The 47,008-nt window shown below is 38.8% G+C and carries 41 protein-coding genes and 2 pseudogenes; 25 read left to right on the forward strand and 18 right to left on the reverse strand.

Annotation, left to right across the window (positions count from 1 at the left end; all coding sequences use genetic code 11):
- Window positions 1–1,389: 1,389 nt before the first annotated feature.
- Entirely contained in the window at window positions 1,390–1,854 is a 465-nt protein-coding gene (locus EDC17_RS10900) for a hypothetical protein (protein WP_132778106.1), read from the forward strand.
- Window positions 1,855–2,130: 276 nt separating this feature from the next.
- Here EDC17_RS10900 and EDC17_RS10905 read toward each other — a convergent pair whose 3' ends face one another.
- Window positions 2,131–2,772 carry a DUF4272 domain-containing protein gene (locus tag EDC17_RS10905; protein ID WP_132778107.1) on the reverse strand — a complete coding sequence of 214 codons (642 nt, stop codon included), beginning with the start codon at window positions 2,770–2,772 and terminating at the stop codon, window positions 2,131–2,133.
- A 1,141-nt stretch (window positions 2,773–3,913) separates the two neighbouring features.
- Between EDC17_RS10905 and EDC17_RS10910 the strand changes: the two genes are divergently transcribed.
- The 4 genes from EDC17_RS10910 (at window position 3,914) to EDC17_RS10925 (ending at window position 6,451) form a co-directional block, all read left to right on the forward strand.
- Window positions 3,914–4,798, forward strand: a complete 885-nt coding sequence (locus EDC17_RS10910; RefSeq protein ID WP_132778108.1) for an AraC family transcriptional regulator — start codon at window positions 3,914–3,916, stop codon at window positions 4,796–4,798.
- Window positions 4,799–4,971: 173 nt separating this feature from the next.
- The gene (locus EDC17_RS10915) at window positions 4,972–5,385 is read left to right on the forward strand and encodes a hypothetical protein (RefSeq protein WP_132778109.1); all 414 of its coding nucleotides are present in this window, start codon (window positions 4,972–4,974) and stop codon (window positions 5,383–5,385) included.
- A 1-nt stretch (window position 5,386) separates the two neighbouring features.
- The gene (locus tag EDC17_RS10920; protein ID WP_132778110.1) at window positions 5,387–5,887 is read left to right on the forward strand and encodes a hypothetical protein; all 501 of its coding nucleotides are present in this window, start codon (window positions 5,387–5,389) and stop codon (window positions 5,885–5,887) included.
- 75 nt (window positions 5,888–5,962) lie between these two features.
- Window positions 5,963–6,451: a hypothetical protein gene (locus tag EDC17_RS10925; protein ID WP_132778111.1), complete on the forward strand. Its 489-nt coding sequence runs from the start codon at window positions 5,963–5,965 to the stop codon at window positions 6,449–6,451.
- 270 nt (window positions 6,452–6,721) lie between these two features.
- Here the strand turns inward: EDC17_RS10925 and EDC17_RS10930 are convergent, their stop codons facing one another.
- Window positions 6,722–7,438 (reverse strand): 3-ketoacyl-ACP reductase, encoded by a 717-nt coding sequence (locus EDC17_RS10930; protein WP_132778112.1) that lies wholly within the window; start codon window positions 7,436–7,438, stop codon window positions 6,722–6,724.
- Between the two features lie 199 nt (window positions 7,439–7,637).
- Between EDC17_RS10930 and EDC17_RS10935 the strand changes: the two genes are divergently transcribed.
- Entirely contained in the window at window positions 7,638–8,261 is a 624-nt protein-coding gene (locus tag EDC17_RS10935) for a porin family protein (RefSeq protein WP_132778113.1), read from the forward strand.
- Window positions 8,262–8,460: 199 nt separating this feature from the next.
- On the opposite strand, the pseudogene EDC17_RS10940 reads toward EDC17_RS10935, so the two are convergent.
- Window positions 8,461–9,975: pseudogene (locus tag EDC17_RS10940) on the reverse strand (IS1182 family transposase); the annotation flags it as partial.
- 197 nt (window positions 9,976–10,172) lie between these two features.
- On the opposite strand from EDC17_RS10940, the gene EDC17_RS10945 reads away from it, so the two are divergent.
- Together EDC17_RS10945 and EDC17_RS10950 are read left to right on the forward strand one after the other, a co-directional pair.
- Window positions 10,173–10,832, forward strand: coding sequence for a DsbA family oxidoreductase (locus EDC17_RS10945; protein ID WP_132778142.1), 660 nt, complete (start codon window positions 10,173–10,175; stop codon window positions 10,830–10,832).
- 198 nt (window positions 10,833–11,030) lie between these two features.
- The gene (locus EDC17_RS10950) at window positions 11,031–11,660 is read left to right on the forward strand and encodes an outer membrane beta-barrel protein (RefSeq protein ID WP_132778114.1); all 630 of its coding nucleotides are present in this window, start codon (window positions 11,031–11,033) and stop codon (window positions 11,658–11,660) included.
- Between the two features lie 163 nt (window positions 11,661–11,823).
- Here EDC17_RS10950 and rpsJ read toward each other — a convergent pair whose 3' ends face one another.
- The 5 genes from rpsJ to EDC17_RS10975 form a co-directional block, all read right to left on the reverse strand.
- On the reverse strand, window positions 11,824–12,129 hold the full coding sequence (gene rpsJ, locus EDC17_RS10955) for a 30S ribosomal protein S10 (protein WP_039053489.1): 306 nt from the start codon (window positions 12,127–12,129) through the stop codon (window positions 11,824–11,826).
- 76 nt (window positions 12,130–12,205) lie between these two features.
- Window positions 12,206–14,329 (reverse strand): elongation factor G, encoded by a 2,124-nt coding sequence (fusA, locus tag EDC17_RS10960; RefSeq protein ID WP_132778115.1) that lies wholly within the window; start codon window positions 14,327–14,329, stop codon window positions 12,206–12,208.
- 124 nt (window positions 14,330–14,453) lie between these two features.
- A complete protein-coding gene (gene rpsG / locus EDC17_RS10965) occupies window positions 14,454–14,921 on the reverse strand; it encodes a 30S ribosomal protein S7 (RefSeq protein ID WP_132778116.1) in 468 nt (155 codons plus the stop codon).
- Window positions 14,922–14,940: 19 nt separating this feature from the next.
- On the reverse strand, window positions 14,941–15,354 hold the full coding sequence (rpsL, locus tag EDC17_RS10970) for a 30S ribosomal protein S12 (protein WP_002993550.1): 414 nt from the start codon (window positions 15,352–15,354) through the stop codon (window positions 14,941–14,943).
- 134 nt (window positions 15,355–15,488) lie between these two features.
- Complete coding sequence (locus EDC17_RS10975) at window positions 15,489–17,318, reverse strand: acyltransferase family protein (RefSeq protein ID WP_132778117.1); 1,830 nt, start codon at window positions 17,316–17,318, stop codon at window positions 15,489–15,491.
- A gap of 109 nt (window positions 17,319–17,427) precedes the next feature.
- Between EDC17_RS10975 and EDC17_RS10980 the strand changes: the two genes are divergently transcribed.
- Both EDC17_RS10980 and EDC17_RS10985 read left to right on the forward strand, forming a co-directional pair.
- Complete coding sequence (locus EDC17_RS10980) at window positions 17,428–18,417, forward strand: metallophosphoesterase family protein (RefSeq protein WP_132778118.1); 990 nt, start codon at window positions 17,428–17,430, stop codon at window positions 18,415–18,417.
- A 339-nt stretch (window positions 18,418–18,756) separates the two neighbouring features.
- Entirely contained in the window at window positions 18,757–19,608 is an 852-nt protein-coding gene (locus EDC17_RS10985) for a metallophosphoesterase (protein WP_132778119.1), read from the forward strand.
- A gap of 69 nt (window positions 19,609–19,677) precedes the next feature.
- Here EDC17_RS10985 and EDC17_RS17625 read toward each other — a convergent pair.
- Window positions 19,678–19,773 (reverse strand): annotated as a pseudogene (locus tag EDC17_RS17625) (S1 RNA-binding domain-containing protein); the annotation flags it as partial.
- Window positions 19,774–20,027: 254 nt separating this feature from the next.
- On the opposite strand from EDC17_RS17625, the gene EDC17_RS10995 reads away from it, so the two are divergent.
- Window positions 20,028–21,047, forward strand: coding sequence for an MBL fold metallo-hydrolase (locus EDC17_RS10995; RefSeq protein WP_132778120.1), 1,020 nt, complete (start codon window positions 20,028–20,030; stop codon window positions 21,045–21,047).
- 57 nt (window positions 21,048–21,104) lie between these two features.
- Here the strand turns inward: EDC17_RS10995 and rnr are convergent, their stop codons facing one another.
- The 3 genes from rnr to fsa form a co-directional block, all read right to left on the reverse strand.
- Entirely contained in the window at window positions 21,105–23,234 is a 2,130-nt protein-coding gene (gene rnr / locus EDC17_RS11000; protein WP_132778121.1) for a ribonuclease R, read from the reverse strand.
- Between the two features lie 501 nt (window positions 23,235–23,735).
- A complete protein-coding gene (locus EDC17_RS11005; RefSeq protein WP_132778122.1) occupies window positions 23,736–24,203 on the reverse strand; it encodes a Fur family transcriptional regulator in 468 nt (155 codons plus the stop codon).
- A gap of 88 nt (window positions 24,204–24,291) precedes the next feature.
- Window positions 24,292–24,951 carry a fructose-6-phosphate aldolase gene (fsa, locus tag EDC17_RS11010; RefSeq protein WP_132778123.1) on the reverse strand — a complete coding sequence of 220 codons (660 nt, stop codon included), beginning with the start codon at window positions 24,949–24,951 and terminating at the stop codon, window positions 24,292–24,294.
- A 95-nt stretch (window positions 24,952–25,046) separates the two neighbouring features.
- Here fsa and EDC17_RS11015 point away from each other — a divergent pair, with 95 nt between their 5' ends.
- Window positions 25,047–26,291: an MFS transporter gene (locus tag EDC17_RS11015; protein ID WP_132778124.1), complete on the forward strand. Its 1,245-nt coding sequence runs from the start codon at window positions 25,047–25,049 to the stop codon at window positions 26,289–26,291.
- Between the two features lie 189 nt (window positions 26,292–26,480).
- Here the strand turns inward: EDC17_RS11015 and EDC17_RS11020 are convergent, their stop codons facing one another.
- From EDC17_RS11020 to EDC17_RS11030, 3 genes are all read right to left on the reverse strand, one after another.
- The gene (locus tag EDC17_RS11020; RefSeq protein WP_132778125.1) at window positions 26,481–27,929 is read right to left on the reverse strand and encodes an alpha-L-fucosidase; all 1,449 of its coding nucleotides are present in this window, start codon (window positions 27,927–27,929) and stop codon (window positions 26,481–26,483) included.
- Between the two features lie 96 nt (window positions 27,930–28,025).
- Complete coding sequence (gene ispG / locus EDC17_RS11025; RefSeq protein ID WP_132778126.1) at window positions 28,026–30,026, reverse strand: (E)-4-hydroxy-3-methylbut-2-enyl-diphosphate synthase; 2,001 nt, start codon at window positions 30,024–30,026, stop codon at window positions 28,026–28,028.
- A 30-nt stretch (window positions 30,027–30,056) separates the two neighbouring features.
- A complete protein-coding gene (locus EDC17_RS11030) occupies window positions 30,057–30,953 on the reverse strand; it encodes a LiaI-LiaF-like domain-containing protein (protein WP_132778127.1) in 897 nt (298 codons plus the stop codon).
- 193 nt (window positions 30,954–31,146) lie between these two features.
- On the opposite strand from EDC17_RS11030, the gene EDC17_RS11035 reads away from it, so the two are divergent.
- From EDC17_RS11035 to EDC17_RS11045, 3 genes are all read left to right on the forward strand, one after another.
- On the forward strand, window positions 31,147–31,881 hold the full coding sequence (locus tag EDC17_RS11035) for an MlaE family ABC transporter permease (protein WP_132778128.1): 735 nt from the start codon (window positions 31,147–31,149) through the stop codon (window positions 31,879–31,881).
- A gap of 9 nt (window positions 31,882–31,890) precedes the next feature.
- The gene (locus tag EDC17_RS11040; RefSeq protein WP_132778129.1) at window positions 31,891–32,646 is read left to right on the forward strand and encodes an ABC transporter ATP-binding protein; all 756 of its coding nucleotides are present in this window, start codon (window positions 31,891–31,893) and stop codon (window positions 32,644–32,646) included.
- Between the two features lie 62 nt (window positions 32,647–32,708).
- Entirely contained in the window at window positions 32,709–33,611 is a 903-nt protein-coding gene (locus EDC17_RS11045; RefSeq protein WP_132778130.1) for a class I SAM-dependent methyltransferase, read from the forward strand.
- 160 nt (window positions 33,612–33,771) lie between these two features.
- Here EDC17_RS11045 and purU read toward each other — a convergent pair whose 3' ends face one another.
- Window positions 33,772–34,617 (reverse strand): formyltetrahydrofolate deformylase, encoded by an 846-nt coding sequence (purU, locus tag EDC17_RS11050; protein ID WP_132778131.1) that lies wholly within the window; start codon window positions 34,615–34,617, stop codon window positions 33,772–33,774.
- Window positions 34,618–34,675: 58 nt separating this feature from the next.
- Entirely contained in the window at window positions 34,676–36,529 is a 1,854-nt protein-coding gene (locus tag EDC17_RS11055; RefSeq protein ID WP_132778132.1) for a DNA topoisomerase IV subunit B, read from the reverse strand.
- Window positions 36,530–36,675: 146 nt separating this feature from the next.
- On the opposite strand from EDC17_RS11055, the gene EDC17_RS11060 reads away from it, so the two are divergent.
- A complete protein-coding gene (locus EDC17_RS11060; protein ID WP_132778133.1) occupies window positions 36,676–37,878 on the forward strand; it encodes an exo-beta-N-acetylmuramidase NamZ family protein in 1,203 nt (400 codons plus the stop codon).
- Window positions 37,879–37,941: 63 nt separating this feature from the next.
- Here EDC17_RS11060 and EDC17_RS11065 read toward each other — a convergent pair whose 3' ends face one another.
- Window positions 37,942–38,448 carry a cupin domain-containing protein gene (locus EDC17_RS11065; protein ID WP_132778134.1) on the reverse strand — a complete coding sequence of 169 codons (507 nt, stop codon included), beginning with the start codon at window positions 38,446–38,448 and terminating at the stop codon, window positions 37,942–37,944.
- 126 nt (window positions 38,449–38,574) lie between these two features.
- On the opposite strand from EDC17_RS11065, the gene EDC17_RS11070 reads away from it, so the two are divergent.
- The 9 genes from EDC17_RS11070 (at window position 38,575) to atpG (ending at window position 46,725) form a co-directional block, all read left to right on the forward strand.
- A complete protein-coding gene (locus tag EDC17_RS11070; protein ID WP_132778135.1) occupies window positions 38,575–40,788 on the forward strand; it encodes a helix-turn-helix domain-containing protein in 2,214 nt (737 codons plus the stop codon).
- Window positions 40,789–40,846: 58 nt separating this feature from the next.
- On the forward strand, window positions 40,847–41,074 hold the full coding sequence (locus EDC17_RS11075; protein ID WP_243646129.1) for an AtpZ/AtpI family protein: 228 nt from the start codon (window positions 40,847–40,849) through the stop codon (window positions 41,072–41,074).
- Between the two features lie 44 nt (window positions 41,075–41,118).
- Entirely contained in the window at window positions 41,119–41,517 is a 399-nt protein-coding gene (locus EDC17_RS11080; protein WP_132778136.1) for a hypothetical protein, read from the forward strand.
- Between the two features lie 93 nt (window positions 41,518–41,610).
- A complete protein-coding gene (atpB, locus tag EDC17_RS11085) occupies window positions 41,611–42,693 on the forward strand; it encodes a F0F1 ATP synthase subunit A (RefSeq protein WP_132778137.1) in 1,083 nt (360 codons plus the stop codon).
- 38 nt (window positions 42,694–42,731) lie between these two features.
- The gene (atpE, locus tag EDC17_RS11090; protein ID WP_039053475.1) at window positions 42,732–42,920 is read left to right on the forward strand and encodes an ATP synthase F0 subunit C; all 189 of its coding nucleotides are present in this window, start codon (window positions 42,732–42,734) and stop codon (window positions 42,918–42,920) included.
- Window positions 42,921–43,036: 116 nt separating this feature from the next.
- A complete protein-coding gene (locus EDC17_RS11095; RefSeq protein ID WP_132778138.1) occupies window positions 43,037–43,537 on the forward strand; it encodes a F0F1 ATP synthase subunit B in 501 nt (166 codons plus the stop codon).
- A 55-nt stretch (window positions 43,538–43,592) separates the two neighbouring features.
- Window positions 43,593–44,138, forward strand: a complete 546-nt coding sequence (locus EDC17_RS11100) for a F0F1 ATP synthase subunit delta (RefSeq protein WP_132778139.1) — start codon at window positions 43,593–43,595, stop codon at window positions 44,136–44,138.
- 57 nt (window positions 44,139–44,195) lie between these two features.
- Window positions 44,196–45,770 (forward strand): F0F1 ATP synthase subunit alpha, encoded by a 1,575-nt coding sequence (gene atpA, locus EDC17_RS11105; protein WP_132778140.1) that lies wholly within the window; start codon window positions 44,196–44,198, stop codon window positions 45,768–45,770.
- A 79-nt stretch (window positions 45,771–45,849) separates the two neighbouring features.
- Window positions 45,850–46,725, forward strand: a complete 876-nt coding sequence (gene atpG / locus EDC17_RS11110) for an ATP synthase F1 subunit gamma (RefSeq protein WP_132778141.1) — start codon at window positions 45,850–45,852, stop codon at window positions 46,723–46,725.
- Window positions 46,726–47,008 lie beyond the last annotated feature (283 nt).

Consider the following 47,008-nt stretch of genomic DNA (forward strand, 5'->3'; position numbering starts at 1 on the left):
ATTGGGTGCACATCTGCCAGAATGTCTAGAAATAACCTCTGTTTTCAGAGGATATATTTTGGATATTTTTGGGTGCATATACTCCGGATTATACACACTTTTTAACGAAATACTAAAAGTTTTAGTATTTATACCTGCCTTAAAGCCCCACATATAGTGTGTGCAATACTGTGAGTAATGGCAAAACCTAAAATATATTTAAAGCGTCGAAGTAATGAAGAAGAAGGTCAATTGTACCTATATTACTCTTATGGTGGAGTGAAACGTCTGGAATATTATACGGGTCTGAGGATAGAGAATAAGTATTATAATGACAAATATTGGGAGTCGGCAAATAAAAAACCCATTAAAAAGAATTTCATTTTTGCAGATAATTATTTGAACCCCTTGAATATAAGCTCTAAATGTGAAGAAACTAAGAGGTGATACAACTTCTACTGCTCTATTTAGTACGGTGCTATAGATTTGATTTTTATCTCTAACTTCAGCAAATTTTGAGTAACCTCCTTTATTGGTTTTCTCTTTTAAATGAAAAGTGTCAGATTCAAAGAATAAAACTGTATTATTTGGGTTAGTAAAATCAAATTGAAATCTACTTTTACTTAATCCAGAAGATTTGCTTAAATTTTCTAAATCGTTAAAGATATTATTAATCAATGTGTCGTAAAAGCTTTGTATTTCTATACTTTTTTTATCAATTTCTTTATAGGAATTTAAGAACTCGGATTCTTCTAAATTATGGATGTGATCAAATAGTTTAGCAACAGAAATAATTTGATAGAAATTTAAATCTTTATTTATTCTAACTCCTTTACCATAATTAACTATAATTCTTTCATTGGGAGTGTTTTGGATTATATCAAAATACTTTATGCTGTTTGTTGTACTAGTTCTTATTATTATTTCATAAGGTATTTTGCCAAATCTTATAAAATTTATTACTTTAAAATCTTCTCTAAACTGACTGTTAGAGTTAATTTCATTTCCTGAAACTCCTTTAGGTTTTATAGAAAAAAAATTAGCTTGATTTTGATCAATTATTTTACTACAAGAATTTATTTCGAATGAATGATGTGTAAAGTTAACTATAAATGAATAGGAATCTCCTCCGATTATACAATAAAGATTCTCATACGTGTAAATAAATAATAATAAATTTAGAGATTATTATCAATATCATTAATTTCTTAGGATTGATATTTATAGGTTTCTTTTTTTTAGTTATTCACTTTACCTGCCCAAAATACGGTTTCCCGTAAGGATATGGCGGTTTTTTAAGCGAAATTTGATATTAGAAACAACACGGTTTGTGGATACTGCAAGACGATATAGGAGGCTATATCTGTCCGTCGTAGCGTGCTCGTCTGTCTTATCCTTAAATAGTACATCATGTCAAACGGTAAGCATATTTTTCTATGGATATTAGCAGTTGTCATCGTGTGCGGGATATGGGGCTACAGCTATTATTCCCAGCGACAAGAAGAAGCCGCGCAGCAGAAATCGGAGACAGCGCGTAGACAAGAGCAGCAAACCAGAGAAGCGCAAAAAGTCGGTGAAGATCTTCTCGCATCCTGCCAATATGATCGGGCATATGCTACCGCTTTAAGTTTTCTGACAAAGGAAAATCTGCAGTTTGTTTCATTAAGTATGAAGGCTGAGCTGCCCGCAGACTGTTCCATAGATTACGCCTTCAAGGTTCGCTTGATTAAGTTCAATGCACATACGCGAGAGAATGAGTGGAGCGACAAAGTGTACAGCCTAATGCTGACGCTGAAGCGGCATAGCGATGTTTACACAATCGAATTTGCGGATTTGGTAGATCCGGAAAATATGCAGAAGAGATCATTATTGTAATAACGTCAAGTTATTGGATCTGTCGACTCATTAGATGAATAAGTCTTATACCAAAGTTGCTTTCTCGAACCGTTCAAAAGTTATTGTTTTGTCGGCGAAAAAGCTCTTTCAAAAACTTACATCTATTCCCAATATGATGATAAGGATTAATAATTGGTAGATGTTCAGCCCTTCTTTTTAGAAGTGCTGTTTTTTTTAGCAGCGTTGAGGATACTCCCGTAGCCCCATTATTAGAAGTGTAGCATTAGCATACGCTTTTATGTACTTAAGTCCGTGTCATCCCAATCCACCCCCCGAAGAGAGCATCCAAGACAACGCATGCCTGCGCTCATGGATCACGCCGCCATTGCCGATGGGATCGAAGGTCGATGGTACGGTGGGTTTGCCCAATTGCGCACTTCTCACAGCATTGTGTAGGCAATAGAATAGATCTTCGGTCTTGATCAATTCCGATTCCGCAATAGATTCCTTGTCGCGCACCCAGTCTTCGATTATTTCATCAAGTGGACAGGTGTGCTGTAGGATGATTTGCTGCATCTGTTTGCCGGTCATCATATGTCCTGTTATTTCGGGTTTATCGTAGCCGAAGTACCAGGCTAGGGGCCATGAATTTTCAAATTTCCATCCGATGGCCTGTCTCAATTGCTCATCATCCCGTGAAGCCTCCAGCACCATTTTTTCTTTATCCGTCAAAGAATCTTCCAGACCATTGTTTCGGACAAAATGAATAACTTTCTCGTCCGGTAGATCGCTCGCGGGCACCATCAGCCACAGGACAATGGCTTTAATAGCGTTAAGTCTTTTGGCTATTTCCAGTTTAGGCCGTGTGTCGCGTTCCCAGGTGGTCGGTAAGGAAGTGGCTGGTATGAAACCCGCCTGTAAGCATGTGGAAATGTTGTCAAGTCGGGGGTCTGTCATCCATGGCACTTGTCTGTAAGGTGCTAGCCTATCATCTTGTTCTGTAGGTTTGGATTTGTTTGATTGCTAGACGAACCAAAGATTTTCTTAAAAAAGTCCATAGTCAATTACGTATATCTATTCCAAAAGATCGGCTAAAAAAATGTTTTGATAAAATAAATATAGTAAAAGTTTTGAAATTTAACTATTACGGTTTATTTTTTGGGTGGTGACTTTATTTTGTGGCGTGAATGAAACGTTACAAGAATAGAAAAACTATTGCCTAAGCTATCTAAAAGCGGTTCGAGCAGAACATAAAGATAGGGGAGATGACCAACGATGGATTGACCATATGGACTTCTTTTGATTGCTAGACGAACCAAAGATTTTCTTAAAAAAGTCCATAGTCAATTACGTATATCTATTCCAAAAGATCGGCTAAAAAAAAGTTTTGATAAAATAAATATAGTAAAAGTTTTGAAATTTAACTATTACGGTTTATTTTTTGGGTGCTGACTTTATTTTGTGGCGTCAATGAAACGTTACAAGAATCGAAAAACTATTGCCTAAGCTATCTAAAAGCGGTTCGAGTAGAACATAAGGATAGGGGAGATGACCAACGATGGATTGACCATATGGACTTCTTTTCTAAGCCTGGATCAGAAGATTTTTATCATAGATATTAGACGCGCTATAGGGAATATAGATTCCGCTACTAGGTCAAGGTAGCGGCTTGTAGCACAATATTTTCTCTTTAATTATAGTGTATTTTTAAATATTTTATTTTTGTAAAAGTGTAAAAATATACGATAACAGCTGATTAATCAAATCAGATAAAATCCCTAGAATCAGGATAATACATTTTGGATCTGTTGTGCAGTTTACTATTAGCAGCCTAATTTATACCTATAATTAGGTAGATGGTTTTTCCTTAAATTATTGATAGATAATCGGTTTGGTTGGTTGATTCTTAATTAATACGGTGTTTTTTTTTATTGAAAATTAAGTTTGTCGACATCGTGTAGCGGAACAACTACAACATCAAGTTTGTCGGGTTAAATGCTATGCACGCATTGAGTTATTGAATATTATTGTATAGTTATCTATGAAACAACGGAGCTGTAGTTAATCGCATAGCACACTCTTATCGCAATATCAACATATGAATAAAGTTATATCCGAACATACGACAATAGGCGTCGAAAACCAGAAGCTGGCGATCTGGGAGTGGAATAATTTATTCTCCGATGAATTAGCGAATGAAGGTAAGGTGTATAATGTGTCTTGTCATTCCATCTTGTTTATTACATCGGGATCGGCTAAGTATAAGCTTGATTTTGAAATATTGGATCTGAAAGAAGGCGATGTGTTGTTTCTCAATCCGGGACAGGTTTTTCAGTGCGTGGAATTGAACGATGCATCGGGAACTATTCTTTCTTTTGGTAATGACTTTTTCTTGGTGTATTACCACAAGGATTTTTTCAAAGTAAATGTTAACCTATTGAATCATCTTTCGCAGCAGTTGATCATAAGTATAGGGAATACGCACAGAGTGAATCTTTATAGTCTACTTGCTTTGATAAAATTAGAAATGACGGAGCTGCATATCTGCAAACCCACCATCATTCAGCAGCGTCTGATCGAAGCTTTATTGAATATGCTTCATCGTGAATGTGAAAAGCAAGCTGTTAAAGATGTGATTGTCGCGGAGCGTTGTTTGGCAATTCGATTTAAATTGTTGGTGCAAAAAAATATTTCGATGCAATATAATGTGGATTATTTTACGAAGGAATTAAAGGTGTCCAAGAGTACTTTACAAAAGGCGACCAAGATTGCTTTTGAAAAGACGCCCAAGGATATTTTAGAAGAAACCTTACTGCTAGAAGCGAAGCGATTGTTGCTTATTTCTTCTATGCGCATACAGGAAATAGCGTACGAATTGGGCTTTACGGACCCGACAAATTTTACTAAGTTTTTTAAGCGTCATGAAGAGATGACTCCTGACAGATTTAGAAAACAAGAACTACTTAGCTATTATCAAAAATAACCATTTTATTATTCGTTTCTACCTTTTGGTAGATTTGTAATGCATTGATATTGTGATGTGTACGAGGGAATCGAGCGATGGTTCCTACATCTGACGAAAGAAAAACTTATTAACCCAGATGTTCAGGTATTGAAGAAAAAATACAGTATTGAAGTATCGAATTGAAATTAAAAATGTCATCAAAAAAGACCTATGTGCCACCGGCGGTAACCATTGAGAAGATCTTTATAGAGCAAGCCCTTGCGGCCGGTTCTGAAACAATGGTATCTGTACGAACGAAAGTCTGTGTTGCAGTACTTGCATTCACTTGGGTCTGGCTTATTATGAGTTGCCAGAAAACAACAATTTTAGATACAGCTTCCTTGAATATACAGGTTGCTGAAGCACAATATATCTCGAATGGAGCAAAGGTCGCAGCCGCGAATCTTATCCCTAATTCGACACGAGAAGTGGAAATCCAGTGGGAGGGAGAGTACACTTTAGGAATTAAGATTACATCGTCGGCTGAGGGCGCTAAGGGCAAAGTGGCGCAAGTATCCTCTCCGACAGGTCTAAAGCGACAAACTTTAGAGCGATGTACAATATAGATTGTTAATATTTGATAAAACGGACAAACTCTTGGCGAGTAAGGATTACAGATGTGGGAACGATATTCCCCTCGATGTACCCTTCTCCACGCAGGAAACCTATAGTTTTATCGTGTATTCATTTGGAAAAAAAGAGGCTTTGCCCCCTTTGAATGTACAAGTGGGAGCTAGCATGGAGTCAGTAATGATCGCCTTGAATAGCTTGACGGATGCAATGGTCTGCTCTAAGATGGACAGGCAATTAAAAAGAGGGGTGAATGATTTAGCTTTTGTATTAGAGCATACATTCTGCAAAATTAGGACTACGATTACGAGTGAAAGTGCGGGTGCGATCAATAGCGTGGGAGATTTCGAAGTGTCGAAAGTGTTTCAGCAGGCTAATATCAAATTGAATAAGCAGGGGAGAAATGGTGTGGCTTTGCAATTTACAGATTTGTTGCCGACTTATACGCTAGCACCGTTCAGTATAGCTTCAAATAGTTTACAGGCTACTTCACCTTAGCAATTAATATTTGTAGATGGTGGGAATGTTCAAGCCCTCAAATTGCGCAGTCTCAAGATTAATAATATAGAAAAGATGAATGTGACGTTGATTGAGCATGCTTTTCAGCCGGGAGTCTTTTATGATATTGAAATCAAGGTGAAAAAACATGCGACCGACGGTATTGAAATTGGATTGTTAATCTATGCGATGGGTAATCTGGTGTATGAGGATGAGGAGTACAAGCCTGCTAGTAATCAAGGTGAATATGGAGATTATTGGTATAAGAACTCGGCACGCAAGTATTTGGACAAACCGATGAAAGATCAGAAGGTATTGAACATACCAAGCAAATTCGAAGGAAAACCTAAGGACGATATATGTAATAAGCTGGGTACAGGTTGGCGCGAACCGAGCCCTGCAGATGCGGAGAATTTAAAACAATTTGCCGCGTGGGATCAGCAGTATCAGCCTGGTGGTAAAAAGAAGTTTGTCGAAGGAAATTATAAAACGCCTACGGGACTAGTCAAAGGCTTGTATTTCAGTACAGGTACTGTACCTAATCCATCGGATCAAGATAAATAATTGTTCTTGCCGTATGCAGGAATGTATAATTTGGGCATACCTTCTTCTCTTGGTACAACAGGCGTCTATTGGCATTCAGGTAAAATGGTAACATTGGGTTTTCGTACCAATTTACAAGGGATTATTTCTCTTCTAACAATGGAGGTGGGGCAGATGTGCTGAGAGCCAATCCCGTCCGATGTGTCAAGGATAAATAAAATTATAAGGGAACCAAACCAAACCACTATATCAATACCAAAAAAGGCGGCTTTAAGCCGTCTTTTTTATTTATTAAGGGTTTGTTGACCAGAGTGAAGCCGATTTTAACATGGCGCGGCGTGGTAATTTTAAGTTGGCCACGATGAGTTCAGCAAAGTCTTCTGGCTGCAATACTTTATCCGGATCGCCGTCGGTTAGTTTCAGTTCTTTGGACATATCCGAAGCAATAGTAGACGGCATAAGCGTACATACGCGAATGTTATTTTTACGCACTTCGCGCATCAAGGAATCCGATAGACCAATCACCCCAAATTTGGAAGCGCTATATGCAGATGTCGTAGCAGCACCGTTGACTCCCGCTGTAGAAGATACATTGATGATATCGCCTTCGTTCTTCTCGATTAATTGAGGAAGTACCGCTTTAGTCACAAAATATGTCCCCAAGAGATTGGTATTTACAATGTCAACCCAAGTTTTGGGATCCATATCCAACAGTGAACCAAAAGCCGCAATACCCGCATTATTTACCAAGATATCAAACTTTCCAAACTCAGTATTCAACTCTGCGATCGCTGCTTCTACCTCATCGTAGTTAGCGATATCAAAAACTTTATAAGTTGCTTTGACACCGTAAGCTTCGATTTCTTTTACTGTTTCGATTAATTTTGATTCGTTACGGCCTGTGATAGCCACGTTGATGCCTTCTTGCGCAAATGCTAAGGCTGTAGCTTTTCCTAACCCACGTCCAGCACCTGTAATTAGGGCATATTTTCCTTGTAAATTTTCCATGTTCGAAGTTAGCAAATCATGGGGAGAGGGTATAGATTCTCTGGAAAAAATGAAGGAATTATTACAGTCCCTTTCATTACTAGTAAGACAAGATTAGCTTTTTGGGAGTTACTTCTATGATAACATCCTGTAAAAAAGAGAGTTTTGATTTCTATTTGATAAAAATGTATTAATTTAGGATAAACTTTAATACTAGATTATGAAAAAGAATTTACTTTTATTGGCTGCGGCATTAGGTATTGCAACAGCTTCGTATGCACAGACTTCCTATGGTCTGAAAGGGGGTGTTACATTTCCTAAATTGTCACTTACAGGTGGCTCAATGTCCTATACGTCCGATGCGGCTACAGGTTTTTATTTGACAGGGTATGCCGATGTTCCGGTTGCAAGTAATTTTAGTTTCCAACCCGGAATCTCCTTACAAAACAAAGGTGGTAAATTTACTACGGATGAATATATTGATTTCGAAACAGATGCTACCAGTGGCACAGTAAATTTAATGTATATAGAAGTACCTTTGAATTTTGTATATAATATTCCTGCCGGACCGGGTAATGTGTTTCTAGGCGCCGGACCATATGCAGCCTATGGTGTATCTGTTAAAGCTAAAACAGGAAGTCTGTCGGAAAGCGGTAGCTTCAATGAGATGGATTTAAATGCTTTTGATGCTGGGGTGAATTTTTTAGGTGGCTATAGACTAAGCAATGGATTTCTTATCAATGCAGGGTATGGTCTAGGACTAGCGAATATGTTGAAGGATGTTGAGGGAGATGTGGCAATGAAAAATAAGGTGTTCTCCGTAGGAATAGGTTTTCAATTTTAGAATACTTTAGAGATTAATTGTATAGAGGAAGCTGTCCAAAAATGCAGCTTCTTTCGTTAATTTCGATTTTTAAGAAAACTTCTAATTGTTAAGCTGCATACTTCGATATTGGGGATATTTTGGATATTTTGTAAGTATTGACAGTTTTGGAGTCTGTTTTAGTGTTAATAGAAGAGTTTAGAGAGGTGTTTTTAGTCATTTTCACCCATTTTCGTAGATTATGAGCAATTGCCATTAATGCAAACTCAATATCGACTTTCTCCAATCCTCGCATTGTAAATCTATTGAACTTATTGTTACTTTTCAATTGCCCAAAAACGGCTTCCACTTCGACCGGCCGTTTACTCCGATGGTAAAGACCTTTTTCAGAAAGCAATCTCTCTTTAACCTGGGCTTTTAGTTGGGCTAGCCGATGATTAATTTCAATTGTTCTATTTCCCTCTGCCTTATGACATTGTCCCCGCATGGGGCATCCCTCACAACGCTGAGCTTGGTAAATACTGACTTGAGCGACATATCCATTGGTACTGGTTCGCTCGGCCTGTTTCAATAAAGTCAATTTCTGTCCAGCAGGGCATACCAAGAAGTCCTCCTGCGCGTTGTAAAAGAGATTTTGTACCAGAAAGGGATTGGTCTCTTGCTTTCTCTTTTGCTCCATATGAAAGTAATTATACTTCACATACGAAACTATTCCCTTACCCTCCATTAATTCATAATTCTGTTCACTACCATAGCCTGCATCAGCTACAATTTCTTCACTCTGCATCTGATACTGCGCTTCAAAACTGTCTAAATGCGACGCTAGGGTAACGGTGTCGGCTGTTGTCTGATGAATACTGTAGTGGGTGATGAATTGATTTTCTGTGCTGATCTGGGTATTATAAGCCGGTTTTAGTTGACCATTCTTCATATGATCATCTTTCATACGCATGAATACAGCCTCTGGATCGGTTTTACTGTAACTATTACGGTCACCTAGAATTTCCAACTGCTGTTCATATTTCTCTAATCGAGGAAGATAGTCTTCTTCCAGTTTTTTGAGGTGTTTCTGCGTAGCCTTACTTTTTTCTTGGATATCTGCATTAAGCTGATCCATTTTCTTCTTCAGCTCACTACTATCTATAGGTTTGGGAGTGTCTTCTCTGCTTAGCTCAGATTGGTCCTGTTTAATCTGCTCATCAATCTCGGCCAGTATGGATGTGATGTTAGCTTCTAGCTTAGCCTTATTCTTTTCAACGGATTTCTTCCAAACAAACGTATAACGACCCGACGCAGATTCAAGCTTGGTGCCATCAATATACTGAACCTTCAGACTGACATATTCTAATTCATGAAGCATGCGGACGATATCACCAAAAAGTGTTTGAATAACGCCCTTGAGCCGTTTACCACGAAAATAATTAATCGTACGATAGTCCGGAGTACTATTGTCCGAAAGCCACATAAAATATATATTCTCTCCAAGTGCTTTCTCGATTTTACGGCAGGAATAGATATTATTCAAATACGCGTAAAATAGAACCTTGATAAGCATGCGGGGATGATAGCTCGTAGTCCCGCCTCCTTTATATAATTTAATGATATGATCTAAGTTCAGATTATTAACAACCTGATTAACTAGGCGCACAGGATGATTCGGTGAGATCTTCTCAAAAATATTCTCAGGAAATAAACTTGGACTATTGGATGGTAAGGCTTTAAATTGTACTTTCATATCGTTTTTTGGTTGCACCTCATTTACAACAAATTGAGGACAAAAAACATAAACCCCGCCATTTTTTTAATGACGGGGTTCTTTCTTTAAGAAACCTTTTTAGACGGTCTCTTTTTTATTTATACGCTTTTGTGACCAAAAATTGGGGCCAACGCCGTATCTTCAAGTATAAATAAAAGGATATCATTATGAATAAAATGAAGATTGAAATATGGAGCGACATCATGTGTCCTTTTTGCTATATTGGTAAACGCAGATTCGAAAAATCACTAGAAAACACCGCGCTCAAAGATAAAGTTGATATTGAATGGAAAAGTTTTCAGCTTAATCCGGACCTACAAACGGATACCTCCATTCGCATTTATGACTATCTGGCGCAACATAAAGGGATGCCGTTAGCGCAGGCACAATCCCTCAATGCGCAGGTAACTCAAATGGCTGCTCAAGAAGGTCTTGTGTATAACTTTGATAAATCCATAGTCGCTAATTCGTTCAAAGCGCACGTACTCACTCATTTTGCCAAACAATTTGGAAAACAAGATGAAGTAGAAGAATTATTATTTCAAAGCTATTTCACCGAAGGGAAGAATATCGATGATATCGAAGTATTAAAAGATATAGCGGAGCGAGTCGGGGCAGATGCGAATGCTTATGAAAAAGCTGTTGCTGAGGGTTCGTTGGATGATGAAGTCAAGATGGATATTCACGAAGCGCGTCAAATAGGGGTTCAGGGAGTTCCTTTCTTCGTGTATGACCGAAAATATGCCGTATCCGGCGCTCAGCCGTTAGAGTTATTTGAGCAAACACTGCAAAAGGCGGTGGAAGAGTGGCAAGAAGGCACCTCTTCTGCAAATTAAAATACGTGGAGAGGAGCGTTTGCGATGTGGAAAGATGTGTACGGCGAGTGGCTAACTATATATCTTAAGTAATATTATGTCGTTGATGGATAGGTGTTTAATGCGACAGCTAATTTTATTGACATTTTACTGACTTACTGACTTTTTTATTTTACAAGTCAGCAGTATATTTGTCATGTAATTTAATAAATATTAGATATGAAAAAAGTATTACTTACACTTACTGCAGTCGCAGGTTTAGCATTCGCTTCACAAGCTCAAGAGATGGGATTTGGCAAAGGAAATGTAATTGTGGAAGGCAATTTAGGTTTCAATTCTCGGGACAACAAAAATACGGAAGTTAAAAGATCATCTTTTGATTTTACTCCAAAAGTAGGTTACTTCTTTACCGATAAGTTAGCTGCGGGTATCAACTTTAACGTAGGTACAGAAACAGAAGATCAATATGGTATTGATAGAAAATCTAAAGACAACAATGTAGGAGTTGGTTTATTTGGTAGATATTACTTCTTAGAATTAGGCTCACGTTTCAAAACTTATGCGGAATTGAATGCGGATTACAACCATTCTAAATCAGAATTGACGGTTGGAGATAATACGACAGATAGCCCAAAAACAAACAAATTCGGTGTAAATGCCGGTATCGGTGCTAACTACTTTTTGACTGATAAAGTAGCGTTGAACTTTGCTTTTGCAAATGTAATTGGTTTCAACACATCTAAAACAGATGCAGATGGTGCTAAAGCAGTGAATGAATTCGGTGTTAATATTAATGAGTTTAATAACTTCTTTAATACAGCACAATTTGGATTAACATTCAAATTCTAGTTTATAGCGTACCATTAGTTTGGAAAAATCCTCATAAGCATACTGTTTATGAGGATTTTTTTTATCTAGTATTATGCGATTACCGGATGAGGTACTCTTGACTAACAAAAAAATCCTTCTCTTTTATGGGAGAAGGATTTTCTTTTTTCAGTACTGAAATCTATCACACTTTGATTTCAACTTCAACACCTGAAGGTAATTCAAGTTTCATCAATGCGTCAACAGTTTTAGCATTTGAAGAGTAGATATCCAAAAGTCTTTTGTAAGAACATAATTGGAACTGCTCACGTGCTTTTTTGTTAACGTGTGGTGAACGTAAAACTGTATAGATTTTTTTCTCAGTAGGAAGAGGAATAGGTCCTGAAACTACTGCACCTGTAGGTTTTACTGTTTTTACGATTTTCTCAGCTGATTTGTCAACTAAATTGTAATCGTAAGATTTCAATTTGATTCTGATTCTTTGGCTCATTTTATATTTGTTTTTAAAATGACCTCCTATTAGAGCTATTCACAATAGGAGATCGGTTTATTTTAATAAAGTTCTATTATTCTACAGAACCTTTAATTCTACCTTTAGATTTAGCGATTACTTCTTCAGCTACGTTACGAGGCGCTTCAGCATAGTGATCAAATTCCATTGTAGAAGTAGCGCGACCTGAAGTGATAGTACGTAATTGAGTTACATAACCAAACATTTCTGAAAGTGGTACTAACGCTTTGATTACTTGTGCACCATTACGTGAGTCAAGACCTTGCATCTGACCACGACGACGGTTCAAATCACCCATTACATCACCCATGTTTTCTTCTGGTGTCAATACCTCCACTTTCATGATAGGCTCCATCAACACTGGAGAACATTTAGGCAATGCTTCACGGTACGCCATTTTCGCTGCCAATTCGAATGACAATGAATCTGAATCGACTGCGTGGAATGAACCATCAATCAAACGAACTTTCATTCCTGATAGAGGGTAACCCGCAAGTACACCGTTATTTAATGAAGCTTCAAATCCTTTTTGAACTGAAGGAATGTATTCTTTAGGAATAGCACCACCTACGATTTCATTTACGAATTGTAAAGCTGATTTTGAAGTATCGTAATCTTCATCCACTGGAGAGATAACAACTTTGATATCCGCGAATTTACCACGACCACCTGATTGTTTTTTGTATACTTCACGGTGCTCAGTAGTACCGTTGATAGACTCTTTGTATGCTACTTGAGGAGCACCTTGGTTTACCTCAACTTTGAATTCACGTTTCAAACGGTCGATCAAGATCTCTAAGTGAAGCTCACCCATACCTGAGATAACTGTTTGACCAGTTTCTTCGTCAGATTTCACTACGAAAGTAGGATCCTCTTCAGCTAATTTACCAAGACCAATACCTAATTTATCTACGTCAGCTTGAGTTTTAGGCTCGATAGCTAAACCGATAACTGGCTCAGGGAAAGTCATTGTTTCCAATACGATTGGAGCTTTCTCATCACACAATGTATCACCAGTTTTGATGTCTTTGAAACCTACAACAGCACCGATATCACCAGCCTCGATGAATGGGATAGGGTTTTGTTTGTTCGCGTGCATTTGGAAGATACGAGAGATACGCTCTTTGTTACCTGAACGTGTGTTCAATACATAAGAACCAGCATCTAACTTACCAGAGTAAGCACGGATGAAACATAGACGACCTACGAATGGGTCAGTAGCAATTTTGAAACCTAAAGCTGCGAAAGGTTCTTTCACATCTGGTTTACGACTAATTTCTTCTCCAGTGTCAGGGTGAGTACCGTTTACAGCCTCAACATCTAATGGTGAAGGTAATAACTCCATTACTAGATCCAACATAGTTTGTACACCTTTGTTTTTGAAAGATGAACCACAAACCATAGGAACGATAGAGTTATCTAATACAGCAGCACGTAAAGCATTTAAGATTTCACGCTCAGTCAATGAGTTAGGATCTTCGAAGAATTTCTCCATCAAAGATTCGTCATAACCTGCTACTGCTTCTAATAATTTCTCACGGTATTCAGCTACTTCCTCAACCATATCTTCAGGAATAGGCACTTCTGTAAAAGTCATACCTTTATCGTGCTCATTCCATATGATACCACGGTTGTTGATTAAGTCAACTACACCTTTGAAAGTGTCTTCAGCACCGATAGGTAATTGTAAAGCTACCGCTTCAGAACCTAACATTTCTTTTACTTGTTTTACAACTTTCAAGAAGTCAGCACCTGAACGGTCCATTTTGTTTACGAAACCAATACGAGGAACTTTGTATCCATCTGCTAAACGCCAGTTAGTCTCTGATTGAGGCTCAACACCATCTACTGCAGAGAATAAGAATACTAATCCATCTAATACACGTAACGAACGGTTTACCTCAACCGTGAAATCCACGTGTCCAGGAGTATCGATTACGTTAACTTGGTATTTGTTGTTTCTGTAGTTCCAGAATACTGTAGTAGCAGCAGAAGTGATTGTGATACCACGCTCAGCCTCTTGCTCCATCCAGTCCATCGTAGAAGCACCTTCGTGTACTTCACCTAATTTATGGTTTACACCTGAGTAGTAAAGAATACGCTCAGTGGTAGTAGTTTTACCAGCATCGATGTGGGCAGCGATACCGATATTTCTAGTGAATTTTAAATCTCTTGCCATCTTAATATTTGCAATTTGCCGTAAGGCTTTTGTTTTTTAACTTTAAATAAGTACACCGACCTTGACAAACAATAATTTGCTCATCGGGGTCGGTGTAATCATATTTGTTCTGTTGCTTTCAAAATTAGAATCTGAAGTGTGAGAACGCTTTGTTAGCTTCCGCCATTTTGTGCGTATCTTCTTTCTTCTTCACAGCAGCACCTTCACCTTTAGAAGCTGAAATAATTTCTCCTGCTAATTTTTCGAACATAGTTTTTTCACCACGTTTACGAGCGTAAGAAATTAACCATTTCATACCTAAAGCGATTTTACGCTCTGGACGAACTTCCATAGGAACTTGGAAGTTAGCACCACCTACACGGCGAGATTTAACTTCAACAGCAGGCATAACGTTGTTTAAAGCTTTTTTCCAAGTCTCTAAACCGTTTTCTTGTGTTTTAGATTCTACTAATTCTACTGCATCGTAAAAAATAGAGTATGCGATGGATTTTTTACCATCAAACATCATATTGTTTACAAAACGTGTTACCTGAACGTCATTAAACTTTGGATCAGGTAAAATGATTCTCTTTTTCGGTTTTGATTTTCTCATTTCTCTTTCCTCCGTTTAATTATTTCTTTTTACCTTTTGCTGGAGCTGCAGCTGCTTGTCCTGGTTTAGGACGCTTAGTTCCGTATTTCGAACGACGTTGGTTACGACCTGCTACACCTGAAGTATCTAATGCACCACGGATGATGTGGTAACGTACACCTGGTAAATCTTTCACACGACCACCACGGATCAATACGATCGAGTGCTCTTGTAAGTTGTGACCTTCTCCAGGGATGTAAGCGTTAACCTCTTTACCGTTTGTTAAACGTACACGAGCTACTTTACGCATTGCTGAGTTTGGTTTTTTAGGGGTAGTAGTATATACACGTGTACATACACCTCTTCGCTGTGGACATGAGTCCAACGCTGGTGACTTACTCTTATCAACCAGAGCTACTCTACCTTTTCTAACTAATTGTTGAATAGTAGGCATTTACCTGTTTTTGTTTAAAATTTTGTTTAAAAAATCTTTTTAAGTCCGCAAAGATAGTAAGAATAATTTGAACTGTAAAGCATTGTGTAGAAAAAGTTTGGTCTTTTAATCATGCCCGATTTCTAGGGTAGCACTCATTTTGAATTGAGCACAAATTCCACTAGTTGATTGGCCCCAAAAATACTTAAATGATCGTCATCATACATATAGCATTGCTTATTCTGGTATTTAATAAATTGAAGCGTACGCAGATCTAGATAATCATTGCCTTTGAAATCATTTGCCAAAGCGGTGTTATAATCTTTAGCCTGTTTGAGGATGTATTTATGCTCGAGACCCGTATTTAGTTTTTTCTCCAGCGCCAATATGTCCCCATAGGTCATTGTATAAGCTGGTGTTTGGCCTATAATGCTGTATGCTATGCCCTGTTTTTGGAGATAAGCAATCAATTGTTGTAACTTCTTTTTTAACGTCGGATAATTGTATTGTCCCGATCCCCAATGTGCTGTTATATACACTTTATCTATCTTTTTTGCATTTTTTGGGATAAAGTCTTTGTAGATATAATCAATGACCTTGATTGAATTTTTGGGACCTTTGGTGTCCAGCAGTGGATAGGTAGTCGACACGGTCGCTTGCAAAAAGTTCTTGCCTTGTGCCTCCAGTTTATTCTTAAAAGAATAGGCTAACGCGCCTGCATGACTGTCACCAATCAACAGTACATTCTCTTTGCTGGGATGCAAAAATAAGCAGCCTTTTTTGTCGAATTGCCCGAAGTTGTTCTGTATATCGATATGACAGGTTCCTGTTCGGAATTGCTTATGGAGAAATTCTTTCCGGTAGTTTTCGTTGTAATGGGACAGGTAATAGATTTCGGATTCTTGGTCATAGCTGCTGGCATATCCAATCCCTAAGCACAGCATGATGCAGAGGCTAGCACCCAACGCCACAGCTTTGGATGAAGCTAATCTATTGTTCTTTTCAATCAAATAATACGATAAGGCAGCCATTAAAAGCGAAGCAAACATTAAAAGTACAATTTTGTAGGGGCTTTCATACGCAAAGTAATAGCTGAGCACAAATAATGGCCAGTGCCATAGATACCAAGAATAGGAAATCTTCCCAACGAACTGAAGAGCCGGCGTTTTAAAAAGTTTCCATTCCCAATGGAAGAGAATGATTAAGGCTGTCGCGATGACTGGAATGATAGTGTAATAGGATGGCCAGGTGATGTCACGCTCATCAAAGCGAATAATGCAATACAATAAGGTGAGATAGCTCAGTGTACAGACGATAGCTTTGGTCAAGGGGCGAGGAGTAATGGCGCGTTGAAGTAAAAATACGACGCCACCCGCCAGCATCTCCCATGCTCTCGTTGGAAACATGAAAAATGCAAAATTGTTGTCTTTATCATTGTAATACGCCATTCCTAAGAAAGAAACTAGGGTAAGCAGGCTAAGTAATGCAACAGCTTGTCCATTATTCTTATTTAAATATAGGCGAAATGGGTATAGAAGGATAGGATAAATCAAATAAAATTGCCATTCGACAGAAAGTGACCAGGTGTGTAGCAGAAAGTTGGACTGGGAATCGTTTTCAAAATATCCGCTACTGAGGTAATAGGAGATATTCGACACAAAAAATAGACTGCTGAGCGTGTAGGATTTGATGTTGTCTATATCTTTTGGTAATACCGTGAGAAACCCTAGAAGTACAGTAATACTTAATAAAACAGCCAAAGCAGGGACGATCCGTTGTGCTCTTTTGCTGTAAAAGGCCCAGAAGTTAAAATTTTGCTGTTGGAATCCTTTTAATATGATGCTTGTCATCAAGAATCCTGATATAACAAAGAATATGTCCACACCGACAAATCCACCTTGAAAAAAGGGTACTTGGAAATGAAAGAGCACTACAGCAATAACTGCTATAGCGCGTAGAACACCAATGTCGTATCTGAAATTCATCTATTAATCGTACAAAACTCAGTAAAATATCCTTCATAATGAAATAAGTTGTGTTACGCTTTCGCTTTATTTTTCATGGGTTTCAGTCGGCTTTGTTTATTTTTGAACTATGAATCAATCCACATACTTAGTCCTCACATTCCTATTTGCTATTCTATCAATGGGTGCTCATGGGCAGACCTTGCTTAAAGAATCAAAAAATGAAAACCTAAAAATCCTGTTGATATCGGATTTGAATGATAGTTATGGTTCGGTTTCTTACAGTAAGGATGTGCATGAGGTTGTGAAGCGCGCCAAAGAAATTAACCCCGACCTGATCCTGTGCGGTGGTGATATGGTAGCGGGGCAAAAAGCTTCTTTGACGGCCTCACGTTTGGATTCGATGTGGATGGCTTTTGATCGGGATGTGCTGGATCCTATTCACCAGTTGGGTATTCCATTTGGTTTTACGATGGGAAATCATGATGCCTCTCCAAGCTATCAGTTGGATAGAGCGGCTTCATATAAGTTCTGGTCCGCCAATAAGTACAAAGCAAATTTGACTTATGTGGATGATACGCACTTTCCTTATTACTTCTCTTATATTAAGAATAATGTATTTTTCATCAGCTGGGATGCGTCATCGGCTGAAATTCCTGCCGCAGTAAAAGTATGGATGGAAAAACAATTGGCGTTACCAATAGCCTCGAAAGCCCGCGCGCGCATCGTGCTTGGGCATTTGCCGCTGTATGCTATAGTGGCGGCAAAAAATAAAAAGGGCGAGGTGTTGAGCGAAGCGGATGAAACATTCGAATTCTTGAAAAGAAATAACGTGGATATGTATATTTCGGGTCATCAGCATGCTTATTATCCGGCGACGAAGGAAAAGTTGACCTTATTGCATGCAGGATGTCTAGGCGGAGGGCCTCGGCCGATTTTAGGTCATTCAGCTGCTGCAAAAAAGGCGTACGCGATTGTGGAAATCCCAAAACGTAAAGGCATCAAAAAAATTAAAATTACCGGTTTTGAACCGGCGAATCATCGGCATATACTTTTAGAATCTTTGCCCTACTCCGTCAATGGATTTAATGGCAGTGTCTATAAATGGTCTTCAAAGTAAGCTAGTCGTACACATGTGCTTTAATATTTTAGGATTTTTTATCCTACACCTGACATGCCAGAGCTTCATGCTTCGGTATGAAGTTTTTAATCGTCATTTTAACAAAATTTTTGAACTAAGGGTTTCAGATTGCTTTTTAGTCTAGTTGCTGTTTTTTTCTCTTTGCCAGCTTGGGCTCAATTAAATACAGGTCCCTATGTGTTATACCATGGCGATAGCGTCTCGGTTGTTTCCATCAATGATTAGGAAGTGCACAAGCGCGTTTTGCACCATAAAGCACTTGAAAATGTCGAAGTCAAATTTGATGATCATCCAGACTGGAATTTTTCAGTTCCCTTAATGCAGTCAATAACTATCCTACCATCCGTTTCCAAACGTGCTGATAAGATGCTTTTTGTATCCGATATCGAAGGCGAATTTGAGGCCTTAAGAAGTTTGTTGATTGCTGCTGAAGTCATAGACAAACAGTACAATTGGATTTTTGGGGATGGAAAGTTGATTTATTGTGGTGATCTATTTGATAGAGGAAAGAAAGTTCCAGAGCTTTTATGGCTCTTGTATTTATTAGAACAGAAAGCCGTGGACAAGGGAGGGAAGGTGCATATTGTCTTGGGTAATCATGATATTATGAATCTCAGTGGAAATTTCAAATATGTAAATAGCAGCTTTCATATTGCTGCGGAGGCAATGGGATATGCGTATGAAGACTTATTCAGCAAGAGTACAGAGTTGGGTAGATGGCTAAGAAGTAAAAATCTGGTCGAAAAGTTGGATGATTTGTTGATTGTGCATGCGAGTATTTCTCCTCAAGTTAATGCATTAAAGTTGTCTGTGCAGGATATAAATGAGTTAAGTAGAGGGTATTACGACCGATCGCAAGAGACGAAAGGTCTTCAGGATACTTTGGAGGTGTTGTTTAATAGCAAAACTTCTCCTTTTTGGTATAGAGGCTATTTCAAGGAACCTTTTGTTAGTGAGGAAGAATTAAATCAAACCTTGCAATTTTACGGGGTCAACAGCATCGTAGTAGGACATACTATTATGCCAGAAAATATAAGTTTTCGATTGGGTAATAGGGTATTGGGTGTACATGTCAATCATCATAAAGGACAGCATGAAGCTGCCTTGTATGAGCATGGTAAATGGTATAAGATTAATGATAAAAAGATAAAAAATTTGTTGTGTGAATAAAGCAATACATCATCCTGGTCGTACCTAGTAAAAACATAAATCCCGAATTGAACCTTCGGGATTTTTTGTTTATGATATTAAGGTGAAATCGATTCGTCTTTTTTCCAGATCTACTTTCTTTACTTTGATTTGGACTTCGTCGCCCAGTTGGTAAACTTTTTTTTCGAATTCAAATTATAGCACAGTCTTTCGCTTGCAAATCAAAATAATGGGAATTTTCTGGTTTAACCTAGTATGACTTTGGATATTTTTTCTTTTTTAACTAAGGTTGTGTAGTTTGAATCGTATATATTTGAGATATAGCAAACATTGAAAACCAAATAGATCTTGTATATGGAAACTGTTTTTTTACTTATAGTATAAATTAAAATTTAATTTTTCAAATAAAGAAAATGCTGATATATTCCTAAAATTTATTTATGAAAAGATTAATATTAACCCTATTTATGATAGGGACCTTTATTTCTACATTCGCTCAAAAAGACATAAAGGGTGAAAAAAAAGCACCTGTTTCAGAAGGAGTAACCCTAGTGCAGCGGTTGAATAAAACCTCACCATTCGATTTAGATGAAGAAAGATTGTCGCTTTTAAAAAGTATTGAAACGTACTCTGATCCTTATTCAGATCAAGCTTTCAAAGATTATATGAGTAAAAGTGGGGAGGAAGCAGAGGAGCTAGAGCGCACAGTTCCGATTTATTATGCTTTCCGTGCCGCCTTTGATAAAGTACTTCATGAAGTGAAAACTACCAAAGTCAAAAAAGGAACTGTCGCGGTATGGATGCTTTATAATATGGGGTTTGTGGTAAAAACTTCTTCGGGCTGTTTTGGTATAGATGTACATCATCGCTTAGCAGAAGATTTGGAGCCCTATCTTGATTTTCTCTGTATAACACATAATCACGGTGATCATGCCAATAAAAAGTTAATCCAAGCGATGCAACGCAAAGGAAAACCAGTGGTATCTAATTTCAATCAAGAAAGTCCGTTGTATATGTCGAAGACTGCAACTTCTTATACAATTGGAAATTTTACGATTCGTACTGATATTTCTGACCATCTTCTTGATCCTGCCTTGCCAGATTTCGTTATGCTCTTACGTATTGAATGTGGAAAAGATGCGGGGAATTTTTCGTTGTTGCATTGTGGGGATTCAGGATTTAACCCAGCGCATTTCAAAAATGTGCAAGGGCCGGTGAATATGGTAGTCTTACGTTGGGGTGCAGCAAGAGAAAATAATATTCTCGGAAATGGTGAAGGACAAGTGCAGACAAAATATGCTATTTTATCTCATTTATTAGAGTTGGCGCATAAACCTTATCCAAAAGGGCAGGCCTCCATTACTCAAACTTTAAAACACCTGCCTCATGTCAAATGCGAAAATACCATTATCCCTTTTTGGGGAGAGAAGCTCTTATGGAAAAATGGAAAATTGCAGTAGAATAGCTTTATGCTTCCATATATACATAAAGAGCGCTTAAAAGCGCTCTTTTATGTATTATGATATTAATGTAAAATCGATTTGTCTTTTTTCCAGATCTACTTTCTTCACTTTGATTTGAACTTCGTCGCCTAGTTGGTAAACTTTCTTTTTGCGCTGCCCGATGATGGCGTAATTCTTTTCGTCCAAGGTATAGAAGTCATCCGTGATATCACGTAAACGTACCATACCTTCGCACTTATTCTCTTGTATTTCTACATACATTCCCCATTCCGTCACGCCAGATACGATTCCTGTATATTCTACGCCTACTTGATCCTGTAAGAATTCAGCTTGCTTGTATTTGATAGAAGCACGTTCAGCTTCTGCAGCTTTTTTCTCCATTTGTGAGGAATGCTCTGCCAGTTTTTCATAATGTTCAGTATTCACTTTTGTGCCTCCGTCCAAATAATGTTGCAGCAATCGGTGTACCATAACATCCGGATAGCGTCGGATAGGGGAGGTGAAGTGCGTGTAGTAGTCAAATGCCAATCCATAATGCGATGTGCCTTTGGTGGTGTATATGGCCTTCGCCATCGAGCGAATTGCTAATGATGTCAACAAATTCTGCTCTCTGCTACCTTCAATCTTTGTCATCAAGGTGTTTAAAGATTTTGCAGCTTCTTTGTCTGTGCGGGTATTTAGCTTATGGCCAAAACGTGCCGCGAAATTCGAGAAAGTATTTAATGTGTCTATATTGGGCACATCGTGAAAACGGTATATAAATCCAAGCTTGTTCTTTCCTTTGCCTTGTTTGCCGATGTATTCAGCTACTTTACGGTTCGCTAATAGCATAAAGTCTTCGATAAGCTTGTGCGCATCTTTACGTACTTTGGTATATACCCCGAGTGGTTTACCATTTTCGTCGAGATGGAATTTCACCTCTTCACTTTCAAAACTTATCGCGCCATTTTTAAATTTTCGCTCGCGGAGGATGTAAGCCAGTTCATTGAGTTTTAAAATCTCTTCCGCGTGATCGCCAGATTTGTTCTCAATGATTTCTTGGGCCTCTTCATAACTAAAGCGGCGATCCGAGTGAATAACCGTACGACCAAACCATTCGGTGATTACATTGGCTTTATCGTCCATTTCGAATACAGCTGAAAAAGTGAGCTTATCTTCATTTGGTCTCAACGAGCACAAATTATTGGAAAGTCTCTCAGGTAGCATAGGAATTACGCGATCTACCAGATATACGGAAGTACCACGTTGAAATGCTTCCTTATCCAATGTAGATTCTGGAGTCACATAGTGTGATACATCCGCAATGTGAACACCTATTTCATAATTACCATTTTCCAGTGTTTGAAATGATATGGCATCATCAAAATCTTTCGCGTCAAAGGGGTCAATCGTAAATGTCAGAATATTTCTGAAATCTCGACGTTTGGCAATTTCCTCTGGCGTAATTTCCTCGGATATTTCTTCGGCAGCTTTTTCTACAGCTTTTGGGAATTCCAGCGGAAATCCAAAGTCCGCAAGAATTGCATTCATCTCGGTGTTATTTTCTCCTTTTTTACCAAGAACAGTTTTAACTTTTCCGATTGGATTCTTCGCATTCTTCGGCCATTCGATGATGGAGACAACGACCTTCTCACCGTTCTTTGCTCCATTTAGATTGTCGAGCGGAATGAAAATATCGTTGAGCATTTTTCTGTCATCCGCTAAGAAGAAAGCATAGCTCTGGGAGACGTCAATGGTACCTGTAAAATCTGTCTTCGCACGTTGTAAAATCTCGATGATTTCACCTTCTCTCTTTTTGCCTTTTTTACGTTCGTACACGTGCACTTTTACCGTGTCGCCATGGAGTGCTTGGCGGAGTTTTCGAGGTGCGACAAACACGTCGTTCTCTAGCTCATCTTCCGGCACAATATAGGCTGATCCGTCGGCTGTCATATCGACAGTTCCGGTGACGTAGACTTTCAGTTGGCGCAGTTTGAATTTTCCTATTTCGGGTTGTTGGAAGTGACCTTGTTTCGAGGAGTCACTTAATATATCAGCGATAGTAGCTTTAGAATCTGAATCAGTAATGTTGAGTTTGGCTGCTACTTGTTTGTAGTTCATTAATTGATTGTCGTTCTTTTCAAACACATCAACTATCAGTTGGGTCAATACATCTTTATACGGATTCTCTTTTTTGCTCTTCATATGGAGTCGTCTTTTATTTATTATTTGAAGTTGTAACGAAGGTAGGGTAGAAGCATAAACTCATCTATTATCATCCTTCATAAACCACACACTAATATACAACAATGCTGCCAGACTTCGTGTGTTTTTGTGGCTTAATCCGCTAATGAAAGGGAGTAAAATATTTTTGTGTATTAAAATTTTATTTTAGCATAATTAACTATCTCAATATTAATATATTATTTACTATAAATGCTAAACATATAGTCTGTTTATAGCGTATTGAGGCAGCTTTTTGTTTAATGTGGTTTGGGTAGGTAAAAACATGATGATTTTTATATAAATTAAGTAATTGTTTTAGCTTATGTATAATTCTGTGAAATAGAATGTTATAATATTTTTTTGCTAAAATACAACGATGTATTTTTTAATAAAATGAGTCTGAAAATCGAGCAAAAAGAAAGGATAGTCCAACGAAAATGATTTCAATGGAGCATGTAGAAATGATGGGATGAAATGTACTTAAATTGCTATTTCAGCATTACAAGAGTCGCAGATACCTACTGCATTGATGGCAATGGAATGTAAAGAGAAATTGTTGGGAAGATTGAATTTGGGGATTGCAACTTCATCCAGACAAAATACACTATTGCATACCGAACAGATGAAGTGTACATGCTGATCATGGTGGTGGTCCGCCGAGCATTTGGTCGAACAGATGGCGTAAGTAGCTGTGCCGTGCAAGTCGAGCACCTTATGCAAAATTCCTTTCTCCTCAAACGAAGCAAGTATCCTGTATAAGGTCACACGGTCTATTTCTGATCCGAAAACTTTCTCCAATTCGGGTTGATTGATTGCTGTCTTTTTGTCAGCTATCACCTGAAGAACACGTAGACGAGGTTTAGTTACCTTGAGCCCATTAGCCTTTAGTAGCTGATTGAAATCTGTGGTATGTGTATGCTGATGATCCTCGTGTTGCGGTGTTTTCATAACTGTAAATTTACGAATTATTGCTGGTAAAATAAAGCCTCTCCAGCAGGTGCGGGAGAGGCTCTCAAGCAGCGTATGCTGTGTTAGATTATTTACCAGAAGCTTTGGCGTGATCTGCTAAAAATTGAGCCAATCCGCTATCAGTTAATGGGTGTTTTAATAATGCTGTAATTACGGATAAAGGTCCTGTCATCACATCAGCACCAATCTTAGCACATCCCAATAAGTGTGCACTGTGACGTACAGATGCTGCTAGAATTTCTGTTTTGAAACCGTAGTTGTCATAGATCAAACGAATCTCTTCGATCAGACCAAGACCATCCACAGATATATCATCCAAGCGACCTACAAAAGGTGATACATAAGTAGCGCCCGCTTTTGCAGCCAATAAAGCTTGACCAGCAGAGAATACTAATGTACAGTTCGTTTTGATACCTTTTTGGCTAAAATATTTGATCGCTTTCACACCGTCTTTGATCATAGGGATTTTAACTACGATTTTTGAATCCAAAGCTGCTAATGCTTCACCTTCTTTGATCATGTTTTCGTAGTCAGTAGCAATTACTTCAGCACTAACGTCACCATCCACGATATCACAAATAGCTTTGTAGTGGTTGATAACGTTCTCTTCACCAGAGATACCTTCTTTGGCCATTAAGCTCGGATTTGTAGTGACACCGTCTAATACACCTAAGTCTTGTGCTTCTTTAATTTGAGCCAAATTGGCTGTGTCTATAAAAAACTTCATGTTTAGTTTGTTGATTATTATTAAAATAAAACTATCTATTATATTAGCTGTTACAAAGGTAGTTATTTATTCATATTAAAAGTTATATTGTCTGCATGGAAATTTTACGGTCCTTGCGCTATCGGAACTTTAGATTGCATACCATAGGACAGTCTTTATCCTTACTAGGGACTTGGATGCAGCGTATAGCTATTAGTTGGCTCGTGTATGAGCTCACCAACTCCGTTTTTTGGTTAGGTTTTGTATCCTTTGTGTCCTTGGTGCCTTCGTTGGTGTTGTCTCCTTTCATTGGATCTTTTGTAGACAAGCGGTCGCGCTATAAGCTGGTCGTGTGGACACAAATTTTGCTGATGATTCAGGCAGGCGCGCTGGCTTTGCTGGTCTATTTGGGTTGGGAATCTGTGGTTTGGCTCTGTTTATTGGGATTTGTGCAAGGCGTCATCAATGCTTTTGATGTATTGGGCAGGCAGGCCTTATTGTCTTCGTTGATCGATAATCGCAAAGATTTGCCCAATGCGATAGCCTTAAATTCATCTGTATTTAATGCTGCTCGGATGGTAGGACCAGCTATAGGAGGCCTTCTGTTGAGTACATATGGAGAATTTGTTTGTTTTTTGATGAATTTTTTGAGTTTTATCCCAGTGCTGACTACGTTGTCGTTGATGAAAGTGGTGGAGAGGCCAATTGCTACGCTAAATGCACGTTCCACGTGGCAAGGGCTCAAAGATGGCTTTGATTATCTAAAACGTTCGCCGCATATCGCTTCCTTAATCATCATCATGGCTTTCTCCAGTTTATTTGTGATTCCGTATACGTCCCTGCTACCTGCAGTAGCACGAGATCTGTTCAATGGTGACGAAAGAACTTTTTCGTGGTTTGAATCTGCAGCAGGATTAGGTGCCATGATTGGTGCTATTCGAATGGCAAGCCTTAAATCCGGCGAAAATCTGCGCTATCGGGTGATGTTTTCTGCTTTGATGATGGGGATTTCCTTGTTGCTATTGGCATATGCGCATTATCTACCTTCTGCCATATTCTTTACAGTAGCTGTATCCTTTGGCATGATGATGCAAAATTCCAGCATCAACACATATATTCAGACGCACTCCATGTCCGCTTATAGGGCGCGTATAATGTCTTATTACGTCATGGCATTCCAAGGTATATTTCCTATTGGCTCACTACTGACGGGTGCGATAGCCGAAGCCGTAGGGCTTAAAAATGCATTATACATCATGGGTGGTGTAGCTGTCATCATATCGATATCTTTTTATATCTACCTGCGACTGCATTTGCAACGTAAGCTATTCAAAATTGATTATTCCCGCTGGAAAAGGTAGCAGGATAATAGAAACTGTCTAAAAAGGTATATTAAAACTAGTAGCATCATTTCGACCAACGGGAGAAATCTAACAAGATGAATCTTAAACGTTATAAATCATAAAGTTTGCTTATTTATGCTTTTAGATTTCTCCTTGTTCCTCGTAGAAGACAGATCAGTTTACTTTTTAGACAGCTTTTCGAGATGTTTACAACATATTCTGAAACTTTAACACCAAGAGTTCTCCGGGGATTTCGCCAGGCTTGAATCCAGATAAATCCACTTCACAATTGTTGCCTACGTTTGTAGCTTTTAATATTTTGGAAGATCCTAAGACAGACACGCGCGTATTCGCTTTCACCTTATAATCTTTTAAAATCACTTTCTGCTGAAACTTTGGTAAGAAGCAATAAAGGTCCTTTTCTTTTTTGGTAAAGAATAATTCAACATGTGCAAAATCTTGCTTCGGCTCAATCAGCGTTGCGGCACTATAACCCGCCATATAGCTTTTGTCATTTTTCTGCGGAATATTCGAAGAACTCCATTGGTAAGGTTGTGCTAAGGCTTGGGTTCCGTAGATGGCTTCTCCATTTATATGGAGCCATTCGCCCATTTCTAGGAGACGTTCTTGCATAATAACTGGAATTCGACCATCACCCGTTGGGCCGATATCCAACAATAAATTACCACCACGCGCTACAATATCAATGAGTAAGAGTAGCAATTCGCGTGAAGATTTGTAGTTGTCAATACGTTCATTTCGGTTGTAGCCATAGGAATGCCCGATACCCTGGCTTTCTTCCCAGACGATGTCTGCACTCTTGCCGCTGCCATATTCGGAGGTCGTATATGTGGCACCATGGTTTCTTTCGCGGGTATTTTTACCCCAACGGTCGTTGACGACCACGTCTTTTGCTACAGGTGATTCATTAAAAAGCCAAGCCAGAAATTCTGTACTGCGCCAAGTGGTGTCGGACAAGTCCCACTCTCCATCCGAAAATATAATAGAAGGCTTGTATTTATTCACCAAATCTTTCAATTGCGGCAGCATGTGGTCATTGATATATTTTTGTTTGTCTGTCTTCCAAAGCGGATTATACCATTCGTATAAGGAATAGTAATATCCCATTTTGAGATCAGCATCGCGAACAGCGGTCGTTAAATCACCCAACAAATCGCGCTGCGGCGTGCCGGTCACTGCATTCCAGGGTTTTCCCCAGGTGCGGTCCGCTTCGGAGCTGTTCCATAAAGCATAGCCTTCATGGTGTTTGGACGTGAGTACGACATATTTAGCACCCGATTTTTTAAAAATATCCGCCCAATGCTGAGGATCGTACAACTCTGCTTTAAATTGAGACTCAAATTGCTCGTAGGTAAAGTTTTCACCATAATTCTTTACATGAAAATCCCAGAATTCCTTTTGTTTACTCACAATCCTTGTCCAATACCATTCCGAATAGCTTAAACCATTATTAGGAATAATCGGTGCATAGGCGGGTACAGCATAGACTCCCCAATGAATAAAGATTCCAAATTTATCTTGATTGAACCATGCAGGTATGCCGCGCTGGTTTAAAGATTCCCAGTTGGCCTCGAATTTTTGGGCATGGGCTACAGCAAATGACAGAAATACTGCCAGTACGATTAGTTTTCTCATGAAGTTTATTTTGGTTGAAGTAACCTAAAGATAATAAAAAATAACAAAGCCTTTAGCTTGTCGCTAAAGGCTTTGCACTCTTATAAGTATATCTTTTTAATTTTCGTCTACCCAAAGACCGTCTGACTTAATGATTCCAATCAGTTCGTCCAAAGCATTTGCGGAGGATACATTGCGTTTTACCACCTCTTGACCACGGTAGAGAGTGATTTTATCAGGACCAGCGCCCACATAGCCATAGTCTGCATCCGCCATTTCGCCGGGACCATTGACAATACATCCCATAATACCGATTTTAAGACCTTTGAGGTGATTGGTACGTGCGCGAATCATTTGTGTAGTCTCTTGTAGGTCAAACAAGGTACGGCCGCAGCTCGGGCAGGAAATATATTCGGTTTTTGAAATACGAGAGCGTGTAGCTTGCAATATGCCAAAAGAAATAGAAGCTAGTTTGTCGGTAGGAGTAGCTGGAGAGTCAATCCAGATCCCTGAGCCCAATCCGTCTATTAACAAAGCCCCCAAATCGGTAGCAGCATATAATTGAATTTTGGAAATTGGCTCTTCGGGATTCATAAAATCACCTACAGGTCCCGAAAAATCTTCTACCCTATAACTGCGGCGAATGATTACTGGGTTATCTATTCCAATAGCTTGTAAATTGACGAAAAATTGACGTTGATCGGCCATTCCGTGCGTATGTGTTGTTTCCAGTAAGAAAACTACAGTAGAATCAAGTTGCAAATTGGTGAATGCTACGCTATTCAGATCATCATTCGAGATTCGTACAATATTTAACGCCATATCTTTTACCTTCGCCGTGTTGAAATCTGCTAAGGAATATAGGGGATGTATATTCGATTTGTTCTCGATTTGTAACCAAGTCGTATAATTATAGAGTTGTTTCAAATTGCCCGGCATCGTAAATGAAGGCAGTTGATCTGCTAAATACACGAAATCTACCGATTGGTCACCCATATGATACTTGTCGTTGATCGCATCATATTTGTAACCTACTTCGGATAATATAAAAGGGTCTCTTAGATTTTTGGATGAAATATCAATGATTACACGTGGAACAAGTGATCCGCCGACAAAGGTATTGACTTCTCGGGAGGCATAAGCTGTAGTCCGAGTGTCTTCTGTTAATGTGATTATCTCCTTTTGTGGACTAGATTCCAAAGCAGCTTTGCGTTTGCTATAGCGATTGACTAAGGCGATAGCTACCGGAGCTTCCTTTTCGGGTTCTTCTGTCAGCGAAACGCGTACAGTATCACCCAATCCATCTTCCAATAGGGTGCCAATACCTACAGCGGATTTGATACGCCCATCTTCGCCATCCCCAGCTTCCGTCACACCCAGATGCAAAGGATAATTCATGTTTTCGGCGATCATGCGTTCTACCAATAGACGATATGCTTGTACCATGACCATGGGATTGGATGATTTCATGGATACACAAAGGTTGTAGAAGCGTAGGTCTTCACAGATACGGATAAATTCCATTGCTGACTCCACCATACCTTCTGGCGTGTCACCATACCGGCTCATGATGCGGTCGGAAAGTGAACCATGATTGGTTCCTATGCGTAATGCTGTGCCATGCTCTTTACAAATATGTACGAGCGGTGCGAATTTCTTATAGATACGATCCAACTCGGCTTGATACGCTGAATCTGTATAATCAATCTGATCAAATTTCTTTTTGTCGGCATAATTTCCAGGATTCACTCGTACTTTTTCGACAATGCGTGCGGCTACTTCAGCAGCATTCGGTGTGAAATGGATGTCGGCAACCAAAGGCACTTCATAGCCTCGAGCACGAAGTTCTTTTTTGATATGAGCAAGGTTCTCAGCTTCTTTGATGCTTGGAGCGGTAATGCGTACATACTCACAGCCTGCGTCTACCATCCGAATGGTCTGTTCGACTGAGCCCAATGTATCCATCGTATCGACTGTAGTCATACTTTGAATACGGATGGGATTTTGTCCACCCATCGGTATATGACCAATTTTGACTTCTCTCGTTTTGAATCGGGAATATGTTAATTTGGAGTTGCAATAACTGCCTGGCAATATTAAACTATGTTGTGCTTCCATTTCAATTACAAATGTAGCTATTTTATAGGTTTAATATCTATCTATCTTTAGAGAATTCGCAGCACCATTGACCTCAATCAGATATTTCTTTGTTGCTGTTTCGTAATTGTTTGTCGCCCAAACCCCGTTCTTTTTGCTAAAACCTGGTAGCTTATTGTTGGATAGGATAGTGGTTACTTCGATAGCACAAGCAGCATCTTTTGGTATGGATATCTTACAATTGGAAGCAGCTGTATTAATTTCTAATTTCACTTCTTCTAAGGTAGGCTGCCCCAAGGTGACATGTACATTCGCTGCGCCGGAATTCATTTCCATGCGCGAAACTTTATGGTTTCTAAGATCAGCTTCGAACTTTGCAGCACCCACATTGAAGGTCAGGTCCCATAGGGGTTGAGTGTTTAATGCAATGTGCACAGAGTTATCTTTTGCTTTTTTATTACCAATGATGGCATTTAGCTCAATATCATTTTTACTTGTTTGGACATTGAAATTCAGGTTTTTACTGCCCGATTTGGCTTCAAGAATATGGGAAGTAGCGCTATCTACCTTTACAGCAGCGGCCCCGACGTTGAATACAAACTCAGGTTGGTCAAAATCTTCGGAATAAGGAACGTGTATTGAACTTGCTGCATTTGATGTATCTATATTCACATTTTGACTGGATGATTTGCTGACCCAGTTGAAATTATCTTTAGAAGTATAGCCTACCACAGCCAATACTATACAGATCGCTAGATTGACAAATACGATGACGGCTGTGCCATAGTTCTTATGCTGAAAGATTAGACTGATGCCCACCGATACGATCATCAGCGGCCAATATTTCATTATTGCGTAGAAATTGAAATCTATAATATTGAAGTTATCTAGTAAGACTATACTTCCAAAAAATATAAACCATATGCCTGTTGAGATTTTATTCTTCATATTACTGTAAATATATGCATTCTGTTATTATGGTACGAATGTATAAAGCTACTTTGGTCTTTGATAATAGTTTTCGGTAAAGAAAGGAAAGTTTTCGGTGAAAACATTAAAATGTTTGGATTATAAACAAAAGTAAATTTTGCAGGTTATAAGTATATAATATGTATTTTAGCATAAACCGTATAGTATAAATATGATATTCTATTATTTAGGTGAGTATATCCTCCTACTGAAAAAAGTATTCAAACGACCGGAGAAGTGGCGCGTATACTGGAAAGAAATAATGCATGAAATGAGCGAGATCGGGGTGGGGTCCATTGGACTAATTCTCATTATTTCTACTTTTATTGGTGCTGTAATGACCATGCAAATTGCTTTCCAATTAGATTCTGATTTTATCCCACGCTCAGTAATTGGACAAATCAACCGCGACTCCAATATTTTGGAATTAGGTCCTACTATATCTGCTTTGGTGTTGATGGGTAAAGTTGGTTCGTCAATTTCCTCACAGATTGGTTCGATGCGCGTGACTGAGCAGATAGACGCGTTGGAAATCATGGGAATTAATGCGGCAGGCTATCTGATACTTCCTAAACTTATTGCAGGAGTTATTATGGTGCCGGTGCTGGTTATTATTGCTATTGTTTGTGCGCTGGTCGGTGGTCTTTTTGGCGGTGTATTGACGGGAGCTGTTACTACCAATGAATATGTGCAAGGTATTCAAGGTAATTTTAATGGATTCACGGTGGCTGTAGCCATGGTCAAAGCTTTTGTGTATGGATTTATCATTACTTCTGTACCGGCCTACAAAGGTTTTCATGTCCGTGGGGGTGCCTTGGAGGTAGGGCAAGCGGGTACACGTGCGGTGGTAATCGGATGTATTACCATTTTAGCTTGTGATTATATCATTACGGCCTCGATGTTATAGTAAAAAACAATGATTGAAATTCAAGATATACATAAATCTTTCGGAGACAAAAAAGTGCTCACAGGTATCGATGCTATTTTTGAGCCCGGTAAAGTCTCTTTAATAATTGGAGGCTCCGGCTCGGGCAAAAGTACTTTGCTCAAATGTATTGTAGGATTGCACAAACCCGAACAAGGAAAAGTATTTTTCAACAAACAAGAGTTTACTACGATGGATTTTGAAGAAAAGGTGCCTATTCGTAAAGAAATAGGTATGCTGTTTCAAAATTCGGCACTATTTGACTCCATGACGGTAGAGCAAAATATCATATTTACATTGGATATGTTTTCCGATATGAGCAAATCCGAAAAACGCGATCGGGCTAACTTTTGTTTGGAACGTGTTAATTTGTTGAATACAAATAAGTTATTCCCGTCGGAGCTTTCCGGTGGTATGAAAAAAAGGGTAGGGATAGCGCGCGCTATTGCGATGAGCCCCAAATATCTGTTCTGCGATGAGCCGAATTCGGGATTAGATCCAGCGACTTCTATTTTGATCGATGAACTTGTTCAGGAATTAACCCAAGAATATCAATGTACTACGGTGGTCGTGACGCATGACATGAATTCGGTAATGGGTATAGGGGAGTATATTATGTTTCTGTACAAAGGGCAAAAATTTTGGGAAGGTTCAAATCAGGATATGTTGCATTCGGATGTGCAAGAACTTAATGACTTTGTATTTGCGAGTCCATTAATGAAAGCGGCGCGTGATGTAATTAAGTAAGCTCGGCTGTCAGTAATTTGCCTATTTTCTGTACCTTTGCAAAAAATTAAACGAATAGCACATTGTCTACTTCAACACATATTCAACTATTAACACCACAACATTGGAAAGATTATGAATTAATCGACTGTGGTGATTTCGAAAAATTAGAACGTTTTGGTGATTTTATCCTAATTCGACCAGAGCCACAGGCAGTTTGGCCAAAAGCTTTGGGTGATGCGGAATGGAATAAACGTTATCATATCAAATTCAAAGGCCGATCCGCAACAAGTGGCGAATGGCTGAAGAAAAACCCGAAATCTGCCGACCGTTGGCATATTGAATACAAAAATAAGGATGTAGCTATTAAGTTTCGTTTGGGATTAACTTCATTCAAGCACGTGGGTATCTTCCCTGAGCAAGCGGTGAACTGGGATTATATCTCCGAATCAGTTAAATCCTTCAAAACTCCAAATCCAAAAGTGCTGAATCTCTTTGCATATACAGGTGGAGCATCTATGATCGCTCGTGCAGCAGGTGCAGACACGACACACGTGGATTCAATCAAACAAGTGGTAACGTGGGCTAATGAAAATCAAGAGTTGTCGGGATTGTCCAATGTGCGTTGGATGGTGGAAGATGCGTTGAAATTTGTGAAACGTGAGCTAAAACGTGGAAATAAATACAATGGTATCATCTTGGATCCGCCAGCTTATGGGCATGGTCCAAAAGGTGAGAAATGGAAACTAGAGGATCATATCATGGAAATGATGCAGGATGTGGTTCAGTTATTAGATCCAAAAGAGCATTTCTTGATCTTGAATACCTATTCTTTAGGTTTTTCTTCAGTAATTGTTGAAAATCTAATCAAAACATCTTTTCCGCAAGTGGAAAATCTTGAAATAGGAGAATTGTATCTTCAAGCTACAGCAGGACCAAAATTGCCTTTAGGTGTGTTTGGTAAGTTCAGGAAGTTAGCGAAGTAAAAAACATGAATTTATATTTAAAAAGCTAATCCTTAAATGAATTAGCTTTTTCTATTTATAACAAAGTATGGATGTCATTCCAACGATAGGAGGAATCTATTTAGAGATAGTAATATCATTTGATTTCTCCTTCTTGTCGAAATGACAATATGAATAAATTTTATGCTTTAAATACAATAGTTTTATTGCCATTGAGCATTACGCGATCTTCTACAATCAATTGCAAGGCACGTGTCAATACAGCTTTTTCGACCTCTTGACCTGCTCTTTTCATTTTCAGCACATCGTAGCTATGGTCGATGTTTTTGATATTCTGCACAATAATAGGTCCTTCATCCAAATCATTGGTCACAAAATGCGCGGTAGCTCCAATTATTTTGACTCCTCTATCATGGGCTTGCTTATAAGGATTGGCACCGATAAAAGCAGGCAAAAAGGAGTGGTGGATATTGATGATTTTATTTTCGAATTTACTAACAAATGAAGGAGAAAGAATGCGCATAAATTTAGCTAGAACAATGATATCGGGTTTTAACTCCTTTAACTGCGTAGCTAACTGTTCTTCAAAATCTTCCTTGGTCTTCCCCTCGTGACTAATGTGAAAGTAAGGAATGTCAAATCGCTCGGCAAAATCCCGGAGATTGTCATAATTGCCTATCACCGCACAGACATCAGCCTGTAGCGTGCCGAAATAGTGACGCACTAATATATCGGCCAGACAATGGTGTTCTTTGGTCACTAATACGGCAAGGCGTTTTGTTTTGGAAGGATTGATGGCTATAGTAGCTTTTTCGGGCAATACAGCCTTGAGGTGACTATATAGACCATTACTCTCCTCGACATTTCCGGTACATACTACACGCACAAAAAACTTATTGTTCTCTTGGTCCACATATTCGCGCATCGTGATGATGTTCAATTTATGCTTAGCCAATACATTCGAGATATTCGAAACCAATCCAACGGCATCTTGACATTGAATTAGAATTAAGGTTTGTTGTGTCATGGAGGGTTAGGTTGTAATTGTTCAGCCCCTACGGTGGATAGAGGTTGAATGTATTTTTTTACATCGCTGCTTTTACTAGCTCTTCTTCTAGGTCAATTTCTACACGCAGATTATCCACGATGTGACGTTGACGATCAGGTGTATTTTTGCCCATATAGTATTCTAATATTTGAGGAAGTTTGTTGTCTTTATGAAGCATTACTGGCTCTAACTTAATGTCTTCGCCGATAAATTGCCCGAATTCGGAAGGAGAGATCTCCCCCAAACCTTTGAATCGGGTGATTTCTGGCTTTCCACCCAATTTATTTATGGCATTGATACGCTCGAGGTCCGAATAGCAGTAAATCGTTTCTTTCTTGTTACGCACACGGAATAGCGGCGTCTGCAGAATATAGACGTGTCCTGCTTTTACCAAGTCAGGAAAAAACTGGAGGAAGAAAGTCATCATCAACAAGCGGATGTGCATACCATCCACATCGGCATCGGTAGCAATCACGATGTTGTTGTAACGTAAACCTTCCATGCCATCTTCGATATTCAAAGCGTGCTGCAGCAGGTTGAATTCTTCGTTCTCGTATACAATTTTCTTGGTTAGACCGTAGCAGTTCAGTGGTTTACCACGTAAGCTGAATACCGCTTGCGTCTGCACGTCACGTGACTTTGTAATAGACCCTGATGCCGAATCTCCCTCCGTAATAAAGAGGGTAGTCTCTTGGTTGCGTTCGTGTTTATCCCCAAAATGTAACTTACAGTCGCGAAGTTTACGATTGTGCAAAGAAGCTTTTTTTGCACGTTCGTTGGCTAATTTTTTTATTCCAGCAATATCTTTACGCTCACGCTCGGACTGCATAATACGTTTCAATAACGCTTCTGCTGTAGCAGAATCTTTGTGCAAGTAATCGTCTAAGGCTTTCTTGACGAAGTCATTGATGAATGTACGTACCGTAGGTCCTTCAGGTCCTATACTTTGCGAACCCAGTTTGGTTTTTGTTTGGGATTCGAAAACGGGTTCTTGCACTTTGATGGCAATAGCACCGATGATGGATGCCCGTACGTCGGATGCTTCAAAATCTTTTTTGTAGAATTCACGAATGGTCTTTACCACAGCTTCACGAAAAGCAGCTTGATGTGTACCGCCTTGTGTCGTATGTTGACCATTTACGAACGAATAATATTCTTCGCCATATTGCTGACCGTGCGTCATCGCGATCTCAATATCCTCACCACGTAGGTGAATGATAGGATAGCGCATACCTTCGGTATCAACATTACGCTCTAATAAGTCTTTCAATCCATTTTCAGAGATGAATTTTTGACCGTTGAAATTAATCGTAAGCCCCGAATTCAAGAATACATAATTCCAAATCATGTTTTCCACGAATTCGACGCGGTATTTATAGTGTTTGAAAATATTCTCGTCCGGATAGAATGTTACTGAAGTACCATTACGCTGGGTCGTATCTTTCTGTTCGTCGGTTTGCAATTCGCCCTTGCTAAAAGTAGCAATACGTGTCTTACCATCGCGGTACGATTGTACGGTAAAATTAGTAGATAATGCATTGACTGCTTTAGTACCTACACCATTCAGGCCGACCGATTTTTGGAAAGCTTTGCTATCATATTTACCACCGGTGTTGATTTTCGATACTACATCAACGACTGATCCAATGGGAATACCACGACCATAGTCACGTACCGACACTTTATTTTCGGTGACTGTAATGTCAATGGTTTTTCCTGCCCCCATTACAAATTCGTCTATCGAATTGTCAACGACTTCTTTAAGCAATACATATATACCATCGTCATAGGCCGAACCATCGCCCAATTTACCGATGTACATACCCGGACGTAGTCTGATATGTTCCTTCCAGTCGAGTGATCGTATACTGTCTTCGTTATATGCTGTCATGGCTTGTCTTAAAAAATGTGAAGCAAAAATATAAAAAAAATACTGATAAAGATAGTATTCTACTTTTGGTAAATCTTCGAACTTGTAGAGCGTGTTACAACGAATAAGTTGTTATATTTATATATTAATCAATAAAACAACAACTTATGAAAAACTTCCTGGTGTGCATATTCATGGTCGCGCTTGTCATGAACTCCTTTGCGCAGATCAAATATGATAATGACAAAATCAAAACGGGGGCAGAAAGACTTTCGGCTTATTTGCCCAAATTAAAGGACAAAAAGATAGCTATTGTTGCCAATCAGACCACTATAATTGGAAAATCGCATTTAGTGGATAGCCTACAGAAGCTAGGCGTAAACATTACCAAGGTATTTGGTCCTGAGCACGGATTTCGAGGAAATGCAAGTGCTGGTACCAAGGTCAAAGATGAAGTAGATGCACAGACTGGATTGAAAATAGTGTCCTTATATGGCAGTAAAAAGAAGCCCAATAAAGCCGATTTGCAGGATGTCGACCTGCTTATTTTTGATATTCAGGATGTAGGTTGTCGTTTTTATACGATTATGAACACTATGCGCGATGTCATGGAGGCGGCAGCAGAAAATGACAAACCTGTAATGATACTAGACCGTCCGAACCCAAATGCCTATTTTATCGATGGGCCTATTTTGGACATGAAGCATAAGTCGGGGATTGGACAATTTCCTATACCTATTGTGCACGGTATGACTTTGGGTGAATTTGCACTCATGATCAATGGAGAAGGTTGGATGGCCAATAAAATCAAATGTGAGGTAGAAGTCATCGCTATGGAAGGCTACAACCATAATATGCTATACAAACTGCCTATACATCCCTCACCAAACTTAAATACTGAACAGAGTATCTTGTTATATCCTAGTACCTGTTTATTTGAAGGGGTGGCACTCAATCACGGCAGGGGCACATATTTCCCTTTCACCGTAGTAGGTGGACCAATGCTAAAAGATAAATACAGCTTCAGTTATACTCCCACCAGTATACCGGGGATGGCAGAGGATCCATTATTCAAAGACCAACAATGTTTTGGTCTGGATTTGAGAAACGTGGATTTGGAAAAATTGGTGCATAGCAAGAAAATCAATCTGGCTTGGATGATCGAATTATATAACAACCATCCGAATAAAGAGAAATTTTTCGACAGAAGCCTAAGCAAGCAAATCGGCAACATTGATTACCTCATTGGCTATGGGGATTTTAAGAAGCAGATTGCAGAAGGATGGACGGAAGAACAAATCCGCAAAACGTGGGAACCGGGATTGGAGGAATTTAAAAAATCCAGAGCGAAGTATTTGCTTTATCCATAGCACCAAAAAGCCGAGAACAGCTAGTGTTCTCGGCTTTTTAATTAGTCTAATATTCCAAATGTTTTATAGTGATCTTCCGAAGTCATCCTGCACGCGAATGATATCGTCTTCGTCCGATGGGTTGCTCGAATCTGTGTGCTGCCAAATCTCAGCCACAACACCATATTCGGCCAAACCTACCAGTCTATGGCGCTCTCCTTGTGATAGACGAATGAAATCACCTTCTTTCAATATTTTTAATTCATGCTCATCATCGTCCGGACTCGTCACCACACCTACTTCGCCACGTATCACGCGCCAGATCTCCGCACGGCGGTGATGGTACTGCCATGATAAGCGTTTGTTAGGTCCTACGACAAGAATCTTGGGACTTAATTTACCCGATATTTTAAGGTCTTGTGTGTCCAATCCATCGAAAAATTCATTCGCAAACTTTTGTGCTTGACTTTCGTCTATAACGAAAAAACCACCCCAAGGTCGCGTTTGATCAATATTTTCAATAGTGAAGCCCAAACTCTCTAATTTCCCTTGAATTTGACTGAATAACTCACTCTTATCAACATATGCCATAGTGTATGATAATTTATTAGTTTAAATAAATATTTCGCTTTATCTAATATCTATAAAATTTTTGAAAAATTTAAAAATTAATATAGAATACTTCTTGTGGCACATTCGTATATCTTTGTAAAAGATATGAAGGAGCAAAAGATAGATACCAATAATCTCATTTTCAAAAAAGCAGTAGCTTTTGTTAATCAAACCAATCAAAATCTTTTTTTGACGGGAAAAGCCGGGACGGGCAAGACTACATTTCTCAAGTATATCCGTGAAAACTGTTATAAGAAAATGGCTATCACCGCACCCACAGGTGTGGCCGCGATGAATGCTGGTGGCACTACTTTGCATGCTTTATTCTGGTTGCCCTTTGGTGTTTTTATAGAAAATTATGAGCTCAAATGGGATGATCAGGACAATAATATTTACAACAAAAGCCGGTTATTTTCGACGATTAAGCTGACTAAACAACGTCGGGCAATCTTGCAGGAGATGGAAATATTGGTCATTGACGAAGTGTCGATGGTACGCGCAGATACGTTGGATGCGATTGATGTGATATTGAAGTCCGTTCGCCGCGATATGCGCCCGTTTGGTGGCGTTCAGGTATTATTTATTGGGGATTTGTATCAGCTGCCACCGGTCGTAAGAGAGCAAGAGTGGCAGGTGCTTCGTGATCATTATAGCAGCCCATTCTTCTTCAATGCAAAAGTATTGCGCAGCACGCCCATGATTAAATTGGAGCTGCAACACATTTATCGCCAAAGCGACGATAAGTTCATTTCGATACTTAATAATATTCGTAACAATCAGTGTACCGCACAAGATTTAGAAGAGCTGAATGCCCATTATAAAGAAGATTTTGTTCCGGAGAAAAACGAGCAATTCATTACACTAACCTCACACAATCGCCTAGCAGATCAGATTAACCAAGAAGAGTTGGCAAAACTGCATGGCAAAATGCACAATGTGAAAGCTATAGTGAAGGATGATTTCCAACAAGGAGCTTATCCTACAGAAGAAACATTGACGCTTAAATTGGGTGCTCAGGTGATGTTTATTAAAAATGATGTGGGTGAGGATCGTAAATATTTCAATGGCAAGATCGGCGTGGTCAAAGAACTGAATCTGGATAAACATCAGGTATTGGTGGGTTTCAAGGATGGTTCGGAAGATGTTGAAGTACGCCGCGAGACTTGGGAAAATATCAAATACAAGTACAATAAAGGGGAAGATAAGATCGAAGAAGAAGTATTGGGGACGTTTTCTCAATTTCCGTTGCGGTTAGCCTGGGCCATCACGATACACAAGAGCCAAGGATTGACTTTTGATAAAGCCATAATCGACGCAGGTACGTCATTTGCGGCGGGCCAAGTCTATGTAGGGCTAAGTAGGCTTACAGGATTGGAAGGTTTGGTGCTACGCTCTAAAATAGCGCCACACGCTATTCGTACGGACTTCCAGGTCGTGGATTTTATGAAACATTTGGTCAAAGAGGAAGAAGTGGATGAGATATTAAAAAATAGTCAACGCGCTTACTTAGGTCAGATATTATTAAATAGTTTCCGCTGGACGAATTTGACGGAGGCTGTCACCGAATTAGAACAAAGTTTAACCGACCGTAACATTGACAATAAAGAAGGTGTTGTTTCTTTCTTTTACTTATTGCAACAATCGCTCAAAACGGAAGAGAAAGTGGCGCATAAATTTATGCAGCAATTGCATCAAATGTTATCGGACAAAGATGCGTTGGATTACCACAAAATATGTGAACGTACTACATCTGCTGTGCAATGGTTTTTACCCAAAATGGAAGAGGAGCTATTGAAAGCAACAGAAAAACATATCGAAGACTGGAGTATCCGCAAAAGGACAAAAAAATATATACAGGAAGTGAAAGCCTTATTGCTGGATTTCAAACGTAAATACGAAGTCCTGAAACATTGTCTTACGATTGCCGAGGCGCTGACCAAAGAGCAAGTGATGGATGATTTACCTATGCATGTCGATGTGGTCAAAGATGAAAGCGTGAAAGTGAGTGACGACGATCCTTCAGAAGAAAAAGATACCAAACAAATCACTTTGGATATGTACCAAGACGGTCTGGATATCGCGCAGATAGCCGCCAAACGCGGTATGGTGGAAGGTACGGTATACGGGCACTTGATCCACTTTGTGGGTACGGAGATAGAAGCGGAGGAATTGATAGACCTGCAAAAGCTGGATAAGATCGTGGAAGTATTGCGTGCGAATGAGGGCAAATCGTCTTCTCAAATCAAAATAATATTGGGCGATGCGTATTCATATCCTGAAATCAAGATTGGACAAAAAGTGTTAGAAACTAAAGTTTAGCATTATCTAGGTGATAAGGCTATATTATAATATCTTTGTCGGGATAATTTAATTGGTTTTGACAGACAAGAAGAAAGATTCGAAACTTAATAAATGGATAGTGTTCACTACTATGCCTTTTCAAATGGGCGTGACCATTTATGTGTTTTTTCTTTTGGGTGATTGGCTGGATGAAAAATATAATGTAGAAGGCGGATGGTGGACCAAAGGGTTCACGATGCTGGGAGTCATCGCGTCCTTATACCAGTTTATTAGACAAGCCAACCGTATCAGTAAAAATGATTAGCCGAACACAGGAAGCTTATGAAAGCTTTTTGTATAATTTAGGAGATGAATAACTACATTAAATATATTGTTATGCTGCTCGTGCTGGGAGTAGCCGCGTACTTTGCCCATTATTTAGTTTTACAAGGAGTCGGGACAGCACATTATTGGCAACAAACAGATTATACCCTAGTAGGGATGTATGCATTTGCTGTTGGTATCACATTATTTGTTGTCGTATTGACCTTGATGGCGCAGTATGCAATGCCCAAAAATTTAGGATTTATCTTCTTGGGATTGATGACAGTGAATGCCGTAGCGAGTTATATTTATATCAAAAATGGCTTAAATAAATTCGAAAATGACTTTATCGAATATAATTTCTTAGTTGTGTTTTTCTTGTTCTTGTTTTTTGACGTTTTCGTAGCATTCAAAGCTCTTAATCAAGAAAATAACGAGCAATAAACTTTTTATAAAAAAGTTTAAACAAAACCTACTATATGCCAAATAAAGTTGTATTTTTGCACAAAATTTTTCATTATTCAACAGTAATCTAAAATGGTGAATCTTAAGAGAGCACTTTTATTTCTAACAGTAATTTTATTTGCTGCCAATCCTTTTACTTCAATAGCCGCAGAGGAAGCGCAAGGTGATGGTACGAAGTCACAAGCGGAAGAAATCAATGCACACATCAAACATCACTTGGAAGATGATCATTATTTCACTTTGTACAAGAAAGGGGAGGACTATGTAGGTTTTCCATTACCCGTTATTTTGATTGATAATGGATTGAAAGTATTTTCTTCGGGAAAATTCAAAGAAAATGACGGTTTGACAGAAGTAGACGGTCAGTTTTATAAATATTACCACGGAAAAATCTACAAAACGGATGCCGCTGGTACTATTGATTATGATGCAGAGCATCACCCAACAAATGCGAAACCTTTGGATTTCTCTATTACTAAAAACGTAGTAGGTCTAATGTTAGCTGCTTTGTTGTTGTTCTTAGGATTTATTTCATTAGCGAAAACATACAAAAAAGGTTCGAACAACTTGCCAAAAGGTGTTGGTCGTGTATTAGAGCCTTTAGTATTATATGTACGTGATGAGATGGCTATTCCGAATATCGGTCACCGTTACAAAGAATTCATGCCATACTTATTATCTGTATTCTTCTTGATCTTTACTTTGAACTTGATGGGTTTAACGCCAATTGGTTTCAACGTAACAGGTAATATCTCTGTAACACTGTGTTTAGCGTTGTTTACATTTGTAATCACAAACTTCAAAGCGAACAAAGATTACTGGAAGCACATTTTCTGGATGCCAGGTGTACCTGTTCCTTTCAAATTTGTGTTAGCGCCAATCGAGGTGTTAGGTATGTTCACAAAACCATTCTCATTGATGTTGCGTCTTTTTGCTAACATCACAGCAGGTCACTCTGTAGTAATGGGTTTGATTGCTATCGTATATTTATTCCAACAACAATTAACTGTAGGTGGTAGTATCGGTGTTTCTATGTTGTTGACATTGATCTTATTCTTCTTAGAATTGTTAGTTGCATTTTTGCAAGCGTTTATCTTCACCATGTTGTCATCACTATTCATTGGTATGGCAGTAGAAGAACACGCACATCATTAATTCGAAATTTTTTGTTAAATATTTATAAATAAATCATTATGTACAATTTAATTGGAGCAGGTTTAATCGTAATCGGTGCAGGTTTAGGTTTAGGTAAAATCGGTGGTTCTGCAATGGAAGCTATCGCTCGTCAACCTGAAGCAGCTGGTAAAATTCAAACTGCAATGATCATCATTGGTGCCTTAGTAGAAGGTTTAGCATTCGGTGCTTTAATCTTAGGTAAATAATCCAAGTTGATTAAAAAAAGTTAGACATGACTTGCAACGGTTGGTTGTAAGTCATGTTTAAAAAACAAAAAATTAAAGACATTAAATAGAAAATTCATATTTTATAACTAGATATAATGGAAGCATTACTTAATCAGTTCTCATACGGTTTGTTCTTTTGGCAGCTAATTATCTTATTGATAGTAATCTTTATCTTAGGGAAATTTGCTTGGAAACCTATCATTAATGCTTTAGAAGAACGTGAAAAAGGTATTTCTGACGCTTTAGCTTCTGCTGAAAAAGCGAAATTAGAAATGGCACGTTTGACTAACGAAAATGAGCAGTTGTTGAAAGATGCGCGCGAAGAACGTGACGCAATCTTGAAAGAAGCAAAAGAATTGAAAGATAAAATCGTTGCTGAAGCGAAAGAATCTGCGCAAACTGAAGGTGCAAAATTAATTGAAAATGCAAAACGTGAGATCGAAGATCAAAAATTGAAAGCGTTAGCAGAAGTTAAAAACCAAGTGTCAGCATTGTCATTAGACATCGCTCGCAAAGTTTTGACAAAAGAATTTGAAGACCAAGGTAAACAAGAAGCTTTAGTTGCTGACTTGTTGAAAGACGTGAAATTAAACTAATATTAAATAGCATTACGCTTTAATATTTTTAGTTTATAATTTTTAATTTGAGAAAATGTCAGTATTTAAAGTTGCTTCAAGATACGCTAAATCTATCTTAGATTTAGCAAAAGAGAAAGGTACATTAGAGCAGGTAAAAGAAGAAATGGAGGAGATAGCGAAAGTTATCAAGTCCAGTACTGAGCTACAGGCTGTATTGGCTAATCCCATTATCAAGATAGATAAGAAGCAGAATATCTTAAAAGCATTATTTGAAGGAAAAGTAAGCACAGAGGTGTCATCATTCTTCAATATCATGATAAGCAAAGGTCGTGGTAACATCGTTTACGCGACAGCTTTGGAATTTATTCGGGAATACAATGAATTAAAAGGTATCGTGAAAGCAGAGGTTATCTCAGCGAAACCATTGTCTTCGGCAAATATTCAATCATTAGGAAATACCTTAGCACAACAAATCAATGCAAGTGTAATCCTTACTAATAAAGTAGATGCATCGTTGATCGGTGGATTTATCATCAAGGTAGGTGACAAGCAATTGGATGAAAGTATTGCTGGTAAATTGAATAAGTTAGAAAGACATTTCATCAATCAAGGTGTATAATAAATAGCCTTGAAATATTAAAAGTAATAGAATCTAAAACCCCTTATACGAATTAAAATGATAGAGGTAAGACCAGATGAAGTTTCGGCAATTCTAAGAGAGCAATTGTCAGGCTTTAAGTCAGAAGCCGAATTAGAGGAAGTGGGTACCGTACTAACAGTAGGTGACGGTATTGCTCGTGTTTACGGCTTAACAAAAGTTCAACTAGGTGAGTTGGTTGAATTTTCAAACGGATTACAAGGTGTTGTGTTGAACTTAGAGGAAGACAACGCGGGTGTTGTACTTTTAGGTTCTTCAGATGGTATCAAAGAAGGTGACACTACAAAACGTACAAATCGTATCGCATCTATTAAGGTAGGTGAAGGTATGTTAGGTCGTGTAGTGAACACATTAGGTAAGCCAATCGATGGTAAAGGACCTATCGTGGGCGAAACTTACGAAATGCCTATCGAGCGTAAAGCTCCAGGTGTTATTTACCGTCAACCTGTAACTGAGCCATTACAAACTGGTATCAAAGCGATCGATGCGATGATTCCTGTAGGTCGTGGTCAACGTGAGTTAGTAATCGGTGACCGTCAAACTGGTAAAACAGCGGTTTGTATCGATACTATCATCAACCAAAAAGAATTTTATGATGCTGGTCAACCAGTATTCTGTATATATGTTGCAGTTGGTCAAAAGAACTCTACAGTAGCTAATATTGTACGTGTATTAGAAGAAAAAGGTGCTATGGCTTACACAGTTGTAGTAGCTGCTTCTGCTGCTGATCCTGCTCCACTTCAATTCTACGCGCCAATGGCGGGTGCTGCTATCGGAGAATTCTTCCGTGATACAGGTCGTCCAGCATTGATCGTGTATGATGACTTGTCCAAACAAGCGGTAGCTTACCGTGAAGTGTCATTATTATTGAAACGTCCTCCAGGCCGTGAGGCTTATCCAGGTGACGTATTCTACCTTCACTCGCGTTTGTTAGAGCGTGCTGCGAAAATCAACTCTTCGGATGATATCGCACGCAATATGAATGACCTTCCTGAGTCTATCAAGCACTTAGTAAAAGGTGGTGGTTCATTGACAGCTCTTCCTATCATTGAGACTCAAGCAGGTGACGTATCAGCGTACATCCCTACAAACGTGATCTCAATCACGGATGGTCAGATCTTCTTAGAATCTAACTTATTCAACGCAGGTATCCGTCCAGCGATCAACGTAGGTATCTCGGTATCACGTGTGGGTGGTAACGCACAGATCAAGTCAATGAAGAAAGTATCTGGTACATTGAAATTAGATCAAGCTCAATTCCGTGAGTTAGAAGCATTTGCTAAATTCGGTTCGGATTTGGATGCTGCTACGAAATCTGTATTGGATAAAGGTATCCGTAACGTGGAAATCTTGAAACAAGGTCAATTCTCTCCAGTATCTGTAGAAAAGCAAACTGCGATCATCTATGCTGGTACAAAAGGATTGTTGCGTAATGTTCCTGTGAACAAAGTACGTCAATTCGAGGAAGAATACTTGACTCAATTAGAGCAACGTCATCCGGAAGTATTATCTGCATTAAAAGCGGGTAAATTCACAGATGAGTTAACAGACGTATTAGAAAAAGTAGCTAAAGAATTAGCTTCAAAATATTAATTAGATAAGAGTAGCGAGTATTGAGTAGGGGGTATCTTACTCAATACACAATACTCCTTACTCAAATCTCTATTAAAATATGGCAAATTTAAAAGAAGTAAGAAACCGTATCACCTCGGTGACATCCACGCAGCAGATTACCAAAGCCATGAAAATGGTTTCTGCGGCAAAATTAAAGCGTGCGACGAATGCTATCATTCAATTGCGCCCTTATGCCAATAAATTAAGAGATATTCTTGCTCAAGTTTCAGCTTCTGTAGAAGGAAATGATTCTCCATATACTCAAGATAGAATTCCTACGAAGGTATTGATCGTCGTAGTGACTTCAAATAGAGGTTTGGCAGGAGCTTTCAATGCGAATGCTATTAAAACAGCGAATAACTTAATCGCTACTAAATATGCGGATCAATTTGCGAGAGGTGATGTCAGTATGATTGCAATTGGTAAGCGTGGTCATGACTTCTTCTCTAAGCGTAATTTTAACGTTATTGGCAACCATAATGAATTATTCAACAATTTAGATTTCGAAAATGTATCTAAAGTGACTGAATACATTATGAATGAATTCAAAGAAGGAAATATCGACCGTGTAGAGGTTGTATACAACCAATTCCGTAATGCCGCTGTACAAGTGTTGACTTCAGAACAATTGTTACCTCTATTGCCTGAAGAGAAAAACGATACAGTAGAATTGGATTACATTATCGAACCTTCTAAAGAAAAAATCATTGAAGAATTAATCCCTAAAGCGATTAAAATTCAATTGTACAAAGCAGTATTAGATTCTAATGCTTCTGAGCACGGAGCACGTATGACAGCGATGGATAAGGCAACAGAAAATGCTGGTGACTTATTAAAGCAACTAAAACTTTCATACAACCAGGCTCGTCAAGCAGCTATTACTACCGAGCTTACAGAGATCGTATCTGGAGCGGCAGCGCTTTCAAATGGCTAAAAAGTAACAGTATTTACTATACAAAGGGCTTCTTGATTTCAAGAAGCCTTTTTTTTCTGAAAGTTATGATTGTTTTCAAGTTTACTGCAATACAATAGTAGACCAGTGAGTGTTCAAGGGTCTGTTTTTTCATCTATACTATTCGTTTCTGTTTCTTATTAATGATTATTTAACAAGAGAAGTGATTGAAAAAAACAAGAGTATAATTTTTTCTACGAGCTCAAAAGGCATCAACTGTTGGTTCTTAACGTCTGATATCAGTTTTATTTCCGGGGAGTCAAAC

The sequence above is a fragment of the Sphingobacterium alimentarium genome (assembly GCF_004342685.1).
GTDB classification, from domain to species: Bacteria; Bacteroidota; Bacteroidia; order Sphingobacteriales; family Sphingobacteriaceae; genus Sphingobacterium; species Sphingobacterium alimentarium.

What these genes read in the sequence shown, in the direction of transcription:
- EDC17_RS10900 (WP_132778106.1), top strand. Translation starts at nt 1,390, where the DNA reads ATGTCAAACGGTAAGCATATTTTTCTATGGATATTAGCAGTTGTCATC.
- EDC17_RS10905 (WP_132778107.1), bottom strand. Translation starts at nt 2,772, where the DNA reads ATGACAGACCCCCGACTTGACAACATTTCCACATGCTTACAGGCGGGT.
- EDC17_RS10910 (WP_132778108.1), top strand. Translation starts at nt 3,914, where the DNA reads ATGAATAAAGTTATATCCGAACATACGACAATAGGCGTCGAAAACCAG.
- EDC17_RS10915 (WP_132778109.1), top strand. Translation starts at nt 4,972, where the DNA reads ATGTCATCAAAAAAGACCTATGTGCCACCGGCGGTAACCATTGAGAAG.
- EDC17_RS10925 (WP_132778111.1), top strand. Translation starts at nt 5,963, where the DNA reads ATGAATGTGACGTTGATTGAGCATGCTTTTCAGCCGGGAGTCTTTTAT.
- EDC17_RS10930 (WP_132778112.1), bottom strand. Translation starts at nt 7,438, where the DNA reads ATGGAAAATTTACAAGGAAAATATGCCCTAATTACAGGTGCTGGACGT.
- EDC17_RS10935 (WP_132778113.1), top strand. Translation starts at nt 7,638, where the DNA reads ATGAAAAAGAATTTACTTTTATTGGCTGCGGCATTAGGTATTGCAACA.
- EDC17_RS10945 (WP_132778142.1), top strand. Translation starts at nt 10,173, where the DNA reads ATGAAGATTGAAATATGGAGCGACATCATGTGTCCTTTTTGCTATATT.
- EDC17_RS10950 (WP_132778114.1), top strand. Translation starts at nt 11,031, where the DNA reads ATGAAAAAAGTATTACTTACACTTACTGCAGTCGCAGGTTTAGCATTC.
- rpsJ (WP_039053489.1), bottom strand. Translation starts at nt 12,129, where the DNA reads ATGAGCCAAAGAATCAGAATCAAATTGAAATCTTACGATTACAATTTA.
- fusA (WP_132778115.1), bottom strand. Translation starts at nt 14,329, where the DNA reads ATGGCAAGAGATTTAAAATTCACTAGAAATATCGGTATCGCTGCCCAC.
- rpsG (WP_132778116.1), bottom strand. Translation starts at nt 14,921, where the DNA reads ATGAGAAAATCAAAACCGAAAAAGAGAATCATTTTACCTGATCCAAAG.
- rpsL (WP_002993550.1), bottom strand. Translation starts at nt 15,354, where the DNA reads ATGCCTACTATTCAACAATTAGTTAGAAAAGGTAGAGTAGCTCTGGTT.
- EDC17_RS10975 (WP_132778117.1), bottom strand. Translation starts at nt 17,318, where the DNA reads ATGAATTTCAGATACGACATTGGTGTTCTACGCGCTATAGCAGTTATT.
- EDC17_RS10980 (WP_132778118.1), top strand. Translation starts at nt 17,428, where the DNA reads ATGAATCAATCCACATACTTAGTCCTCACATTCCTATTTGCTATTCTA.
- EDC17_RS10985 (WP_132778119.1), top strand. Translation starts at nt 18,757, where the DNA reads ATGCAGTCAATAACTATCCTACCATCCGTTTCCAAACGTGCTGATAAG.
- EDC17_RS10995 (WP_132778120.1), top strand. Translation starts at nt 20,028, where the DNA reads ATGAAAAGATTAATATTAACCCTATTTATGATAGGGACCTTTATTTCT.
- rnr (WP_132778121.1), bottom strand. Translation starts at nt 23,234, where the DNA reads ATGAAGAGCAAAAAAGAGAATCCGTATAAAGATGTATTGACCCAACTG.
- EDC17_RS11005 (WP_132778122.1), bottom strand. Translation starts at nt 24,203, where the DNA reads ATGAAAACACCGCAACACGAGGATCATCAGCATACACATACCACAGAT.
- fsa (WP_132778123.1), bottom strand. Translation starts at nt 24,951, where the DNA reads ATGAAGTTTTTTATAGACACAGCCAATTTGGCTCAAATTAAAGAAGCA.
- EDC17_RS11015 (WP_132778124.1), top strand. Translation starts at nt 25,047, where the DNA reads ATGGAAATTTTACGGTCCTTGCGCTATCGGAACTTTAGATTGCATACC.
- EDC17_RS11020 (WP_132778125.1), bottom strand. Translation starts at nt 27,929, where the DNA reads ATGAGAAAACTAATCGTACTGGCAGTATTTCTGTCATTTGCTGTAGCC.
- ispG (WP_132778126.1), bottom strand. Translation starts at nt 30,026, where the DNA reads ATGGAAGCACAACATAGTTTAATATTGCCAGGCAGTTATTGCAACTCC.
- EDC17_RS11030 (WP_132778127.1), bottom strand. Translation starts at nt 30,953, where the DNA reads ATGAAGAATAAAATCTCAACAGGCATATGGTTTATATTTTTTGGAAGT.
- EDC17_RS11035 (WP_132778128.1), top strand. Translation starts at nt 31,147, where the DNA reads ATGATATTCTATTATTTAGGTGAGTATATCCTCCTACTGAAAAAAGTA.
- EDC17_RS11040 (WP_132778129.1), top strand. Translation starts at nt 31,891, where the DNA reads ATGATTGAAATTCAAGATATACATAAATCTTTCGGAGACAAAAAAGTG.
- purU (WP_132778131.1), bottom strand. Translation starts at nt 34,617, where the DNA reads ATGACACAACAAACCTTAATTCTAATTCAATGTCAAGATGCCGTTGGA.
- EDC17_RS11055 (WP_132778132.1), bottom strand. Translation starts at nt 36,529, where the DNA reads ATGACAGCATATAACGAAGACAGTATACGATCACTCGACTGGAAGGAA.
- EDC17_RS11060 (WP_132778133.1), top strand. Translation starts at nt 36,676, where the DNA reads ATGAAAAACTTCCTGGTGTGCATATTCATGGTCGCGCTTGTCATGAAC.
- EDC17_RS11065 (WP_132778134.1), bottom strand. Translation starts at nt 38,448, where the DNA reads ATGGCATATGTTGATAAGAGTGAGTTATTCAGTCAAATTCAAGGGAAA.
- EDC17_RS11070 (WP_132778135.1), top strand. Translation starts at nt 38,575, where the DNA reads ATGAAGGAGCAAAAGATAGATACCAATAATCTCATTTTCAAAAAAGCA.
- EDC17_RS11080 (WP_132778136.1), top strand. Translation starts at nt 41,119, where the DNA reads ATGAATAACTACATTAAATATATTGTTATGCTGCTCGTGCTGGGAGTA.
- atpB (WP_132778137.1), top strand. Translation starts at nt 41,611, where the DNA reads ATGGTGAATCTTAAGAGAGCACTTTTATTTCTAACAGTAATTTTATTT.
- atpE (WP_039053475.1), top strand. Translation starts at nt 42,732, where the DNA reads ATGTACAATTTAATTGGAGCAGGTTTAATCGTAATCGGTGCAGGTTTA.
- EDC17_RS11095 (WP_132778138.1), top strand. Translation starts at nt 43,037, where the DNA reads ATGGAAGCATTACTTAATCAGTTCTCATACGGTTTGTTCTTTTGGCAG.
- EDC17_RS11100 (WP_132778139.1), top strand. Translation starts at nt 43,593, where the DNA reads ATGTCAGTATTTAAAGTTGCTTCAAGATACGCTAAATCTATCTTAGAT.
- atpA (WP_132778140.1), top strand. Translation starts at nt 44,196, where the DNA reads ATGATAGAGGTAAGACCAGATGAAGTTTCGGCAATTCTAAGAGAGCAA.
- atpG (WP_132778141.1), top strand. Translation starts at nt 45,850, where the DNA reads ATGGCAAATTTAAAAGAAGTAAGAAACCGTATCACCTCGGTGACATCC.